Raw genomic sequence first — 56,981 nt, forward strand, 5'->3', positions numbered from 1 at the left:
CAAAGTCAGCCAATGAGTGCGGAACCAATATTTTTCAAAAAAGAATGGTGTATGTTGCCGCATTAAACAAAGCCAGAAGAGCTATAGTTTTAGATCCAAGTATTTCGTCATTAGCTAAACAGTATATTAAAAATTATAAAGGAAATATTCCAACTAAAAAGGAAATTTTTACACAAGGTGTTGAAGCGGGAAGTAACTATACCATTAAATGCTGGATCGGAGAAACCGTAAAAGTTCCGGAAGGAAGGTAATGAAAATAAACACTTATATAATTGTAAAAAACAGTGCGGTTGCTCTTGCAATAGGACTGTTTTTTTCTTGTAAGAACAGTACAAAGCAAGTACGGAATTTTTTAGCTGAAAAAAACCTCCCGATAAGTGTCGCAAAAAAAGTCTATCATGTATATAAAGACTCGGGGGTGATTACATCAAAATTGTATACACCGCTGTTAAATGATTTTAGAAATAGAGACGAACATCCGTATCATGAATTTCCGGAAGGAATTAAAATCATTAACTTTGAAAATAACGGAAAGGATTCCGTAACGATTATAGGAGACTATGCTCTTTCCTATACAAAAACAGCCATTTCGGAAATAAAAGACAACGTGGTCATTATAAACCATACTGAAGACTCTAAATTGGAAACAGATCAGCTTTTCTGGGATCAGAATACGCAGTATTTTTTTTCTGAAAAAAAATTTATCCTTGTTAAGAATAAAGATACAACAAGAGGATATGGATTTGAATCTAAAGAAAACCTCAGCAAATGGATTTCAAAAAATATAACCGGGGCTTTTGATCTTAAAGAAAACGAATTATGAACACACTTTGGAAATTATTACAATATGGCTATTTAGTTGTTGCAGCTATTTTTTTGATTGAGGCCGTACTCACTTTTAATAAAAACAGGTCAAAAGCATATATGATGTTTGGTTTTGCTATTTTTATACTCCTAATTTTCTTCTTTAAAAGGCACTTTAGAAAAAAAATAGAGAAGAGAAACGCTCAAAAATAGATGAATTTTGAAATAGCAGTTATTACCATTTCCATTATCCTGTCAGCATTTTTCTCGGGAATGGAGATTGCATTTGTTTCTGCTAATAAATTGCATATTGAGTTAGAAAAAAAACAATCGGGTCTGTTTCCTTTTATTTTAAATAAACTCACCCGAAAACCTTCTAAGTTTATAACCACTATGCTGGTAGGCAATAATATTTCTTTAGTTGTTTATACCTATTTTATGGGAGAACTATTAATCAACTGGTTCCAAATGTTTCTGCCCTCCAAATTTTCTGCACTAAATTATTTATTAACAGAAGCTTCATTATTTTAGCAAACAATTATTTCCACATTTATTATTTTAATTACTGCCGAGTTCTTGCCAAAGGCTATTTTTAGAATTTACGCAAATAATGTCATTAAAATATTTGCCATTCCTACTTACTTTTTCTACATTATTTTAAACATCTTTTCATCAGGTATTACGGCAATTTCAGATTTCTTTTTACGTGTATTTTTTAAAACTCATGTAGATGAAGAGCGAAGAGAATTTAGCAAACAGGAATTAGGAAATTATATAACGGAACAACTGGAAACGGGAAATGATAACGAAAAAGTAGATTCGGAAATTCAAATTTTCCAAAATGCGTTGGAATTTCACAATGTTAAGGCAAGAGAAGTTATGGTTCCCAGGACAGAAATTATCGCCATAGAAATGCATGATTCCGTTTTCAATTTAAGGAAACTGTTTATTGAAACAGGATTGTCTAAAATTCTGGTATATAAAAACTCTCTGGATGATATTTTAGGATATACAAATGCATTCGAATTATTTAAAAAACCAAAAACCATAAAATCCATCTTACTTCCCGTAGAGATAGTTCCCGAATCTATTTTTATTAACGATGTTTTAAATGTGTTGATAAAGAAGCGTAAAAGTATGGCAATAGTCGTTGACGAATATGGCGGCACATCGGGAATTATTACTGTAGAAGACATTGTAGAAGAGTTATTTGGCGAGATTGAAGACGAACACGATGTACAAGCATTACTGGATACTAAAATCAATGATACCGAATTTAATTTTTCTGCCAGATTAGAAATAGACTATCTAAATGAACAATATCATTTGAATATTCCAAAAGAAGAAGGATATGAAACTTTGGGAGGATTTATTATTAATCATGCGGAAAAGATTCCAAGCATAAATGAAAAGATTGAAATTTTTAATTTCAAAATTAAAATTTTAAAAGTGAGCTCATCAAAGATTGAAGAAGTTCATTTTGAGGTTATGGAAACTATGAATTAAAAGCTGGTGGAACGCTTTACATATACTTTAATTCTTCGGTGTCCGGTTGTATTATTAAAACCCAAATTGTATATTCGTGAATTGAAATTAAAATAAATGAAGTATGGCAATTTTATCAAAAATCAGAGAACGTTCAGCGGCTTTGATCATTATTATCGGTTTGGCACTTTTTGCTTTTGTAGTAGACCCTTCCACACTAACGGATTTCTTTGACTCGTCAAAAGTAGATGAAGTAGGAATCGTTAACGGGGAAATTATCTCCGGAAAAGAGTATGCAGAGGCATTAGAGACATACAGGGTTCAGACAGGAAACAGGGTATCGGAAATGCAGGCCGCTCAAACGATATGGGATAACTTGCTTAGAAAAAAAATATATAAAGAACAATTAAACAAAGCCGGTGTTACTTTAGGAGAAGAAGATATCTGGCAGGAAATTGTAAAAGAGAACAGTGGAGTCCCCCAGTTTTTAAATGAAGCGGGCTTATTTGACGAAGAAAAACTAAAACAGTATGTTACAAGTATAAAAGAAGCCGGAGGGGAGAGTGCTGTACGTTGGCAAGAATACGTTAATGGTGTGGTTACAAGATTGGAAATAGCTACCTATAATAAATTAATAAGTGGCGGTTTGGGAGCTTCTCTAAAAGAAGCCGAAATTCAGTACATGATGAACTATACAAAACTCAATGGAGACTATGTGTATCTGCCATTTACCTCAATTCCGGATAGTACGGTTACTGTTTCCAAATCAGATATTGAAAGCTATATCAAAGCACATAGAGCAGAGTTTGAAGTAGCACCTTCAAGAAGCATTTCTTATGTAAAATTTGCCATTACTCCAAGCCAGGAAGATGAAGTAGCAATAAAAAATGAAGTAGCGGCATTATTGGAAGATCGGAAAGAGCCCAACAATGTAACAAATCAGACGGAGACATTATCAGGGCTTAGAAATACCGATGATATTGCAATATTTTTTGAAGATAACAAATCCGATATTCCATTAGATACCACTTATAAATTTAAAAAAGATATATCAGTTACCATTTCCGATGAGATCTTTGAAGGAAATACGGGAGATACTTTTGGACCTTATAAAGAAAATGAGCACTATAAAATAACCAAGATAATAGCAATTACAAAGATTCCGGATTCGGTAAAGGCAAGTCATATATTGATCTCCCATATAGGTGCAGCCAGAGCATCTGCAGAGGTAACTAAAACGGAAACGCAGGCCAAAATAACAGCAGATAGCATTTTAAAAGTGGTACGGAAAGACAAGTCTAAATTTGAGGCATTGGCAAAGGAATTTTCTACGGATAAATCCAATTCGGATACAGGAGGAAGCTTAGGTAAATTCGACTATAAAAGAATGGTACCTGAGTTTAGAGATTATGCTTTTTCAGGGAAAAAAGGAAATATCGGGGTGGTAAAAACCGCTTTTGGATATCATGTGATTAAGATTGAAGATCAAAACAAACCCCAAAAAGTAGTGAAATTAGCTACCTATGTAAGAAAAATAGAAGCCTCTGAGGAAACCGAAAATAAAGTTTTCCAGAATTCGGAAGAATTTGCTCTTGAATTGGCAAAAGATACTAAGATTAATGATGCTGCCAAGACCAAAGGGTATGAGGTAATACCCTCTGTTGGATTAAAAGTTTTAGATGAAGATATCGCGAGGTTGGGTAAGGAGAGGCAGATCGTAAAATGGGCATTTGATAAAGAAACCAAAATCGGAAGCTATAAGAGGTTTGAAGTAAACAAAGGGCATGTAGTTGCCGTGTTAACCGCTGCCAATGAAGAAGGGCTACCTTCTGCTGCATCAGTTACCAATAGAGTAAAACCCATTTTATTAAAAGAAGCAAAAGCAACACTTTTGAAAGCCAAAATGAATGGGGCATCTTTATCGGAAATAGCCGAATCAAACCATACTACGGTAAAAACAATTGCAAATGCAAGTTTAAATACACCTTCTATTACAGGAATAGGAACAGAGCCTAATGTATTGGGAGCTATGTACCATTCGGAACCAAATAAATTGTATACTAAAATAGTAGGAGACAAAGGCATTTTTGCTTTTGTTCTTAAAAAGAAAGAACCCCCCACTACTTTACCAAACTATGATACAAACAGGAATAAGATCGCTGATTCAAGAAAAAACCAGACGTCTAATATATACGAAGCCATTAAAAATGCATCAGATATAGAAGATAATAGGGCTGCTTTTTATGGAGTAAATTAAGTAAATTATCTGAATACCTGGAAAGCTTTAGTCGTGGACATTTCCTCCCTGCTTTTGTTTTTTCTATTTTCTTCAGGGTAACTGTCATGCAACTCAAAAAGACCTTTACCAGGGCGGCTTAAAACTTCTAAATTCCGCTTAACCTCATGCAGTTTAAATGAATTCAATTCTTTTAGAATCCAGTACCGAGATCATCAGGCGGCGATGCAGCCTGAACTTTTTTTAGCGTTTAGTGATATATAGCTAACTCATTATAATTTGTCGAGACCTTTGCAAAATCAATTTCAATACGGAATATATCACTATTTTGCAAAGGTCTCTTGTCATATATTTTTTGCATCTTGTTGTATGGCATATTCACTAGATTTCAACAAGTATTTAAAGTAAAGCAAAAGGAAGGTCTTACTTTTATTATTGGCTTGACATTAGGAAATTTATTAGAAGTAAATTTATTTGCGAATGCCCGGAAATCTAATGTATTGTAAAGTAAAAGTCTCAAACTTGAAACTCGTTTAACTATATTACCCGTTCATAGAAATTAAAAACTCGTCATTATTTCTGGAGAATTTAATTTTTTCATTAATAAACTCCATTGCTTCTATAGGATTCATATCTGCTAAATATTTACGCAATACCCACATGCGTTGTACAGTTTTATCATCCAATAGCAGATCATCTCTACGTGTACTGGACTTAATCAAATCAATAGCAGGATAAATTCTTCTGTTAGAAATATTTCTGTCTAACTGAAGTTCCATATTACCGGTACCTTTAAATTCTTCAAAAATAACCTCATCCATCTTAGAACCGGTTTCTGTCAGTGCAGTAGCTATAATAGTTAAAGAACCTCCGTTTTCTATATTTCTGGCAGCTCCGAAGAACCTTTTTGGTTTATGTAAAGCATTTGCATCAATACCCCCGGATAATATTTTTCCGGAAGCAGGAGCTACCGTATTGTATGCTCTTGCCAAACGAGTAATGGAATCCAGAAGAATTACCACATCATGTCCGCATTCTACCAGGCGTTTAGCCTTTTCAAGAACAATATTGGCGACTCTTACATGTTTTTCAGCAGGTTCATCAAAAGTTGATGCGATTACTTCTCCTTTAACGTTCCTCTGCATATCTGTAACTTCTTCCGGCCTTTCGTCAATTAAGAGTACAATTTGATAAACTTCCGGATGATTAGCAGCAATTGCATTGGCAACATCTTTTAAGAGCATTGTTTTACCGGTTTTCGGCTGTGCTACAATCATGCCACGTTGCCCTTTACCTATAGGAGAAAATAAATCGATAATCCTGGTAGATAATGAACTGCCTTTTTCCGCTACATTAAATTTCTCTTGAGGGAACAAAGGAGTTAAATGCTCAAAAGAAATGCGATCTCTTACAACATTAGGCCTCAATCCGTTTATTCTGGAAACTCTGATTAAGGGGAAATATTTTTCACCTTCTTTAGGAGGCCTGACATTCCCTTTAACCGTATCTCCGGTTTTCAGACCAAATAATTTTATTTGAGATTGAGAAACATAAATATCATCCGGGGACGATAAATAATTATAATCCGAAGATCTCAGAAAACCATAACCGTCCGGCATCATTTCCAGAACGCCCTCGCTCTCAATAATTCCATCAAACTCAAAGTCAGGATCTCTATATTTGTTCCCATTTTTTTGAGTACTCTTATCTCGGTTTTGGTTATTCTGATTTTTATTCCTGTTATTTTGCTGTTGCTGTTTTTGCTTTTGATGATTAGCTTTGTTCTCAAAAGTTTCTTTAGGTTCATTTGTATTAACTGAGGATTCCTCAGCTACTGTTTTATCCCTGTCAACAGGTTTTGTTTGTGTTTTTTGCCTGTCCTCTTTTTTAACAGGATCTTTCTGTATAGCCTCCTGAGATTTTACTTCTTTGGCAGGAACAGGTTTGGTGATTCGTTTTCTTTTGGGTTTTTCACTTCTAGGCAAGCTCACGGCTTGGGTATCTACTATCTGATATACTAAATCTAACTTTTTTAGTTGACTGGTTTTCTTTAAACCAATAGCTTTAGCAATTTCATGTAATTCAACAAGAGTTTTTGCTTTTAATTCCGAAATCTCGAGCATTATATATAATGGTTAAATGGGTTCTTAGATTAAATAGGTTCTTAATTAAAGTAAGAGTTTGAATTAATTTTTATTGGTTATTCTGGTATTGTATAAAGCTTATATACAATTTTCTAAGAGAGGGTATCTTAACTTGTAGCAAATATATACAATTATTTTAAATTAAAAAAACTATCATATAAAAAAGAAATAGCTATTTTTGTTTTTAGATTATTGTCAAAATGATTCAAAGGGTACAAACCATATACCTATTTTTAATAGCTCTTATATCCGGAGGACTGGTTTTTGTATGTAGTTTGTGGACATTAAATGATGGCACAGAAGAATTTATTCCAAATTTATTTTTCAAATCCGGAATTTTCTTAAAATCAATTCCAACATTATTTTTAATATCGTCTGTCATTTCTTTGATCGCTATCTTTACTTTTAAGAACAGAAAACTTCAGTTTGTTCTTGGACGTATTATCATGCTGATCCATCTTTTTCTATTAGGATTGCTAGTTTCTTTCTCTCTAACTTTATCCGGAGAAGCTGTGGTTTCTGAGAAAGGTATTGGGATGTTCTTACCTATACTTGTTATTCTATTAGCCGTAGCAGCGAATAGAGCAATAAAGAAAGATGAAGATCTTGTAAAATCTGCAGATAGATTGCGATAAATCTAACCTCTTAGTATATATTTAGCGTATTACCAGCGTTTAAAACTCTGGTTTTTGTTTTTATAAAGTACTTACCCTTTAAAATAGATGTCACTGAAAACCGTTAGATAAAAATTTCACCAATAAAGGGTATTGTGTAATCTTAGTATAACATATAAATTTGTAGCATAAAAATGAAAGAAAAGATATACGTTCACGTAGCTGATGATCATAAGATACTGATTGAAGGAATTATAGCTGTAATAAATACTGATGATAATATAGAGGTAGAAGGATACTCTCTAACAGGAAGAGAAGTCATAGATTGGTCAAAAGAGAAAAAAGCTGATATCTTGATTTTAGATATAAATATGCCGGTATTTGATGGCATTGATGTCTTAAAGTTTTTTCAGACTAATGAAATTGAGCAAAAAGTAATTATACTGTCTAGTTATGATGATGTGGATTTGGTAAAACAATTACTTCACCTTGGGGTGAAGGGCTTTCTATCTAAAAATAGTGCCGGAGAGCATATTATAAAAGCAATAAAAGTAGTAGCAAAAGGAGGGCAGTATTTTAGTGATGACATAAAAAACAATTTGTTTAAGTCGTACACGGGGCAGAAAGTGAAAGAAGGAGATAGACCGGAAAGCACAATAGCTTATAATTTGACAGAAAGGGAGTTAGAAGTTTTAAAACTAATAGCGAAACAAAATAGTACGGCAGAAATATCAGACATATTACATATTAGTACAAACACGGTAGAAACCTATAGAAAAAATTTATTTAAAAAAACCAAAGTTAAAAATGCAGTAGGCTTGGCAATGTATGCAGTGAAAAACAATATTATATAGTAAGTATCCCCTAAAATTAAGATACTCTTATGTTTTCTAGTTGAGAACCACCCCTAATAAGAGTTCGTTTTTTCCTAATTACTATTTAATAGCACACGCGTTGCAAGCCTACTTTTTTAATATATAGTAAAATCAGAAATCAAATTTTTAAATCTTTCAATCATGAAAAAAGCCAGTTTATTTTTAGTAATGTTAACTGTTAATTTGGGGTTAATATCTTGTTCTTCCGAAGAAATTTTTAGTCCGGAAGCAACTACCAATAATTTATTGGAAAACTACTCTGTTAAAAGAGACGCAACGGGAGCATACTCTTTAGACTATACCCTAAATGAAAATGCAGTAGCTTCGCTTTCTAAGGATGCTAAATCAAATAATAATAATTTTTACGTATATTCGTCTGATAATCAATCTAAAACAAATTTTAGAGAGGAGCTGTCTTTAAATAATAATTCTTTAAACGTTGGTTTTACAGATACTGAGACAAACAAAAAGTCATTCATTACTGTTATTGATGATGATATCCGGTTTAATAGGGATGCTAATAAAGATTTTTTAAGCGAATATAGTATTACTAATAATGGAGATGACACAGTTACGATGAATTTTAAAGTAAAAGAAAATATAACTGCTGACTTTGTTTATAATGATACTATAGGTACTTATGAAGTACACCTAAGAGAAGGAGCCGGTTCCCAATCCGATTTTATTAAAACATTTGTAAAAGAAGAAGGAGTTGATTTAAAAATTGATTTTGTAAACCATTACGCCAATAGTGAAACCGGCAGAGGAAGGGCGACAGTGAGGAAACCAAGATCTATAATAAGAGAGTAAAATATTGAGAGGATTAATAAAAATATTTTTAGCACTACTAGTAGTCACAGTTAACTGTATTGAAAAAGCAGAATGCTCAAACAAAAGAGTAGATATAAATAATACAGTCCCTCTACTTATTAATAACTACTATCAAAACAAGGATACTACATTATTAGTTAAAAAGTTTAGAAAGGCAGATAGTTTATTCATAAGTAAAAAATTTCCTGAATCTATCGAAATTGCTACTGAATTGTTATATGAAACAGAGAGAGCAGGAAATCAGGAATTAAACTCATTGACCAATTATTTGATAGCAAAAATATGGTATCAGACAAAAGCATATGATAAAGCAATAAAGTATTTCAAAAAGAGTTTGCGCTCTTTTGAATTAACAAGTGTTGATAGCGATTTTTTAAAGGAAAAAAACGATAACGATTTTCTTGTCGTTGAAAACAAATTTAAACTTGGAATAGCTTATCATAGACTCTTAGAAAAGAATGATAGTATAAAAAGGTATCAGGACAGCGTTTTATATTTCTATTCGGAGGTCATTAATTCAACTTCTTTTGGGAAAGATATCTCAAAGCTGAAGTCAAAAGCTTATAGTAACTTGTCTAGTATTTACATGCATGATAATGTATTTGATAAAGCTCGATTTTATGCGAATAAATCAATTGAAATAGAGTCTGATTTTTCGAATAATTTTTATGGTTTAGCCGGAGCTTACGGGAATTTAGCCGGTATATATTTATATGAATCAGATTATGAAAAATCTAAACAGACTACCTTAAAAGCTTTAAAACTTCTGGAGAAAGTTGAAGGAGAAAAAGCAGATAGGTACAAAGCAGATTTATATTTTAATTTAGCATATGCAATGTATAAGCTTCGTGATTATAAGGCATATGAATTTCAAGAAAAATCATATACTATTTTTGATAAATTAAGAGATGATGAATTAAGGAGGGTAGTTGAAAAAGCAAATGCTGAAAAGAATTTTGATATAGGAAAAGCTATAGGGATTCAACAGGAGGAGATTAAACTCTTAAAACAAAAAGAAAAAACGTGGTTTATCAGTGTCATAAGTGGTGTCATTATTGTACTCCTGATAGGGGGAGTTGCATATTATAGATTCAGACAAAGTAACCTAAGTTTAAAGCTTTCCAGAAACGAACTGCAACAACAACAAAAAATAGAAAAATTGAAATCAGAAGTACAGAATCGTATTCTGAATGCTACCATAGATGGTAAAGAATCCGAACGCAAAGAAATTGCAGAAACTTTACACGATAGTGTGAGTAGCCTGCTATCTTCTGCAAACCTACACTTGCAAGCAAGTAGAACTCAATTTAATGGCTCCACACCGGCAGAAATAGAAAAATCCCAAAAAATTATTGTAGAAGCCTCCGAAAAAATCAGAGATTTATCACATACCTTAGTATCTTCCGTATTATTAAAATTTGGTTTGCAATATTCTTTAAAGGATATGGCAAATAAATTTTCCAATTCTCAAATTAAAATAGAAACAAACATATATAATATAAGAAGATACAATCAAAAGTTTGAAATTAGAATTTATAATATCATTCAGGAATTTATCAATAATATTTTAAAACACAGCAAGGCCACGGAAGCAGAGCTGACATTATTTGAAGAAGGACAAAAGCTAATGCTTACTATTGAAGATAACGGAGAAGGTTTTGATAAAGAAATTATCCAGGAAAAAGATGGTCTGGGAATTAACCAGATAGAAGCCAGAGTACAAATGATGAAAGGAAAATTTGCTATAGAAACAGGTATAGGCAAAGGGACTAAAATTAAGGTAGAGCTCCCTGTACAGCAACGTGAAGCGGTTACACACGCTTAGCCAACTCTATAATTTCCAAATTTTTAATTTCCCCTTTTTCTAACTGAAATCGTAACATGGTCCTTACCTGATGAAATCCATGTTTTCCGGCAGCTCCCGGGTTTAAATATAAAAACTTCAATCTTTTATCAAACTGTACCTTTAAAATATGGGAATGCCCGCAAATGAAAAGTTTCGGAGGACTTTTAGTCAGCGCTTCCCGTATCCTGTGGTGGTATTTATACGGATGCCCTCCAATATGTGTCATCCAAACAGAAACACCTTCTACGGTAAATTTAGCATCTAAAGGAAATATTGTCCTTGCTTCATTAGTATCAATATTACCATATACAGCTCGTAAAGGTTTTAATTTTTTAATAGTATCCGTAACAATCATATCTCCTATATCACCCGCATGCCAGACTTCGTCAGCTTGTTTTACAAACTTTATAAGTTGTGCATCTATATAACTGTGAGTATCCGAAAGCAGTAAGATATTCTTCATGATTCCAAAGTAATACCATTTATCACTTTAAATTACCGTAATAAAATGCTCTTTTTCCTTTCTTGTTCGCTATAAAAAGGAGCCCTGTAACTAAGGTTATGTTTTATTTTTCTAACTCCAATAAAGAAAAAAATCATCATTTTCTTTTATGATAATTTCAAATAATAGCTGGTGTAAAATAACAAAATAAAATCCTTAATTTTACTACGTATAAGCAGGTATTTTTTGAGATATTTTATCGAATTATCATATAACGGAAAACACTATCATGGCTGGCAAATTCAACCCGGTGTAAACTCTATCCAGAAGGAGGTTAACAAGGCATTAAGCACTGTTTTACAGGAAGAAATTAATGTAGTAGGGGCAGGAAGAACAGATACCGGTGTGCATGCAGTGCAAATGATCGCTCATTTCAATTCAGGTAAAGCAATAGGTAAAGGAAATGTGTATAAATTTAATTCCGTATTGCCCGATGATATTACCATCTGTGATGTCTATAAAGTAAATAATAAAAAACATGCGCGTTTCGATGCTGTAGACCGTAGCTACGAATATAGAATCTGGTTGGGCAGGAATGTATTTTTATTAGATACAACCATGCAGATTCACCATCAGAAAATAGATATAGGTATCATGAATGAAGCTTGTAAAAAACTAATAGGTCACAAAGATTTTAAAGCCTTTTCCAAGGTGCAAACAGAGGTACACACTTTTTTTTGTGATATCACAAAAGCTATCTGGAAGCAGGAAGGAAATAAATTGACATTTTATATTACAGCAAATAGATTTCTCAGAAATATGGTACGAGCAATTGTAGGAACGCTGTTAGATGTAGGTACGGGAAAAATCGATATCACTACCTTTGAAAAAATCATTGAAAGTAAAAATAGAAGTAATGCAGGAATATCAGCACCTGCAAAAGGGTTGTTTTTGACAGGAGTCAACTATTAGAGTATTAAAAAAATAAGAATCAAAAAAAATCAAACGACATAGATGGCAGAAAAAATTTCAGGAAAGGCATTTGACGTAAAAGTATTTACTCGCTTAATGAGTTTTGCAAAACGGTACAAATTATACTTTTCAATAGCAGCACTTTCAACCATTACATTAGCTCTGGTGGCTGCAGCAAATCCCTATGTACTCAACGTTGCCATCAATGATTTTATTAATACTAAAAACCTCACAAACCTTAATTACTATATAGTACTTCTATTAGGGTTGACCATTATAGAAATGCTCTTACAATTTCTCTTTATTTATTACGCTAATTGGGTGGGACAACATATAATCAGAGATATCAGAGCTAAAATATTTAGACATATTTTAGAATTTAAGATGAGCTATTTTGATAATACTTCGGTTGGTAGGTTAGTAACCAGAGTCGTTTCGGATATTGAAACCATTGCTAATTTTTTTACCCAGGGAGTTTTCACCATTGTGAGCGATATTTTAAAAATGCTTGTAGTAATTGTGGTAATGTTTGTAATGAATTGGGAGTTGGCACTTATAGGGATAGCAGTATTACCTTTACTCATTTATGCCACCAAAATATTCCAAATAGCTATTAAAGCCACATTTCAGGAAGTAAGAAATCAAGTAGCTAACTTAAATGGATTTGTACAGGAAAGAGTAACGGGAATGAAGATTGTTCAACTTTTCAACAGAGAAAAAATGGAATACAAAAACTTCATGGAGATTAATAACAAACACAAAAAAGCACATATTAAAACCGTATGGTATTATTCCATTTTTTTTCCAATAGCCGAAATTTTATCATCAATTGGTATAGGACTGATAGTATGGTATGGAGGCTTACAAGTTGTAGCCGGAGGGATAGCCGATGTTGGAATTATTATAGCGTTTATAAAGATGTCTCAAATGCTGTTCAGGCCTTTACGTCAGATAGCAGATAAGTTTAACCAATTACAAATGGGCATTGTTTCGGGAGAACGTGTTTTTAAAGTAATGGACACACATAGTTCTATTGATAAGAGCGGAACATTGAAAGTAAAAAATATGGAAGGAAATATTGCTTTTAAAAACGTAAGATTTAGTTATATTCAAGGAGAAGAAATACTAAAGGGTATTTCGTTTGAAGTAAAAAAAGGACAAACAGTAGCCATTGTAGGGGCTACCGGAGCCGGGAAATCTACCATTATTAATTTAATCAACCAACTTTATGAAATTGACTCGGGAACTATCTTTATAGATACGATTCCTGTTAATGAGTATGAGATTCTATCATTAAGAAAACAGATAGCAGTAGTATTACAAGATGTATTTCTTTTCTCAGATACCATTATAAATAACATTACACTAAAAAATGAAGCCATATCATTAGGTGAAGTAAAAGTAGCAGCTAAAAAAATAGGAATCCACGATTTTATTATGACGCTGCCCGGAAATTACAATTACAATGTAAAAGAAAGAGGTATTATGCTATCTTCAGGCCAAAGACAATTAATAGCTTTTTTAAGAGCCTATGTAAATAAACCCGGTATTCTCATTTTAGATGAAGCTACTTCTTCTGTAGATTCCCACGCAGAACAGATGATACAGTATGCAACGGATACGATTACCAAAGATAGAACCTCTATTGTAATTGCACACAGATTGGCAACTATTAAAAAAGCAGATAAGATCATTGTTATGAACAAAGGATTGATTGTGGAAGAAGGGACTCACAACCAATTACTCAGAAAAAAAGAAGGCTATTACAAAAACCTGTACGACAAACAATTTAATGTAGCACCGGCATCGTAATATTGTTCAATAAATCTATATTCTTGCATTTAAAAGCGTAGCGATCTTTATTCTTTTACCAAACAACTGTGATTTTTTTATATTGAGTCTAAAAATTAATTTCACAAAAATTAAATTTAATCAGTTGATATTGAAGAGATAAAAATTCGTAATTGTGAATTTAAAATTTGTAATTTATATAAATTTTATAATTTAGAACTCATTTAAATTTTTTCAATTTGCTAAAAAATTGCTGTTTTTAGCTCTGTTTTTATCTTTTTTTCCTTCCGTAGCGCTGCTATGCAACTCAAAAAAGCTTTCAACATATCTAAAAACTTCCAATGTTCGCTTAAATCCAAAAAGTTTAAATGAGTTCTTATTCTTAAGCAATATCTTTTCTAAGTTTCTCTATCAATTCATCATCATCTTTATACGGTTCGAAGCTACCATCCTTGATATAAGAAATTTCACCTGTCTCTTCGGAAACCAGTAAACAAACAGCATCGGTTTTTTCAGATATTCCGATAGCTGCTTTGTGCCGCAAACCAAATCTTGAAGAAATTGAAGCATTTTCAGATACCGGTAAAACAACTCTGGTAGCTATAATATAGTTATCTCTTATAATAGTTGCACCGTCATGCAAAGGACTATTCTTATAAAAAATACTTTCAATCAAAGCCTCATTTAAGAGAGCATTCATCGTATCACCGGTGCTGACTAAAAAATCCAAACTACTCGTATTTTCTATTACGATGAGAGCACCCGTCTTTGTTTTAGACAATTTTTTACAGGCAGCTACTAAAATTGTAACATTGGTCTCGGAACCAATCTCAGATCTTAAAAACTTTAACTGATTTAAAAAATTTCTTTTAGAAGTAAAATTAGTAGTTCCTATCATCAATAAAAACTTTCTTATTTCTTGTTGAAAAACAATAATCAGAGCAATCACTCCTCCACTGAGCAAATAGCCTAAAATACTACTCAAGACTTCCATTTTTAATGCTTCGGTAATCTTCCAAATCAGAAAAATAAAAGCAATTCCCAAAAAAATATTAATAGCAACCGTACCTTTTAAAAGTTTGTATATATAATAGAGTAAAGTAGCAACCAGTAAAATATCCAGTATATCCAGAAAAGAAATATCAATAAAAGTAAACATAAATACGGATCCCTTTAAAGTAAATGTACTAATTATTATCTGAAAACCATATCAATACTTTATGAGACCTTTGCAGAATTGATTTGGCAAAAAAGTTCGACACCCGAAGAAAATTTTGAACCGGAATAACCTGTTGGTTTTGAGGATTTAGAATTTTTAAGAAGGAAGAAATTTGAAGCCAAATCAATTTCAATACGGAATATATCACTATTTTTCAAAAGTCTCTTTATTTGAGAATCCATTAAAAGTAAGAAGCATTTCTTTCATATTTCCGATTCGATTAGCAATATTATTGTACCTGAGTGACAATTGAAATAGTTTCCATGGCTTCCTTAACATCATGTACGCGAAGTATCTTAGCACCATTTAGTAGCGCAATCGTGTTTGCAGAAGTTGTAACATTTAAGGCATCTTGAGCAGAACCGTTTATGGTTTTGTAAAGCATTGATTTTCTGGAAAGGCCTGCTAAAACAGGAACTTCTAAACTCTTAAATAAATAAAGGTTTTTTAGTAGCTCGTAATTATGAGCTACGGTTTTCCCAAAACCAAAACCAACATCAATAATGATGTCATTCAGTTTTAATTGGCGAAGCTTGAAAATTTGCTCAGCAAAAAAAGAAATCAATTCTTTAGTTATATTTTCATATTCCGGATTCTTCTGCATATGCTGTGGAGTCCCCTGCATATGCATGACAATATAGGGAACCTGCATTTTTGCAATAGTTTCAAACATGTGAAGATCTAAATTCCCCCCTGAAATATCATTAATAAGAGCTGCCCCACACTGAACGGTTTCTTTGGCAACCCTACTTCTAAAAGTATCTATAGAGATTAGAATTTCCGGAAATGCGCTCACTAATGATTTAATAACAGGAAGAATTCTTTGCAATTCTTCATCTTCAGAGATATGAACTGCATCGGGCCTTGACGAATAAGCACCCACGTCAATAAATGTTGCTCCCTCCATGAGCATTTTTTCCGTATGGTGTAAAATATCCGATTCACTTTTATATCTGCCACCGTCATAAAATGAATCAGGAGTAATATTTAGAATCCCCATTACTTTAGGAGAAGAAAGATCGATGAGTTTACCGTTACAATTAATGGTCATGAATACAATTTAAAGTCAAAAAGTTTTAAGTTCCAGATTTCACTGATTTACTTATTAAAAATTGGCGAAGACTTTATATCTGCTTTTAGATATCAGTATAGATTTTATTTATAGCTATAAATAAAATACCTGATAAAAGCACTTTTAATCCGCTTCTTTCATAGTAGAGGTCATTCGATTATCTAAAGTTCTTCTGTAAAAATAAACGAAAAGCATATAGGATTTACTACTTTTACAAAGATACTTTGCAGATAGTAAAAAAATGATACAAAATACCTCAAAAGAATATGATGCCGTAATAGGAGTCTGTAGAAACCTGTTTATTAAAAAGATGAATGATTACGGTTGTGCGTGGAGGATCCTGCGATTACCGTCGTTAACTGATCAGATTTTTATTAAAGCACAAAGAATTCGCCAACTACAGGAAAACTACACTCGTAAGATAGAAGAAGGAGAAAAATCCGAATTTATCGGAATTATCAATTATGCCATCATGGCTCTGATTCAGCTGAAACTCGGAATAGCTATACATCCGGATATAACCATTCAGGAAGCCATACGGTTATATGATCAACATATAGGAAGTGCAAAAAAACTGATGGAAGATAAAAATCATGACTACGGAGAAGCCTGGCGCGATATGAGAATCAGCTCTTTAACAGATCTGATTATTCAAAAACTATTACGCGTCAAACAAATAGAGAATAATAAAGGAAAAACCTTAGTTTCCGAAGGAGTTGACGCGAACTATCAAGATATTATCAACTATGCGGTATTTGCCATAATACATATGCGCTAATGATAAAACCATCAAGCAAATCCTAAACTTAAAATGAGAATAATAATTAAAATAGTAGTTCATGTATCAAGAATTTTTGTTGGAAGTATATTTATTTTTTCAGGCTTTGCAAAATTAGTAGACCCGATAGGCTCACAATATAAATTTCAGGAATATTTTAGCCCGGGAGTTTTAAATGTAGAATTTTTAGTACCCTATGCATTACCTTTTTCAATCATCTTAATCATAGCAGAAGTGATACTCGGTATTCTATTACTGTTAGGGTACAAACCTAAATTTACCGTTTGGAGTTTATTAATACTTAATGTCATTTTTCTATTTCTTACATGGTATTCCGCATATTACAATAAGGTAACAGACTGTGGCTGTTTTGGAGATGCCATTACATTAACCCCATGGGAAACCTTTTATAAAAATGTAATTTTAATTGCGCTTATTGTGTTATTACTGTTCAACATAGAAGAAATCAAGAAAATGCTCTCAAAGAAAATAACAGTAGCACTCATTTTAATTTCTCTAATCAGTTGTTCTTATACCACATACTATGTATTACACCATCTACCATTGATAGATTTCAGAGCCTATGCCGTTGGAAAAAATATCCCTGAAGGAATGAAATATAAAGACGATGGAAAAATTCCGCCTGTACATGATTTCATGTTGGAAGACACGCAGAATGATTTAACAGAAGAATTAATGGGGAGGGAAAAATTAATGCTTATTATAGTTTATAACATATCAAAATCTAACAAAAAAGGCTTTGAGCGTATTAAAAAAATAGCAGATAAAGCTATCGAAAAAGGATACACGGTATATGGCGTTTCAGCATCTTTTGGTGATGATTTAATTTTAATACAAAATCAATATAACTTGCCTTTTGACTTTTTATTCTGTGACGGAACAACACTGAAAACGATGATTCGAGCCAATCCCGGAATCATGACTTTTAGAAAAGGAACAGTTATCGGAAAATGGAATTGGACTGACACAGAAGATGTTATATTAGAATAACATTTTATTTTTCTCTAAAAAATAGTAATTTAGCAGCCAATCAACACTTAAAACATATAAAAATGAAATTTTTAAAGTACTTATTGTTATTTATTTTAATAGTAATTGTTGGAGGATTTACTTATGTAGCTTTTCAGCCAAGCGATTATGATGTATCGCGTTCAAAAATTATCAAAGCTCCGTTAGCAACTGTTTTCAATACGGTAAATGAAATGAAAACCTGGGAAAGATGGGGCCCCTGGCATGATGAAGATTCCACTATTGTAGTTACTTACGGAGATATTACTTCGGGAGTAGGAGCTTACAATAGTTGGACGAGCAAAGATGGTCCCGGAAATATGAAAACAATCAATGTGGTTCCCAATGAATTAATCGAACAAAAAATGCAGTTCGAAGAATTTGAACCTAGTGATGTTATTTGGAAGTTTAAAGAAACCGAAAAAGGTACGGAAGTAACATGGCAAATGAAAGAAGACAAAGCACCTTTCATATTTAAAATGTTTGCTGCCTTCACGGGAGGATGGGACGGAATGTTGGGTACTATGGAGGAAAAAGGACTAAATAATTTGGAGGGAGTGGTATTAGAAGAAGTAGCACTGGCAAATAGTTTTAGAGTAGATGAAGTAAAACCTGTAGAACTTGAAGGAAAGAAATTTATAGGATACTTTCAAAAAACGAGTACAGATGCCAGCCATGAAGAAATGACAAAGCTATTTATGGAATATATGCCTAAGGCTGGTATATATGCTGCTCAAAAAGGATTGAAACAAGGAGATTATATACCGGGATCGGTTTATATAAAATGGGATGAAAAAACCAAAGAAGCAGAGTTTTATATCGGACTGTTACTCAATAAAACGCTAAAACCTGCCGATGGAATGAAAGTGGTTTCTATTCCGGAAGGAAAAGGAATTATGGTTTCTAAATTTGGAAACTATGGAAATGGAGATCGTGAAGCTCACGAAAAAATTGCTGAGTATGTAAAAGGCAATAATTTAGAAGTAAACAATAATCTTGTATGGGAGTTGTATATGAACGACCCCATGACGGTAAAACCGCAAGATATTCAAACAGATATTTACTATATCTTAAAGTAAAGGTCCGAAAAAAACACCATTGCGATCTGAATCATCTGTTATTCTTCGCAATGGTGTTTTCTATTATGAGACAATTAATACTCGTTTTTATTGGAGGAGGTTTTGGTAGTGTATTTCGTTATATTCTGGGGAAATACCTAAACCATCCGGAAACAGGCATCCCACTGGGTACCTTTGCTGCCAATATTATAGGAAGCTTCCTTATAGGAATCATCTTAGGTTTGGCAGCGAAAAACGAAGCCTTAGATCAAAACCAAACCCTATTATTGGCAACAGGATTTTGTGGCGGATTTACTACTTTTTCTACCTTTGCATATGAAAACTATGTTTTCTTAAAAGGCGGTGATTTTGTGAGCTTTGCTTTTTATACCATTGTAAGTTTTGTCATGACTTTTTTGGCAGTCTTTTTAGGAATGTATTTGATAAAATAAACAGTAGAGACCTTTGCAAAATTGATTTGGCAAAAAATGGATCAAGACTAATTGTTGTGTTTATGCAAAAATTGTAGTTAATCTATAGAGGAAGAATTCTGTGTTTTTGACCCCTCTAAATTGTAATCTAAAGGCTTTGATTTTGGCATTGAAAGATTCTGCCGCTGCATTAGTACTTCTATTAATGAAGTAATTCAATATTGATCTATAGTTAAGCCTGATAGAGTTTGCTATGGTATTAAAAGCCTTGTATGCTGTTTGTTCTACATCTTTATACCAATGCGCTAGTTTTGTATAAGCGACTTGTATTGAGTTTGCTGTGTTGAAGATATTTCTAAGTCCTTGTACGAGCTTAAAAGCTGTTTTGATATCAGGATATCTTTTAAAGAGGATGTTAGCTCTTACTCTTTGATCTTCTGTCCAATTACTTGGTGCTTTGTAGAGTAAGTATCTGCTTCTAGCCAAGAGTTGCTTTATGGTATCTCCATTTTCTAATATTTCAGGGTAATATTCTTTGTTATTGGTTTTGGCAAGTTTGATCCGTTCATTTTCTGTATCTATGGCTTCCCATCGATGTTTGATCCTAATTTCTTGAAGTGCTTCTAGAGCTAGTTTCTGTACATGGAATCTATCGGTTACTTGTATGGCTTTGGGGAAACACCGTTTGGCAATCAGCTTCATGGAGTTCGCCATATCTAGGGTAATTTCTCTGACCTTGTTTCTTTTCGCAGATGAGATTTTAAATAGGTGTTTGATAATAGGTTCTGCTTTGGTAGTAGCTATGATCGCCACAATACTTCCTTTCTTTCCTTTAGCTTTTTTATTGGTAACGATGGTGTAGAGTTCTCCTTTTGATAAGGCTACTTCGTCGATAGATAATCGAGTTCCTATATTCTCAGGGAAGATCAACCACTCTTTGGCATGAGACTTTTCCTTCCACTGTTTAAACTCACTCAAATAATCTCGATACTGCCTTTGGAACTTCTTCCCATTCACGCCATAGATTCTTGCAATGGTTTTGCAATCACTCTTCTCAGTATCGACTAATCTCTTTTAAAAAAGCAGCAAACTCACCTGTCATGCGAGTTCCCTGAGCTACTAGATTCCAATCTCTTTGAATGATTTGCCTAGTCTCTTTATCTAACCATCTACGTCGCCTTACGTGAAGATACACAGTGTTTCCACGCAAAGGAAAGTCTTCAATAGTAATCTCTTTGTGGAAACCATGAGCAATTACATTAGGATTTATGACTTCTTTAGGAACAACATTACGCTCTTCAAAATACAAATGAAGTTCCTCATTTCGATGAGTGTGTCTTACCAAATCAAAATGTTCTACGAGCATCTCAGGTAAGATGAATTTTAAAAGGTCTAAGGATAATTCCAATCTCTGTTTTTTTTTACAAAGATCAAAACTTTAATTCAATCCACACAAAACTTTTGACCCTGATCCCTAATTGCTTCGTTTCACTCGCAAAGACACACTTCATTCAATCTTCAATTAACAATTAATCTTCATCTGAACTCACACACAACTTTTGTGACTGATCCCAAAAAAGTTCGACGCCCGAAGAAAATTTTAAACCGGAATAACCTGTTGGTTTTGAGGATTTAAAATTTTCGAGAAGGAAGAAATTTGAAGCCAAATCAATTTCAATACGGAATATATCACTATTTTGCAAAGGTCTCCGGTACTAATACCAGTAATTTCAAGTGATAAATGGTATAAATCTACCTATTTGTCTTTTTTAAAGACCTTTACTCCTGCTTTAATAGCAATACCCAAATGATTTTTTCTTGGAGTAAGCGGACAGGAATAGTTTTCGTTGTACGCACAATATGGATTATAAGTATTGTTAAAATTAAGAACAACAGTACCATCTTCATTTATAGTACTTAAAAAAACATCCATATAACGACCACCTCCATACGATTCTTCACCACTGGTGCCATCTGTAAAAGGTAAAAACAGATAATCCCGATACTTCGGATCACTGAGTTCGTCCTGATTTTGATACAGTGTTAACTGAAATGTTCTTCCTTTCAGAGAAAAGTGTAAAATTCCATATTCCCTATACAAAGGCTTCCAATCTGTTGTAGTAGGCATTTCAAAAACGGGAGTATCGGGAGTCAGGGTTAGCTTTGCCGTAACTATAAAAGAAGAATCTACAGGAAAGAAATCCAGCCCTTTAAAACTTTTTAAATCTTTCTTTTTTAATGGTGACCTCGTAACGTCTTTATATTGAGCATTTAACTCGCGCTGATATTCGGTTTCTCCTGCTACAGGCTTTTTGTCCTGTGAATTGCAGGAGATAAAAATGAATAAAATTAAAATGGTAATGCGTTTTTCCACTTTTGGGAAATTTTGTTCTAAGATACAAGAAAGAAGATCATTTTTTGGTTTTTGTGTCAGAAATTTGTGTAGTTTTACAACATCAACAAAACAAATTATGAGAATTGTCAATAAAACATATACTTGCAAACAATGGATTTTAGGTATCCATAGCCATAACCGGGCATTGTATGTGTTTTTATGATATATAAATAAAACGAATCAATACAAAAAGTCCGGCTGTTTAGCCGGATTTTTTATTTTAAAGCAATCCTTAACTAACTTAAAACAATGAAAAAGTTATATGTTAACTATTTAGGTACGTTTAAAGGGCTTTCCGTAGAAGTTTGGTGGCTCTCACTGATCACGTTCATCAATAGAGCGGGAACTATGGTCATTCCTTTTTTAACATTGTATTTAACTAAAGATTTAGGTTTTACGGAAGAAAATGTAGGTTGGATCATGTCTTGTTTTGGACTGGGATCGGTTTTGGGTTCCTGGTTAGGTGGAAAATTAACTGACAGTATCGGCTACTATAAAGTGATGAGCATAAGCTTATTCCTGACAGGAGTTTTGTTTATTGCATTGCAATATGTAACTACGCTAGCGGGTTTTTGTGTAGGTATCTTCTTGGTGATGCTGGTTGCTGATACCTTCAGGCCCGCTATGTTTGTAGCTTTAAGTGCCTATAGCAAACCGGAAAACAAAACCCGATCGGTGACACTCATCCGACTGGCAATCAACCTGGGATTTTCTGCCGGCCCGGCTGTTGGTGGCTTTATCATCACATCCATCGGATATTACGGCCTTTTTTGGGTCGATGGTATTACATGTTTGATGGCAGTCGTACTATTAATACAAGTATTAAACCCTAAAAAAGCACGCATTCTGGATGAAGTGAAAGTAGAAAACCCGGTTTCCATATACAAAGACAGGCCGTTCTGGATTTTCTTTATCGCCATGTTTTTATTTGGATTCGTGTTTCTACAATATTTCTCAACGATGCCCCTGTATTACAGGGATGTATACCATTTGACAGAATTGGAAATAGGTTTGCTTTTCGGAATGAACGGATTTCTCATTTTTTTATTGGAAATGCCACTGATCAAATGGCTTGAAAATACCCGATATTCAAAACCCTTCCTTATACTTATCGGATTTCTGTTAACTGCATTCAGCTTTTGGGTACTCATTACAGGATTTTGGGTAGGTATTCTGATTATTGCTATGTTATTGGCAACCGTAGGAGAGATGATCGCATTTCCGTTTTCAAATGCTTTTGTAATAGACAGAGCTAAAAAAGGAAACCAGGGAGAATACATGGCTTTTTATACCATTTCATTTTCCATTGCCCATGTTTTCGGGCATAACTCGGGAATGCAACTGATAGCTAAAATAGGCTTTGACAATACCTGGACAGTCATTACTATTTTGTCATTCGTAGGTATTTTTTGTTTGATGTTGTTAATACAATTTTTGAAAAAAGAAAAACAAAAATAACGGGCCGAAATCAAATTACAAAAAAAGGAGTTCGGTTTAGCCTTTTACCAACAACCTATTATGGAAAAGTTCACTTATTGTCTCTCTACAAAATGTTTAAAATTAACCAGCCATTTTTGTACCTGCTTTTTAAAAAAAGAAGGAAATAAAAGAGCTGTGACGGGCTCTTTATTCTATAAAATTACTACAATTTTTAATACTGCTTTTCTCATCATCTTTAAATCATTAAAAAAGGGTAGTATATTAGAATTGTATTACCCCTGAATTTTATTGTTTAGTGAAATGCATATAACTAATTTTAGGTTTAAGAACTGTTAATGTCATTTTATCATCTCCAAGGCTATTTATCTCATATTCTATGGCCTCTCCCGGATCATATACATAACTACTTACGGCAACTAATTTAAGAAAGGTAAGTTCTAGCCCGCTTGTAGAAAAACTATTACGAATCGAGTAAGTGAATTCTTGCGTAGGTTCTCCGGTATAATATTTATAACAAGTACCATTACTTTCAAATTTAATTTTATAAGGCTCTAGTTTAAAATTGCGTTGATATTAATTTTTGATACTTCAATCCAATATTTTGATATTTTTGATACGCATTAATATGTTCTGACACTTTATTTACAAAGGCATTGAGTTTATCGTTTCTATATTTTAATTTTTCTTTGATGCGATACCAGTTCAAATATTGTTGCAAGTATTTGGTAGATACTCCCCAAAACTTGTTATCTATCCATTTCTTAACTCTGTTATGAGTTGAGTTGACATGTTGTATATGATACACTTTGTTTTTGACACGTTGTTTTATGACGCCTTTTAGAGTGTGATGCTCTATTTTATTGTCTATTGCAAATCCTTTGTAGCTTAGATGTGTGTCCCTACATAAAATGGCTTTACTTGCCTTTATTCTGCTGCCAATAGCATTTACAATATCTATTTTCTTTAATCTTCCCATAGTGGCTACAGTAATATCTGGATTAGATGTTCTATCTTGGGTTACAATAACAGCTACTTGATCATTACTGATGCCTTTGGTTTTAGAGCTACCACCACGTTTTCTTGATTCCCGATGATTTACTGGTCGCCCTTTTTCTGAATTTAAAAAGAAGGTCTCATCACTTTCTGTAATGCCTGTAAAATCATCTTTATCGTTTTCTGATAATGGGACTAATATCTTATGAGGCCAGTCAAAAGCCGTTTTCTTGTTTATCGATAAGGCTACTTTTATCTTATCTAAGCTCTTTTCTTCTAGCATTAATTTAAGGTAGTCATCAATCTTGTCCTTATGTTGCAAACCTGCCATCCAAGTACCTGTGTATTCTGTAAAACTGCGTTTGCAGGATTTACACTTATAGCGCTGAGAGCCTTTGTCAATACCAAATTTTACATACTTTGGATGCGAGCAATGGGCGCAACAACCTAACTTATTGTCTAATAAAAAACGCCTAGATTCTTGGCTTCTTACCGTTGGAACTGAATCTTTTGGTGATGTTGACAATTCTTTTAACAATTCCTGCCTTTCAGATGGGGAAAGCATGGAAATTCCTCGCTTTATTTCTTGTAAATTCATGTATTAAATATACAAATAATAGCTGTTATTAACTAGAGCCAATCTCGCTTATAATCGTTGGGGTTTGCTTTTGTGGAATCTGCCGTAGGACTGGCAATAGTATTAAAGTATCTTTCCCAATAATCCTTTTTTCCCAACTTGGCCCACCTGTAATTCAAATTTTCTTCAAAAGCTTCAAACTCATCTTTTCCTGCGAGAGCAAAACTACTTTCATGTCCGGCCTGTGCCAGAAAGTGTTGTAGTTTTTCTTTAGTATTAACCCCAAATCTTTCCTTTTTTCATTGGTCAATGCTAACAAAGTAGCCAAGATACATCACTAACATTTGGGGCAATTTTCTTTAAACCTTCTACAATTATCTAAGGCATATCTCTATTATCACCTTCTGTATAACAGTTACACATTTAAGGAAATGCTTTCTTTATTTATGATACAAATTTATTGTTTAGTAAATAAATGTAATTTACCATTTTCAGATGTAATTGATAGGGTAACTTCTCCATTACTGTCAGTATAAATATTATTTATAAGATCACAACTATAACCTAATCCGTCTTGTTCTTCTGATTTAATGAAATATTCATCTGTTAATGTTTCCTCTCCACAAGATGACGATATGTTATATGTGTATGTTACTATTAACTCTCCTTCATAATAATCTTTCCTTTTTCCATCATTTGTGAATGTAATTTTCCAAAGATTATCATCATTAGAAATCCAAGTTCCTACAACATCCGGTTGTTGATTATTACTAGAAAAAGACATTACTATCAAACCCAACAATAAAATCGATACTGTCGCTAATTTTATATAATTATTATTTTTCATCTTATTTTAATTTATACAGTTTATTGAATCTTTTGCTTTTTGAAATCTGGCTTTTAATCCTTTTAAAGCTCTACCATTGATTATTCTAGTGATTTTTGTTACTGTTGGATTATCAAAAGTATCTCCGTTTAAAACATATCTTTTATAGTACCAAAAAGCACTTAATATTGCTATAGTATCGTTACTTGAGACTAAATTAGGATTAGTCACGAAATCTTTATCAGGGTCATATTTATTATTATACCACGTCTTAAAAGCCGTATAGTTCTTTTCCCCTGTTAATTGTAACATTCCTCGCCCTCTATATTTGTAGCCATCACCACTAGCAACATTTCCATTACCCATTCTACAGCACATAGCTATATTTGCTACTCCGGATGAATTTCTTAAATAGTCAGGAGCATAATATAACTTAGCATTTGTACTTGCTTGAGCAGAATCCATAGTAAACTTAGTATATGTGCTTGTTAAACTACTCGCAGTTGTCCAATAGGTACTCTCTGTAACATTTAAAGTATTTAATCCACCTGTTTCATGTCCTACTTGTGCCAAAAAGTGTTGAAGTTTTTCTTTGGTATTAATTCCAAAATCTTTTCCTTTTTCATTGATTACTGCTGCCAAAGTAGCTAAGTTGCTATCACTTGCATTGGGGAAAATCTTTTTTAAATCTTCTTTGGAAGTATCGCAATCATCTAAAATACATTTTCCATTATCATCTTCTGTATAACCTGTAGGACATACACAAACACCGTCTATCATCACCTTTCCACTACCCTCAGGACATCTGGGGTCTGCCAACTCAACAGGAGCCGTAAGTGTTGTATCTCCATCACCACCGGAGCTTCCTCCGCCGCTACCTCCACCTCCAATAAGCTGATCTCCTCCGGAGCCGTCATCTCCTCCCGGCGGGTCTCCCACAGGAGGGTCCGGAACACCGTAGTTCTCACAGTGTGAAAAATCTATATATAACAGCGGACTACCGCTACAATAGGTAACCCCATCGTTTTGCAAAACCGGCCAGTGTCCGTCCGCATTGCCTCCCAGATTACATTGGCCATATACCAAAATACTTTCACAAGGACCGCTACCCGTACCACTACCACCATTCGGAAAAACCCAGTCAAAAGGATCTCTGAAAGACAGGTTGAGGCCCTCCAATCTTAGGTATTCTTCAGGAAGTGGCTTTCTCATACAATGTTTCGGAATCGGTAAGGTCAGTGAACTCATAAGAGACCAAAAAATAGGTAAACACACCATTGTGTTTTTTTACCAAAAAGTTTTCAAAATCAGAAGTTTCCAAAACAGGGCTTTCTGTCTGAAATGTCCAGGTAATGACATCGTCTATGACAATTCTGTTAATCTCATCGGTAAAAATGGTGAGGCCTGCTGCAACCTCAGTAGCACTTCTGCTGTAGATGCTTTGTGGCGAGTGCTTAGAAAATCGTCTTTCAATCAGAGGTAAAGAGGGTTTTATTTCTTTGTCTGTAAGTAGTTCCTGATAGGATATTTTGGTTAAGGAATACTTGAGTTGGTTAGAAGTAACGGTGTTTTGAGGATTCATAAAGTCTTCTCGGATACAGTTCCATAAGAACAAAGATAGGCCAAAGACCAAGACCCCGATTTTGATAAATGATACTTTTTTCATTTTCATCGTTTAAAGTTATTAAAATTAGTTAATACGCACCGGTTTTGCTGTGTTCCATATAAACCACAATTACCGGATAGTTTTTTACAGGCATTTTTTTGGAATGCCTCTGTTTCTATACCGGAACAGTAAACATTTACATACTGCCCGGTTTATGCCTTTTTTGTTTTATTCAAAAAAAGACGTTTCTAAAAATCGTGCAACGAAACAAGACGTCTGAAAAGGTATAGGGGGTATTAAAATTCAATTGGTTTCAATTTTTTTTTAATCCATAGTCCTTTTACTTTGATAATCGAAGTAAAACTTACAAAAATAATTCTTTATATCCAAATATATTGAGGAGATTTTTTTAAAGTTAGAAAGGTTGTAAAGTATGGACTTGCTACATTTAGAGTGACAAAGAGTTAAGCTAATTTTATCTAAAATAACTTAACCATATGAAACGAAGAAAATACAGTAAAGAGTTTAAAATTAAAGCAGTAGAATTAAGCAATGTACGAGGTAACACAAAGCAGATTGCCATGGAATTGGGAATCAGTGCAGATCTTATTTACAGATGGCGTAGAGAATTAGAACAGCGTCCTGATTTAGCTTTTAGCGGTAATGGCGTCAAACAACTCACAGAAGATCAGAAAGAGTTAGAGCGATTACGTAAACAGCTCAAGGATGTTACCATGGAGCGGGATATCTTAAAAAATGCCGTGAGCATCTTCTCCAAGAGCGATCGGAAGTATTGAAATTTATCAAAGATTACAGTAGAGAATATCCGGTTGGGAAGATGTGTAAAATTTTTAAAATTAGTAGAAACAGTTATTACAGGAGTAAGAATTATGTTCCATCAGATAGAGATGGAAAAAATCGTATGCTACTCTCTGAGATTCACCGTATCTGTGAGCGAAGTAAATCTACTTATGGAAGTCCTAGAATTACAGAGGAACTCAAAGCTAAAGGGTTTAAAGTATCTAGGTCTAGGGTAGCACGATTGATGAAAAAACACGGGATTAAAGCAGTTCGTAAAAAGAAATTTGTTGTCACGACAGATTCTAAGCATCAATATCCAGTAGCTGATAATGTATTGGATAGAGATTTTAAAGCTACCGTATTCTATGATAAAAACAAGTAAAAGTTGAGATATTATTTTTACTAATTTATGCAGCAAATTTAAAAGTATCTACATAGGGTGTTTGTCGTTTGACAACGGCAAACACTCTTGCTATTAATTTGTTTCTAATAATGTTAACGGTACTCATTTTACTTTTGCCTTGTTTTATTCTTTTATGATAGTATAATTTCATTTCTGGGTTATGTTGTATAGCAGAAATAGCGCACATATTAATAATTGCTTTCAATTTTTTATTAGCCAAATGAGAGACTTTTGTACGTCCTTTAATACTAGTTCCAGATTGGTAAGGAAAAGGAGCAACACCACAATAAGAGGCAAACTTTCTCCAGTTTTCAAATTTTGAAAAATTGTCAGTAAACACAATCATCATTATAGCAGTTTGCATTCCTATACCTTTAACACTAGTAACAAGTTTATAGGTTTCTTTTAACATTATATTTTGGTCAATAATAGCTTGCATTTGAGTATTAATCTTGTGTATTTGTTTGGTTAGTTCTGCAATCATTTTTTGTTGAACGTCAAAGATTATTTTATACTCTTTTGCTTTATAAATTCTTTTTTGTTCTTTCAAAGTAACTTTAAAACCAGCTCTTTGTTTGTTAAGTTTTGTCCTTAAAGATAAGAGACTTTTTAGTTGTAATATACTTCTTTTAGGTAGCTTACTGGGTTTAAGTTCTTCTTTTAATCGATACCCATATAGAGCAATGCGTTTGGCATCAATTTGGTCATCCTTTCCACGAGCAATACCAATAGATCTTTTAATTTCTAAACCAGAAGCTATGAAAAAAGATAATTTTTGTTCAGTTAAAGACACAGATAATAAATGAGAGTACATTCCTGTATGTTCAAATACAAACATGGTTTCTTCTTTAGAGAAAGACGAATTTTTAAAACTCCACTTTAGCATTAATTTAAATCCAGATTTACTGTTCTCAAACTGTTGAACAATTTGTTTAGAATAGATACAAACATCAATTAATAATTTACTGACATCGATTCCGATAATTTCATTTGTTTTCATAATTTTGTAATTAGATATTAATAATAGTTACTTAAACTAAGACCTTTAATAAGGGCAGAAACTGAAATTCTATATGGTTCTAAGTAACTTTTAAAAAGAACGGAGACTAATACGGGGGATGGCTCTAAAAAGCTAGCTGGCCGCTAAAGTTCACTCCGTTCTTTTGTGTTTTTGGTTATCAACAAAATAAGAGTTATTAACAAAGAAAAAAAGAAGCAAAAAAAGAAATTTCATCATAACTATTATGTTTTTATTTTAAGTAATTATTTCTATTTGCTAATCTAAAGGCTGCTGCACAGAAATGGGTTTCTGATATTACCTATTTAAAGCCTGCACAAGGATGGCTGTACTTAACGGTAATTATTGACCTGTTTGATCGTAAAGTCATTGGTTGGTCTTTGAGCAATGGACTCAAAGCAAGACAAACTATCATTGCTGCATGGAGAATGGCTGTAAACAACAGAATGCCTTGTGAAGGTATGATTTTTCATTCTGATCGAGGTGTACAATACGCATCTCATGCGTTTGTTAATATCCTTAAAAGTTATCATGTAACACCCAGTATGAGTAGAAAAGGAAACTGTTGGGATAATGCAGTAGCTGAATCTTTTTTTAAAACAATCAAAACAGAACTAATGATAGACAATAAGTTTATATCCAACAAAAGTCTTCAAATTAAAGTCTTTGAATACATAGAAACTTGGTACAACAGATACAGAAGACATTCTGCTCTTGGTTACAAAAATATCATCGAATTTGAAAAATTATATCAAATCAAAAATGTAGCTTAACTTTTTGTACCATTTTTTGTTGCATATCCAGTAAGTTCACTTATTGCCTCTCTACAAAATGTTTAAAATTAACCAGCCATTTTTGTACCTGCTTTTTTAAAAAAAAAGGAAATAAAAAAGCTGTGACTTTTATAATAATTCCTTTGAACTTTGTATAATGAATTTCAGCATCGTATCGGGTTTCATTAGCACTTACCACAGTAAAAGTACTTTTCATGGTATTTTCCGTATGCGTGTGATAATACGCTGCGAGAAACTCACCAGGCAAGTCGTTCTTTAAAACAGTTTCTGTTAATTCCATTTTCCGCTTACCACTCTGATAATACAATTTGGAAACCGCATTTACCTCCCATGCATTTCCGGATATCAGTTCTTTTTTTTGAAACCCTTCTTGGTATTCTTTTAAATATTCAGGCTTTACGAAAAAGTCAGCAACTACCTGTTGAGGTTTATGAATGTGAACAGTACAAGTGAATTTCATAATGGTTTATTTTAAAACAGAAAACTCAATACTGGAATCGGTAAACACGGTATGTGTTTGTGCTTTAAAATCTGCTTCCTCGGCTTTAAAAATATTAGCTACATACGTCTGGGGATTCAAATCAATCAGCGGAAACCACATACTTTGTACCTGAATCTGTAATTTATGCCCTTTTTTAAAAGTGTGGAAAACATCTTGAAACGTAATAGTTACATCGGTTTTTTTGTTAGGAACAAAGGGTTCCGGATGGCTAAAACTATTTCTAAAACGACCACGTATTACTTCACTCCTCACCATCAAATGATAGTTGCTCATTTTTAAATGCTTCTGCATACTCTTGTTTTTTTCGTCGTTCTTGGCGTCGGCAGGATGTACATCGATTACTTTTACAATCCAATCTGCCGCAGTGCCGGTAGTAGCAACTTTCAACTTGGCCGTAATAGCTCCTGCTAAAGTCATATCTTCTTCCAAAATGTCCGTTTCAAAAACCAAAACGTCCGGCCTTCTGGCAGCAAAGCGCTGATCGTCAGTCATATATTTTCTGGGAGTAAAAACCGTTTTAATATCTTCGGAGTAGGGGACAGGCCTTTTTACATCGCTGATAAATGATATTTTTCGAATAAGCTTTTCATTCTTTCTTAATTTTTGACCTTTAGCTAAATAAAAAGACTCCTTTATAACATTTTTAGGAGGCCAGCTGTCAAACTCGCACCACTCTTTTTTTCCGGAATCAAAAACATAAGCTTCGGGCAACCCGGAGTTTTTATCGCCGGTTCCTTTTAGGAAATGATTAAAAAACCGGGTTTCAATCTTATCTTGAAAAAATTCGGAAATAGAGTCGCCAAAATAGTAGTTTCCAACAATATTTTGCCCGCGCCTTCTTGCCCAAGATCCATGATCCCAAGGGCCAAAAACTATTGTGTTGTAGTTATCTTTACCATGTTTTTCAATTCCTTTATAGGTTTCCAGCGGGCCATATAAATCCTCGGCATCAAACCACCCGCCGACAATCATTGTAGCAACAGAAGACGGGACTTTGTTCATGTGTTGGATGATTCCCTTGCTTTGCCAAACAGTATCATAATTCGGATGTTCGATGATCTCTTTCCAAAAGAAATCATCAATTCTATCGGGATTTTTCAGAGTGGTATTATCCAATTGGTCGTACCGAAAATAGTTGTTTAAATTCTTCAATGGACCTTTGTCCAAAAAGAACTGATATTGATCCTGTGTATTCATTTTCGGAAAAGAATACCAAGCCGTATCCGTAGGCGTATCTTTATAGGTTCCAAATAAAGAGATTGCTCTAAAATAACTCAATAAAAAAGCACCGTTATGATGAAAATCGTCAAAAAAGAAATCTCCGATACAAGCTTGAGGTGAGGCAGCTTTTAATGCCGGATGTGCATCAATTGCAGAAACCGTTGCATAGTATCCGGGATAAGAAATACCCCAGGTGCCTACTTTTCCGTTATTGTTCTCCACATTATTTACCAACCATTCTATGGTATCATAGGTATCGGAAGCCTCATCCGTATCTTGGTCCGATTTTTTATTGGGAATATAAGCCCTCATATTGTCATAAACCCCTTCACTCATCCAACGGCCTCGAACATCCTGGTATACAATAATGTTTCTTTCTTTCATTAAGTTGACATTCGGGCCAATACTCATTCGCATTTTTCCTTCTCCGTATGGACGAGAACTATATGGCGTTCTCTGTAGTAAAATAGGATATTTTTTGCTTTTATCTTTCGGAGTATAAATGGTGGTATGCAATTTTATACCATCTCGCATAGCAATAGCAACTTCCTGCTTAGTATAATGTTCTTCTACAAACGTGGCTTTCGTCGGCTTTTCGGATGTACAGCCGGAAAAAGCAATTGTTACAAACAAAAGCAAGTATATCGTGTATTTTTTCATAATGATTCAATTGAATTGGAGGTAAAAATACAAAATAAACGGGAAGAAATTTGAAGTCAAATCAATTCAAATACGGAATATATCACTATTTTGCAAATGTCTCCTCCTATAATTTTTTTATATGAATCTTCTCGTTTTTTGTTGGTATTCAATATACACTTTACCGTGTTGATCCTTCAAAAATTCCTCTTCAAGACGTATCTGAATTTGAATCAAAATATAGCTAACCACACAGAATAACAGAGTTACCGTATTCGGAGTAACCATTACCAGACATATCATACTTACTATCATCCCTAAAAAAACCGGGTTTCTGGAAATTCTAAACAAGCCGTTAGTAATCACAGTCTGGTTTTCATATAATGAGACCTTTGCAAAATTGATTTGGCAAAAAAGTTCGACGCCCGAAGAACATTTTCAACCGGAATAACCTGTTGGTTTTGAGGATTTAAAATTTTCGAGAAGAAAGAAATTTGAAGCCAAATCAATTTTAATACGGAATATATCACTATTTTGCAAAGGCCTCATAATTATCAATACCTGTTCTCCATGAATTTTTCATGGTATATTGTGCAATTACAATCCACATAAAAGAGATTATTGAAAAAAAGATACCAATAATTTTTAAAATGCGAAATTTTAAAAATGGAATGGGTAAAAAATAATCATGAAATGCCGGAACTAATGAAAATAGTAAAGCATATATAAACAGTCCTGCCATTATAATTTTAAAATAATTTCCTATTAACCCATGTATACCGTCACCTCTTTCAGTTAATACAAAAGGATTTTTATTGATTTTTTTTGCAGTAATGATGCTTTTTAGGACAAAAGTAATGGCAAAATATACCACAAATAAATGGGGAGGCCTATTCTTATAATGAACTCATTTAAACTTTTTGGATGTAAGCGAACATTAGAAGTTTTTAGCAAATTGAAAAAGTTTAAATGAGTTCAATTTCTGACATCTTTTGTTTGTGTTATTATTTGCAGATTTTACAATTCGCTTTTTCCTGCATTTCTCCTACTAAATACCCCTGATCATTCAATGTAAACCCACAACAATTTATAAACCCTTGTGCAATTAGCTTTCTGGCACGTTGTATTTGTGATTTTGCAGCGGGAACAGAAAGCTTTAATTGTTTTGCAACTTCAGATTGTCTCATCCCTTTGATATCAGATAAAAAAAGAGGATCACGATACTTTTTGGGCAGCCCTTTCAGAATACCCCGTAAGCAATCTTTTTCCGTATGATAATCTTGTTCAATTTCTGTTTCCGATTTCAGAAGATAAGTTTCAAAAGTCTGATTGGATTTCTTAAAATAATCTATAACAGTATTGCGGGCAATAGTAAAAATCCACGCTTTCAATTTATTGATATTTTTAAGCGTATGCAGTTTGGTATGGATTTTTAAAAAAGTATCCTGAACAATATCGTCAGCAATGGCTTTATCTTTTACTTTACTGATTATAAAATATTTTATATCATTAGCATATGTTGTCCAAACTTCCTGAGTCGTCATATATCAACGTTTTGTGTTATAGAGTACAGTCAAGAGCTTGTAGTTATCAACTGTACTCATTCTAATATGATTAGTTAACCATTACAACAGGAACATGTACAGTTTTCACATGTACAATCAGTACAATCCCCATTTAAACATCCTACACAGGCACAAGTACATTGGTTTTTATTTGTTTTCATGATATATTAGTTTTTACATTCACTAATGAGACATAAAAGATATTGAAAAAGATGCAAGTAATATAAAATATTTTATTTTCAATAATTTTTGAAATTATTAAAATAAATTTGTATATTTGTTATATGAATTTACAAGAAGCAAAGTTAAAATACATTCAAACCTGGGGTGGTTTAGCTACGAGTTGGGGAATTAACAGAACTATGGCACAAGTTCACGCGCTGTTATTAATTTCCGAAAAGCCTTTATCTACTGAAAATATCATGGACGAATTAAAAATTTCCAGAGGAAATGTGAATATGAATGTACGGGCTTTGATCGACTGGGGAATTGTTCAAAAAGAATATATAGTGGGAGAACGAAAGGAATTCTTTGGCGCGGAAAAAGATATTTGGGAACTCTTCAAGCAAATTACCAAAGAACGTAAAAAAAGAGAAATAGAACCCGTATTAAAGACATTGGACGAATTACAGCAAATTAAAGACAATTCGGAAGAAGCAAAAGAGTTTAAAAAAGTTTTAAATGACCTTTCGGGAGTAACCAACAAAATAAACGGAATTTTGGAGAGCGTTATCAGAGCTGATGAACATTGGTTGTTGTCAAATTTTACCAAAATCATTAAGGGATAAAATATTTCAATAATTGCTGAAAGTTTAAAATATAAAATATGAAAGCGAGAAAAATAATATACAGTATTCTCATTGTTAACCAAATAAGCTTTTTGATAACAGTATTCCTTTTTATAACCATTTGGTACGGTTTTATTGTTGAAATTTTCTTCGGTATCATTCAAGTGCTTAGCTCACTTGTTATGATTTTTTTCTGGAAAAAACTGGAAAAGAGGTTGAAAGATCAACTCACCTATTATTGGATGATGGTTTTGGTATATTTTTCTCTATGGCTGATAGATTGGAACTTTTTAAATGAAATATTCCTGATTGTTGTGGGAATTGTTGTTGTTCCAATGACAATAGCCGGTTATCTCATCTATATAATAAGTTCCATTAAAAAATCACTAAAGGCATGAAAATAGTAATCGCAGGAGGAACAGGCTATTTGGGTACATTATTAACTACTCATTTTTTAAAAGATGTTAAGAATACCGTTTTTATTCTTAGTCGGAAACAAAAATTAAATCGGGGAAATCTTCAGTATTTGCAATGGGATGGAAAAACAGAAGGGTATTGGAGTTCTTTCCTGGAAAATACGGATGTTTTAATTAACCTGGCAGGCAAATCTGTTAATTGCAGATATACAAAAGAAAATAAAGCAGCAATTTATAAAAGCAGAATAGAAAGTACTCATATTTTGTGTAGGGTGGTTCAAAAATTGAAACATCCGCCAAAGATTTTTATACAATCTTCATCGGCAACTATTTACCGTCATTCGGAAGACAGGTTAATGACTGAAGAGAGAGGTGAAATAGGAGTTGATTTCTCTATGGATGTTTGCAAAAAGTGGGAAATGATTTTTAATTCACATGATTTGCCGAAAACAAAGAAAATTATCACGAGAACCGCTATTGTACTAGGAAATAAAGGAGGAGCATTCCCCATCATGAAAAGATTGACAAAATTCGGTTTTGGAGGAAAACAAGGCTCCGGAAAACAATTTATCAGTTGGATTTCGGAAGAAGATTATATTCGTTCAATGGTTTATTTAATTAACGGGGAAAAAGGAATCTATAATCTGTGCGCTCCAAACCCTCTGATGAATAAAACGTTTCAGCAAAAATTAAGAAAAAAGCTAGGTGTTTTTTTAGGCCTTCATATTCCAAAATGGTGTTTAAAATTAGGTGCTAAAGTCGTTGGAACAGAATCGGAATTGCTCTTAAAAAGCAGAAGAGTATACCCTGAAAGATTATTGCGATCAGGTTTTAGATTTGTGACGGATAATTTTGATGCGCTTACAGTAAAATAGAGTTTAAAGTTTAAAAGTTTGAGGGTTTCAAGTTAAAAGTTCCAACCTCTTTAAAGTACAAACCTGACGGCAAAGGTCTCAATAATATCATTCGGGTTAAAGTAAAAGGGAAAGTTTTGCGAAAAAGAAAAGGATTTAGATACTATCCAAAAGACCTCCTTGAGATTTTTATTTCGAGGAATTCTTCTAAACCGGCTAATTATAACTAGACCAATATAGAATGTCATCTAGTTAAAGGTCTTAATTCTAGCAGCGTAAGCGGTCTTATTTTATACCAAGTTATTTTGACGACCCATGTATGGCTCCTAGTTGTGATAAAAGTACAAAAGTTTCAGTTTACCACAAAGCCAAATCACAGATTTGGCGGAACTTGCAGATAGGCAGAATCTTTCGTGAACCACTAAACAACTATGAGCTATACATCTTGTTATCGGCTTTTTCTTCATCTTCAATCAAGGTAATTATCAATTTTTTTCGCTTCCATTCCACTTTCACATGTTCCCCTTGTTTAAACCCCAACTTTTCCAACCATTTGCCTTCCGTCTTAATTTCAGGAATCCATATTTCATCATAGGTTCTTCTGCGATGTTTGGGCTGGATTTTAATTTTTTTCATTTTTTATAATTCACTCGATTTTTTTCGATTTAAGAATATTAGATTTCGTTTTACGAAAACTTATAAGCGAATATAGAAAACTTTTCTAAATTTCGGTTGATTTTGGATCAATTATATTTGCACAATACGAAACTTAGTTGATTAAATGTCAAAACAACGGTACAATAGAATAAAAATAGTTCTTGTTGAAAAAGAGCAGTCTGCAAAGTGGTTAGCAGATCAGTTGAGCAAAGACAAATCCACAGTTTCCCGTTGGTGTACTAATGATATGCAGCCGTCAATTGAAACATTTTATGAAATTGCAAAGATTTTGGATGTAGAAGTGAGAGAGTTGTTTGTGGCTTCTAAAAGCTAAATGTGTAATTTGTCTTATCTGTTTTTTAGTGAATGCACCCTAAGTACATTTCACCAAACCTACTTTTTCCTGCCTCTTCAATTTTCTTATTACAAGAATCTGAAATAAATAGTCCTTTTTTTCCAACTGTTGCAATGCAATCTAATTGACTTTTCCATTCATCTGGATGCGGAGGAGGAGTTGAAAAGAAATTGTATCTAATTCCAGCCCACATTTCAAAACCTATCTCAATATCCGTATCTGAGTCATAACCAGAATTGCCCCCTGCTTTTATTGTTTTGTTTATCAGCCCTAATGATTCTTTCATCATTATTGAGCAAGTATGTGCAACCAAATCCGCTAATTGAATCCCTTTAATTACTTTGGAATCTTGTTCAATGTTTAAGTTTACCTGCTCACGGTTTAATAATGAAAGAAGCGACTTATAATCATTATCATTTTGATTCTTATATATGCCTTCATCTAAAAATACGTTCAACGGAAATATTAATTCCTCTTGATTATTTTTAATCAGTTGAATTAGCGCTTTGCTAGTATAAGTTTTAAAGTCTGTTTCGTTTGGGGCAGTAATGACAACAGCAATTTTAATATCATTAATCAGTCTTTTTAAATATTTTCTGAGTTCTTTCTGTTCCGGATTTTGATTCATTCTTAGACGACTTTTAAATTCATCTTTCTTTGGATCCAATCCACTTGCGGATATATACTGACTAATTTCTTCATTTAAATCCCTTTCAGAATAGATGAATGCACCCATAAAGAATTCTGCTTTTGGGTGCTTAGAATCGTCATAATAAATAAATCGACTTTTATTCATTTACAGTATTGCTGATAACTTAGTTATATCTTTAATGCCAGTTGAAAAATTAGAAAGTTTGTTGAACACTTTCCAACTTTTACACTTTTCAACTTTCAAACCCCCTAACTTTTGTCAAATTATTTTTAGAATTTCTTCATGAAGCATTTCCAGTGATTTATTCACTGTTCTGCGAATTACTTTTTCTCTCGGTTGTCCAAAATTAAACTCATAAACAGTCGAACCCTGTTTCGTGGCCAGGCCGATAAACACCGTTCCAACAGGCGTGCTCGTATTATCTGTCGTTGGTCCGGCATTTCCTGTTACAGCGATGGCATAATCCGTAGCTGCTTTTTCCAGCGCATTTACAGCCATTTGCTTTGCTACTTCTTTACTCACTGCCGAATGTTTCTCAATACATTCTTTTGAAATACCCAGTATATCCTGCTTCATTTCCGCTGTATAAGTAACAAAACTTCCTTTAAAATAAGCAGATGCTCCCGGTACGGAAACAATAGTAGCGGCTAATTTTCCTCCTGTTAAGCTTTCGGCAGTACACACGGTCTTATTGTAGTTTCCAAGTAATACGCCTACTGCTTTTTCAATGGTTTCCTCTTCATTAAACCCGGTAATAATGTCCGGAATTAACAGCTCCAATTCTTGTAATTTTTCTGTCAGTACAGTCTCCAACTGTTGCTTATTAATCCCTTTGGCAGATAAACGCAATCGTACCCTGCCAAAAGAAGGTAAATAGGCTAGTTTTATAAAATCCGGCAAACTATTTTCCCAATCTTCAATACGTTCGGCTATGATACTCTCCCCCTGGCCATAAGTCATAACGGTTTTATGAATGATGAAAGGCAGCTTGAATTGTTGCTGAATTTTAGGCAATACCTCATATTTCATCAACTCTTTCATTTCATAAGGAACTCCGGGCATAGAAACAAATACCGTATCATTTTCATAAAACCACATGCCGGGAGCAGTACCAAAGCGATTCATCAGCAAAGTCGCTTTTGACGGAATCTGTGCCTGCTGCTTCTGAATCTCTTTAAAAGGATGATTTATTTTTTTGAATAGTTTTTTAATATGTGCTATTACTTCGGGGTACTCAACCATATTGTCTTCAAAATAGGCAGCGATCGTATGTTTGGTAATATCGTCTTTTGTGGGGCCTAAACCTCCTGTTATGATTACCATATCAGCTCGCTCTTCTGCCTCTTTCAGAGCATTTAATATGTGTTGCTTATCATCTTGAACGGACGATATCTGATAGACGGAAACCCCTATTTTATTCAACTCGTTGGCAATCCACTGTGAATTGGTATCAACAATCTGACCTATAAGAATCTCATCTCCAATCGTAATGATCTCTGCATTCATTTTTTTTTCGGGTTTGAAAGTTGAACTATTTAAAGCTTTCCAATGCCTTTTATTTTACTTGTATCCGGAAAGCTTGTCTCCCTTCTATGGTTCCTGTTAATATGTCATGCTCCCGGACTTTTCCTACTCCTGCCGGCGTACCTGTAAAGATCAAATCTCCTTTTTTTAATGTAAAGTATTGAGAGATATGGCTAATCAATTCATCTATCTTCCACAGCATGGCATTTGTATTTCCGTTTTGCACCACTTCATGATTTTTTACCAGTTGAAATTTTAAATGCTCCAAATCAAAGTCCTCTTTTGGATAAAATGCTCCTACAACAGCACTTCCGTCAAAAGCCTTTGCTTTCTCCCACGGCAATCCTTTTTCTTTACACAACGCCTGAATATCACGAGCTGTAAAATCGATTCCCAAACCGATTTTATCATAATATTTATGAGCAAACTTTGTCGCGATATGTTTTCCTACCTTATTAATTTTTACTAAAACTTCTACTTCGTAATGAATATCGTCAGAGAACGGTGGAATAAAAAACGGGTGATTCTCTGGCAAGATGGATGAGTCAGGTTTTAGAAAGACAATAGGGCTTTCCGGCTTTTCATTATCTAATTCTGCTATGTGTTTGGCATAATTACGTCCAATGCAAATTATTTTCATATGTGTCGGTTGTGAGTTACCCTCTGATTTACGGTATCCATTTCTTTGGAAAATTTGGTTTTCTTTTTTCTAAAAATGCATCTCTTCCTTCTTTTGCTTCCTCTGTCATATAGGCTAATCTTGTTGCCTCCCCGGCAAATACCTGCTGACCCACCATCCCATCATCCGTTAAATTCATGGCAAATTTTAACATTTTAATGGAAGTCGGTGATTTTGCCAATATTTCCTGTGCCCATTCATAAGCTGTATTTTCCAGATCTGCATGTGGTACTACAGCATTTACCATTCCCATTTCACATGCCTCCTGCGCCGAATAATTTCTTCCCAAAAAAAAGATCTCACGTGCTCTTTTTTGTCCGACCATTTTCGCCAGATAAGCTGAGCCATATCCCCCGTCAAAAGAAGTAACATCTGCATCCGTTTGTTTAAAAACAGCATGTTCTTCACTTGCCAATGTTAAATCGCATACCACATGCAAGCTATGGCCCCCGCCAACAGCCCATCCGGGAACCACTGCAATAACTGCTTTTGGCATAAAGCGAATCAGACGTTGTACTTCCAGAATATTTAAGCGGTGATAACCGTCATTACCAACATAACCCTGGTATCCGCGAGCTTTTTGATCTCCTCCGGAACAAAAAGAATATACCCCGTCTTTACTTGAAGGCCCTTCTGCAGACAACAATACAACGCCTATCGACACATCTTCTCCTGCATCATAAAATGCATCGTATAGCTCTGAAGTTGTGTTGGGCCTAAATGCATTTCTTACATCCGGCCTGTTGAAAGCAATTCTAGCTACCCCATTTGATTTTTTATAGGTAATATCTTTATATTGTTTAACAGTAATCCAGTTGGGTGGTACCATACATGTAAACTTTAAATAGTTATATATGCAAAAATAACACATTCCTGTAGTATTCTATAATACCATTTTTGATTTTCAAGACCTCACAGGTTTTTAAAAACCTGTGAGGTCTAATTGAACTCATTTAAACTTTTTGGATTTAAGCGAACATTAGAAGTTTTTAGTAAATTGAAAAAGTTTAAATGAGTTCAATTTGTGAGGTCTAACTTTCCAACGATACCTCTTTCAAAAAAAGGCTTTCCAGCTAACCATAAGTTTTGAATTGCTAAAATCAAAAGTTGAAGAAGATGATTTGCCAAGCACATAGCCCAGGTTTATCTGAGAAGTATTGAGGGTGGTCAGATACCCTATTCCAAGGCCTAAAAGTGTTTCGTAAGTGTTGTTTATTTTTTTAGCCACTCCAATATCCGATATGGAATACAAATACGATGTTGCAGAGGTTAAATACCTGTACTCAAGATTAAAGAAGGAATATTGAGGCGTAAATATACTTTGCTCATTAAACCCTCGGATGCTATTTGCTCCTCCGATTCGATACACCTCATTATTTAAAAAAGAATCGGAAATCAATACTCCGGTTTCATTTTTCAGATAATACTGGTTTCTGCTGTTTAATACAAATAATTTTGAAAACTCCATATGGAATTTGGTTTGCTTTTCTGTTGGAAGAACAACACTGTTTCTGGTTCCAAACAGTACTTCGACATATAAGGTAGTCATTGCCGTTTGAGTGTATTTGAACGTAGCATTTTTATAATGATATCCGACGCCGTATAGACTATTATCAAATGCTTCAACAGCATTATTCGTGATATCTTCTTTTAAATTGTTGGAAGTACGATCAGAATAATTAAAAGAAATCCCGGAGATATTATTGATCTTGTATGAGAGTTTAGCATGAAACGAAGTGTTTAAAAAAGTAGAATCTTGTTTGTATAGGTCAAATTGCAGCTCCGGGCTCAACTTTGAATCAAAGATATACGGAATATTAGTTTTAAAAAAAAACGCCTGTCTTTCATTGCCGACACTATTCCACAATATGGATAAATGCTCGCCACCGTTCAAAATATTATTCAATTTCAAATCCAACATCCCGTTAAAGAGCAGCTCTCCACTGTTTTCATTTGAAGCAAAAGAAGCAATTCCGTCAATACTGTTATTATTTTTTTTCTTTAAATAGATGTAGAGCACCGTGGAATCTTTGGTAAAAAGCACTTCAGGAGGTTTTATCTCACTTACAAAAGGCAATGCTTTTGTCAACCCGGAAATTTCTTTCAACTTTTCTTTATTAAAAAGAGCTCCTTTATTGATATTCAGATCATGTCGGATGATTTTTTTTGAAATGGCCTCATAACCTTTTACTATAAAAGCATCCACCCGTCTGCTCTTTTTCTCTTTCACTTTTAGAGTTGCCGATAAAATAGTATCTTTCAGCCTGAATTTTTCCAAAGACACTTCGGCAAAGGATTTTCCCTCACGATCTTTACTCCTTGTCAAAGCTTCTAAAAAAGGTTCCACTTCAGCGGTTTTTAATACTAGCGTATCACCTCTCTTAGGATGATGAACCTGTTTAGGTATATATATATGTACGTTTGTTACCCGAAAACCAAGTTTGAAAACTACGGTATATTTTCCTGCCGGTTCTTCCATAAATGAGGTTTCGTATAAAAAATACCCCTTTCTTTTTAGAAATCTCCCAATTTTTTCAACCTCCAAATTCAAAGAATGCTTGTCTTTGTGAATCGTATCGTAAGCTATTTTTTGCAGGAATGCATGTTCAATAGCATCTTCTGCACTTATTGTAAAGGTCAATTTTTGCGCAAAACTTCCCTGGATCAGTAAGCTGGCTACAAGAATATAGATACCGGATAAAAAACGAATACGAAACATAGGATGATACCATTTGCGCTTTGATTTTACCTGAAAAAATAATATTGTTTTTTCAGTAATAACAAGGCAAAACTTTAAACTTGGAACTTTCAAACTTTAAACGGTATTACGAATGATGTCAAAAATATAATAAAAACCGACGAGTTATCCATTTTTTTAAAAGGCTTGCCAAAAATAAAGTGGGTGCATAACATTTTGTCGCGAAATAGTTATTTTTAAGGATTAACTTTTAAAAGCGACACCATTATGATTAGCGAAGAGGAATTTTTAGCCCAAGCCAAGAAGCGTTATCAAGCGATAGCAAAATTATCAAACATAAAGAGTTACTATGATTACGAAAAGACTTTTGATCAAATATGGACGGACTATGGTCGAGAGGTTTTAGAGAGAAGTATAAGCGAACCATCTAAAGACAGGCGTAAAAAAAAACTTATCACGTTACGGAAAGATAGAGATTAACAACACTCATCCCTTTAGTGAAAAAGTCAATGGATTTAAGATAAGTCCCTATATGCAAGACAAAATGATTTATATTGGTCAAAACGATTGTTATGGAGATGGTCATGAAGTTTTATCGAATCTTCTAGGTGTTTCAGTCAATGCGATGCAGCTTTACAGAGTCACAGACTTTTATGGTGGTTTATTAGAGCAAGAAAAAGTATTGGAGGTTGATGCCGTTGAACCTGATATTCTTAAGGTAGATAACCAAGAGTGCATATATGCTATGGTCGATGGGTCGATGCTTTTCACTCGGGAAGAGGCTTGGAAAGAAGTAAAATTAGGCAGAATTTTTAAACAGAGTAGCTGTATGGACATATCAAATAAACGTGGATGGATACGCCATTCGTTGTATGAAGCATATTTAGGCAAAGCTGATAAGTTTACAGATAGAATGGATAGATACTTAGGCTGTTACAGGAGTATTGATAAGCGACTGATTTTTGTTGGTGATGGTGCTAGATGGATATGGAAATGGGTAGATCAACATTACCCTTTTGCCACACAAATATTGGATTGGTATCATGCTTTAGAACATTTACACGATTTTGCTAAGGTTTGTCTCTCTAATCAAGAGTCATATAACAGTTGGGTTGGTCAACAGGAGCAACTACTAAAAAACAGTCAAGTAAATCAAGTCATTGAGAATATCAAAAACTTAGAATTGACAAAGCAAAATCAACGTAAACAACAAAGCCAACTTATCACATATTATACCGAAAATAGGTCGCGTATGGACTATCAGCAATATCAAAATACAGGAGCAGGTATTATAGGATCTGGAGCCATAGAAGCAGCTAACAGGGAGGTTGTTCAAAAAAGAATGAAACTCTCTGGACAACGTTGGTCTAAAATTGGAGCTCAAAATATGCTCACATTAAGAACAACTAAACTGAGTGATAAATGGAACAAAGTAGTTAACCTAATCTGTACTGAGAAAAATAAAGCTGCTTAAAACGACAAAATGTTATGCACCCAATAAAGTTTGGATATTTGATTAAAAAGAAATTAATTGTACATTTGCGCACTCTTAAAAAACGAGTTCAGAGAGTAAAATTTAATAAAAAACGAAAACAGTAACCTATTAGTATGCCAACTATTCAACAATTAGTTCGTAAAGGAAGAACCAAAATAACTAAGAAGAGTAAATCGGCTGCTTTGACATCTTGTCCTCAAAGACGGGGCGTTTGTACGCGAGTGTATACCACTACACCTAAAAAACCCAATTCGGCTATGCGTAAAGTAGCCAGGGTAAGGTTGACCAATGGTAATGAAATCAATGCGTACATCCCGGGAGAAGGACATAATTTGCAAGAGCACTCGATAGTATTAGTTAGAGGCGGAAGAGTTAAAGATTTGCCTGGTGTAAAGTACCATATTGTACGTGGTGCTTTGGATACGGCGGGAGTTGAGGGAAGAACTCAACGCAGATCTAAGTACGGGGCAAAACGCCCGAAAAAGTAATATAACTTTTAAATGAAGAAACATGAGAAAAAGAAGATCTAAAAAAAGAGTTTTGTTACCCGACCCGAGGTTTAATGACCAGTTAGTCACTCGTTTTGTAAACAACCTGATGTGGGACGGTAAGAAATCCGTAGCATTCAAAGTATTCTACGATGCCATTGACATTGTAGAACAGAAAAAAGAAGATGAAGAAAAAACAGCGTTGGAAGTTTGGAAAGACGGCTTGTCTAATGTAATGCCACATGTAGAAGTACGTTCCAGGCGTGTGGGGGGAGCCACTTTTCAGATTCCCATGCAGATCAGACCCGACCGTAAAGTGTCTATGGCGGTCAAATGGATGATCTCGTATGCCAGAAAGCGCAACGAAAAAACCATGGCACAACGCCTGGCTGCCGAAATCTTATCTGCGTCCAAAGAAGAAGGAGCAGCAGTTAAAAAAAGAGTAGATACACACAAAATGGCAGAAGCCAACAAGGCATTCTCTCACTTTAGATTTTAGTAAAAATGGCCAGAGATTTAAAATTTACGAGAAATATAGGTATTGCCGCACATATCGATGCCGGCAAGACCACCACCACCGAGCGCATCCTCTATTATACAGGCGTATCTCATAAAATAGGTGAAGTACACGACGGCGCGGCAACCATGGATTGGATGGAGCAGGAACAAGAAAGAGGGATTACCATTACCTCTGCTGCGACTACCTGTACATGGAATTTTCCGACTGAAAACGGAAAACCCACCGCAGATGCCAAAGGATACCACTTCAATATTATTGACACTCCGGGGCACGTAGACTTTACTGTGGAAGTAAACAGGTCATTACGTGTATTAGACGGGTTGGTATTCTTATTTTCCGCCGTTGATGGCGTTGAACCGCAATCCGAAACCAACTGGAGATTGGCTGACAACTACAAAGTGCCCAGAATGGGATTTGTAAATAAGATGGACCGCCAGGGATCTAACTTTCTGGCAGTATGTCAACAGGTAAAAGACATGCTGGGCTCCAATGCCGTACCTATTGTATTGCCCATTGGAGAAGAAGCAGATTTTAAAGGAATTGTAGATCTGGTAAAAAACAGAGCCATTGTATGGCACGAAGATACCCAGGGAGCCACATTTGATGTGATTGATATCCCGGAAGAATTAAAAACCGAAGCTGCCGAACTAAGAGCAAACCTTATTGAAGAAGTAGCCGGATACGATGAAAACTTGTTGGAAAAATTTATGGAAGATGAAGATTCCATTACGGAAGAAGAAGTGCATGCCGCACTAAGAGCTGCCGTTATGGACATGTCTATCATTCCTATGATTTGTGGCTCCGCATTTAAAAATAAAGGAGTTCAGTTTTTACTGGATGCCGTATGCCGTTACCTGCCATCTCCGACAGATAAGGAAGCTATTGTAGGAACAAACCCGAATACCGGAGAAGAAATTGCTCGTAAACCCGATGCAAAAGAACCCTTTTCCGCATTGGCATTTAAAATTGCAACAGACCCTTTCGTAGGGCGTTTGGCATTTTTCAGAGCTTATTCCGGACGTTTGGATGCCGGTTCCTATGTCATGAACAACCGTTCCGGTAAAAAAGAACGTATTTCGCGTATCTACCAGATGCACTCCAATAAACAAAATGCCATTGAGTATATAGAAGCCGGAGATATTGGAGCTGCCGTAGGTTTTAAAGACATTAAAACAGGAGATACTCTGTCTTCGGAAAAACACCCTATCGTATTAGAATCCATGAATTTTCCGGATCCGGTAATCGGTATTGCCGTAGAACCCAAAACCAAAGCAGATATTGATAAATTAGGACTGTCTTTGGGAAAACTGGCGGAAGAAGACCCTACCTTTACGGTAAGAACAGATGAAGCCTCCGGGCAGACCATTATTTCCGGAATGGGTGAGTTGCATTTGGACATTATTGTAGACCGCCTCAAACGCGAGTTCAAAGTAGATGTCAACCAGGGACAACCACAGGTAGAATACAAAGAAGCATTGACCGCAAAGGCAGACCACAGAGAAGTATATAAAAAACAATCGGGCGGTAGAGGTAAGTTTGCCGATATTATATTTACGATGGAACCTGCCGAAGAAGGAAAACAAGGCCTGGAATTTATTTCCAAAATCAAAGGAGGAAATATACCCAAAGAATTTATTCCGTCCGTAGAAAAAGGATTTAAAGAAGCAATGAAAAACGGCCCGCTGGCCGGGTACGAAGTGGATGCGATGAAGATTACGCTCAAAGACGGCTCTTTCCACGCGGTAGATTCTGACCAGCTATCTTTTGAATTAGCTGCAAAATTAGGATACAAAGCCGCTGCCCAACAAGCAAAGGCCGTGGTTATGGAGCCTATTATGAAACTGGAAGTGCTGACGCCCGAAGAAAATATGGGAGATATTGTCGGCGACCTGAACAGGCGTAGAGGCCAGGTATCGGATATGTCGGACAGGGCAGGATCTAAGGTAGTGAAAGCTACGGTGCCCCTGTCGGAAATGTTCGGTTATGTTACGGCATTGAGAACCCTGTCTTCCGGTAGAGCAACCTCTACTATGGAATTTTCTCACTATGCGGAAACACCGATCGTCATTTCGGAAGAAGTCATTGCAAAAGTTAAGAGTTAAGAGTTATAAAGTTAGGAGTTATAAAGTTGAAAGTTTATAAAAACCAATAACCATCAACTACCAACCAATAACCAAAAAATATGAGTCAAAAAATCAGAATAAAATTAAAATCGTACGATTATAGTTTGGTAGACAAATCTGCCGAAAAGATCGTAAAAACGGTAAAAAGCACCGGAGCTGTTGTAAACGGCCCGATTCCTTTACCTACCAACAAGAAGATATTTACGGTATTGCGTTCGCCTCACGTAAATAAAAAATCGAGAGAACAATTCCAGTTAGCTGCTTATAAGAGACTGTTAGATATTTACAGTTCTTCTTCCAAAACCATAGATGCGCTGATGAAACTGGAACTGCCAAGCGGTGTGGAAGTAGAAATAAAAGTATAAGAAGCTCTTTTACGGTTGGTGAGTCTAAAAACAAAGATTGATTTTAGTCCTTTGCGAGTTTATAAAAAATGGAATACGCCCGAATGCTTAAACGGAATCATTAGAACATTTTTTAAATTTTTATAACTTTCAACATACTCAAACATCGAAAAAAACAAAATATATTTTTCATATATAAAAAATATGTATATTTGCCGGAATTAAGTAATTATTAATATATAAAGATAAGAATGAAAATTAACAAAATTATTCAAAATGTAGCTAAAGTTAGCAGACAAACGATAGCTGTTTGTATGATCTTAGCGGGACTTTCCGGATTTGCTCAAGTGGGGGTGGGTACAGCTGGACCTGCAACAACGTTAGATATAGTAGGCTCCGGCGCTTCCGGAACCAGTAATAATACAGGCGGAGCTTTAGCCAGTGCCGATGGCTAACAGTCCCTCGTGTAAGTACAAATATGACCGGTACTCCTGCTAGTGGAGTAAGGGTAGGACAACTTGTATATAGTACGAATGCTTCTTCAACAGGGTTTTACTATTGGAATGGTAGTGCTTGGATTGCTTTAGTACCTGCTTCTGGCCCTGACTTTACGGTTGGTACAATTTTAACTGTAGATGCGATAACAAATGGCGATCAATCGGCAAATACAGCTAATAACGTATTCCATGTTACCAACACTGGTAGTGGACCTGGGAGTCAACCTATGACATTACCAACACCGTCTAGTAATGCGGGTCGTATTATAACTATTAAAAATAGTGGTGCTAGAGGTATACTATTTACAAATGCCCATAACTCTGTAATTCCTCTACAAGGCACTGCTGGAGGTGCTCTTATTTGTGATGTGGTAACTTGGATTAACCTTTTCCAGTAGTAGGTTAGTTAGTTTATAGGATAGGAGTTATTATATCTATTCTACTTCAAATAAAATTAAAGTAATTAATTATAAGTAATAATATCATGAGAAATACATTAATAATATTATGTCTTTTTGGATGTTTGACAACTTCTTTTGGACAGCTTAGAATATCGGAAGGGACTAATACTTCAGGGAATAATAGTATGGCTTTTATAGATGGATCTAGTTCCTCTAGTTTCAACGCATTCTTCGGAGCTAGTAAGGGGATTCTTTTTCCAAGAACGGATCTAACTCAAGTTGCCACTAGTAGTGCAAGCCATCAAGTTTTTGATAGAAACAGTATAGGGTCAATCACTAATAATCCAAACTATTATGATGGTCTGGTAGTATTTAACACAGGGTCAGGTCCAATACCGGCTGATGGTATGGGAACAAGTGCAAAGCCTGTATCACTTGGTTTTTATTACTATAGAAATACAAGTTCTACATGGAATGGCGGAACATGGATACCTATGGACTCCTCTTCCAGTGCCACTGCAATTACTCTGGGCACGCCTAGGTCTACCGGTACAAGAAATGCGGCCGGAGATGAAGTGTTGGTGGTTCAGTTAACAGGTGTTACAAATGGTACAACTACAGAAATCGATTTAACAGAAACGGCTGATTTACCAATAAATGCAGTAAAACAGTTTAGAAGAGCAGATATTTATAATGCAGCAGGGGTTTTGGTAATGATGGCAACAGGTGCTTACAATTCGGCTACAAATGTAGTTGTTACAGGGAATGGTTCATTCAATACATTATTGCCTGCTGCTAATGATTATACAGTAGAATTATACTATACGGCAAATTAAAAATATATAGAAAGTACTACGTATAAGCGTACGTACTTCTCTAAATTATTAGGGAAAAGCCTTATTCATATATGAATAAGGCTTTTTTATGCGCTTTAGAAAAGTTAGAAAGTTGAGACCTTTGCAGAAAACTTGGATCAATCCGAAAACTTGTGGGATTTTAAAGATATTATTGAAAACATTTAAATTGAGTCAATCGCAAAAGCATCATTCAATAGAGTTTAAAAACTTAATAAACAGTTATTTAATGGATATTCATTTAAAAAAAATCTGAAATGATAAAATTTTTATTCAAGTCTTCCTCACAACTTTTTTGCTTGATCCGAAAACTTGAAACCTGAAACTATATGATAAAATAATAAGGCCCCGAAAGCTAACGAGACCTGATTTATTATCCCCTTCTTATTATATAAAATTGTTTCTATAAAAAATGCTCTTTCTCAATTGCACCGTATCAAAACTTTAACCAAGTATAAGCTTTTTATTTGAAACTTCCTAATTTTTAGCAATATATTTTCTAAAAAGATAGTCATTATTACCTGTTAAAAAATACCAATCACTTCTGATACCATTTCTCACTTAAATTTACTCACTAAAAATTGCCCTTTTTCGCTTATGCTTCAAAATAAAACGAAACCGTAGCGCTATGTTTACCTTTTCTTTTTTGCCTAATCAAAAAATAGCTGTTTTTTAATTTGAGTAAATTTAAGTGAGAAATGGTATGAAACTTTTTTATATCGGTTATTATTCGAAATTATTTAAAAGAAAAATGATGATTTTTTTATTTATTTAAAAGTCTATTATAGAGTTTGAAAAGAAAGTTCCGGGTTTTAAGTTTCAGGTTCCGGGCTTGTGTTTTTTAACCTGAAACGTAGAACCTGAAACTTTTCAAACATCACCCCCGGTATGCATAAATCGCTGTTTTGCCAGTAATGCTTCTTCTGTTTCTATATGGTTCTCGTCCGGAACACAGCAGTCAACCGGGCAAACAGCTGCACATTGAGGTTCTTCATGAAACCCTTTACACTCGGTACATTTGTCAGCAACTATATAATAGATCTCATCCGAAACAGGAGCTTGTTCTTCATCTGCATTTGCAGTTTTCCCATTAGATAAAACAATCGCTCCTTTCAAATCGGTTCCGTCAGCATATTTCCAGCCATCGGCACCTTCGTAAATGGCCGTATTAGGACATTCGGGTTCGCAGGCTCCACAGTTTATACACTCATCCGTTATGATTATTGCCATATGATTCTCTTTAGTTTGTGTAACTTTGGCAAAAATACATCCTAAAAAAGTAGTAACCAAAAAAAAATGAGTAGTATTCAAAACAACATCTGTGCATTTTCGGAATTAGGTAATTTTTTAAGCCGGTTTTCGGGAAAAAGCATTCAAAAAAGAGAAAAAATACCTTATAGCGAACTTTTCTTTGACGGTTTTCAACATCAAATTACATTAGCAGAAGAAAACAATGCATGGTTTACCAAAGACAATATACTGTTTTCCTTAGCATATTGGGCGAAAGCCCTACAAAAAGAGAACCTGGAAAAATGGATATCCGGCAAACACATAGGAAAGAACACTTCCAAAAGAGTAGCCATCATCATGGCAGGAAATATTCCTTTGACAGGCTTTCATGATTTTTTATCCGTACTCATCTCCGGGCATGCCGTTTTGGTAAAGCAGTCGTCCAATGATAAGCACTTATTACCTTACCTGGCCAAATACCTGGCCAGTGTAAATGCATCTTTTAAAGAGAATATTACTTTTACCGAAGATACAATCGACCATTTTGACGCAGTCATTGCCACCGGAAGCAATAATACCGCCCGCTATTTTGAATACTATTTCAGAAACAAACCCGGTATTATCAGAAAAAACAGAAATTCCGTTGCGGTCATACAAGGGAACGAAACCGAGCAGGACTTTGAAAATTTGAGCAAAGATATTTTCAGGTATTTTGGACTGGGTTGTAGAAGTGTTTCCAAACTATTTGTTCCCAAAAGTTTTGATTTTGACCTTTTTTTTAAAGGAATGTATAAACAACATCAGATCATCAACCATCGAAAATATGCGAATAACTATGATTATAACAAAGCGGTGTATCTGATGAGTGCATTTGATATGCTGGAAAATGGTTTTCTTATCATCAAAGAAGATAAAAGCCATGCATCTCCCATTGCCAGTATTTTTTATGAGTATTATGATGATCCTGTCAACCTCAAAATAAAACTACATCGGGAAGCAGCACATATTCAATGCATAGTGGCCAAAAACTTTATAGAAAATGAGGTGAAATTTGGTCAGACACAATATCCGGTGTTATGGGATTATGCAGACGGCATAAATACGTTGGATTTTTTATCCGAAATTTAACAGAAAAACACTTATATCAGTTTAACTTTTTTGAAATCTTTCAATCTTTCAATTCATTGAATAATCCAATCGGTTATCCAAAAAACACCATCGGGTGTGATAACGGACAGCAAAATACTATTTTTCTAAAAAGAATAATACTATTTTTCCCTTACTTTAAAAGGCCTGAAACTTTCAAACTTTTAAACTTTCAACGGGTGCATAACATTTTGTCGTTTTAAGCAGCTTTATTTTTCTCAGTACAGATTAGGTTAACTACTTTGTTCCATTTATCACTCAGTTTAGTTGTTCTTAATGTGAGCATATTTTGAGCTCCAATTTTAGACCAACGTTGTCCAGAGAGTTTCATTCTTTTTTGAACAACCTCCCTGTTAGCTGCTTCTATGGCTCCAGATCCTATAATACCTGCTCCTGTATTTTGATATTGCTGATAGTCCATACGCGACCTATTTTCGGTATAATATGTGATAAGTTGGCTTTGTTGTTTACGTTGATTTTGCTTTGTCAATTCTAAGTTTTTGATATTCTCAATGACTTGATTTACTTGACTGTTTTTTAGTAGTTGCTCCTGTTGACCAACCCAACTGTTATATGACTCTTGATTAGAGAGACAAACCTTAGCAAAATCGTGTAAATGTTCTAAAGCATGATACCAATCCAATATTTGTGTGGCAAAAGGGTAATGTTGATCTACCCATTTCCATATCCATCTAGCACCATCACCAACAAAAATCAGTCGCTTATCAATACTCCTGTAACAGCCTAAGTATCTATCCATTCTATCTGTAAACTTATCAGCTTTGCCTAAATATGCTTCATACAACGAATGGCGTATCCATCCACGTTTATTTGATATGTCCATACAGCTACTCTGTTTAAAAATTCTGCCTAATTTTACTTCTTTCCAAGCCTCTTCCCGAGTGAAAAGCATCGACCCATCGACCATAGCATATATGCACTCTTGGTTATCTACCTTAAGAATATCAGGTTCAACGGCATCAACCTCCAATACTTTTTCTTGCTCTAATAAACCACCATAAAAGTCTGTGACTCTGTAAAGCTGCATCGCATTGACTGAAACACCTAGAAGATTCGATAAAACTTCATGACCATCTCCATAACAATCGTTTTGACCAATATAAATCATTTTGTCTTGCATATAGGGACTTATCTTAAATCCATTGACTTTTTCACTAAAGGGATGAGTGTTGTTAATCTCTATCTTTCCGTAACGTGATAAGTTTTTTTTTACGCCTGTCTTTAGATGGTTCGCTTATACTTCTCTCTAAAACCTCTCGACCATAGTCCGTCCATATTTGATCAAAAGTCTTTTCGTAATCATAGTAACTCTTTATGTTTGATAATTTTGCTATCGCTTGATAACGCTTCTTGGCTTGGGCTAAAAATTCCTCTTCGCTAATCATAATGGTGTCGCTTTTAAAAGTTAATCCTTAAAAATAACTATTTCGCGACAAAATGTTATGCACCCCTTTCAACTACATAAAATTGCAGGCGTATAATTTTTTTGTATATTTGCGCACTCTAAAAGTAAAAAGCCGGTAAAATAAGGATGTTACTTTTATAGAGAATGCACGCCAAAAGTGTTTTGGTAACATGTCCCGAGCAGTTGACAAGGGAAAGACGGTAAAAAAATAGATTCGGGGTGGAGGCTGTTTTTACCCTGTTTTTTTGAAATGAACTTAAAGGAAAATGAATAAAGTAAAACCTAAACAGAAAACGAACAAATGTTCACTCTTTGAATCTTTCAATATTTAAATAAAATTATAGTAAATCTTTAACTAATACATATGTCCGGGTTAATAGGAAGAAAAATCGGAATGACCAGTTTATTTGATGAAAACGGGAAAAATATTCCCTGTACGGTCATTGGAGCAGGTCCGTGTATTGTTACCCAAGTCAGAACCAAAGAGGTTGACGGCTATGATGCCTTACAATTGGGTTTCGATGACAAAAAAGCAAAAAGAATTAACAAACCTCTGGAAGGCCATTTTAAGAAAGCCGGTACGCCTGCTAAAAGGAAAGTTACCGAATTTCAAGGATTTGAAGAAACCTATACATTGGGAGATGTTGTTACGGTAGCCCATTTTATTGAAGGTGAATTTGTCGATATTTCGGGAATTTCAAAAGGAAAAGGATTTCAGGGTGTTGTAAAACGTCATGGATTTGGTGGTGTAGGACAAGCAACTCACGGTCAGCATAACCGTTTGCGAGCTCCGGGTTCCATAGGTGCCGCATCTTATCCGGCCAGGGTTTTCAAAGGAATGAAAATGGCAGGAAGAATGGGCGGAAAAAAAGTAAAGGTTCAAAACCTACGAGTTTTAAAAGTAGTTCCGGAAAAGAATTTACTGGTTGTAAAAGGAGCAGTCCCCGGCCATAAAAACGCATATATAACGATTCGGAAATAATGAAAGTAGCAGTTGTAGATATCAATGGTAAGGATACGGGTAGAAAGGCAGAACTTTCTAAAGAAGTATTCGAAATAGAACCTAATGACCATGCAATTTATTTGGATGTAAAGCAGTACTTGGCAAATCAAAGACAGGGAACGCACAAAGCCAAAGAAAGAGCAGAGGTTATGGGAAGTACAAGAAAAATCAAAAAACAAAAAGGAACAGGAACAGCTCGTGCAGGCAGTATCAAATCGCCGATATTTAGAGGAGGAGGTCGTGTTTTCGGACCAAGACCAAGAAGCTATTCTTTTAAATTGAACAAAAATCTAAAGCGTTTGGCGCGTAAGTCTGCCCTCAGTATTCAGGCAAAAGATAATAATTTGGTAGTCATCGAAGATTTTAATTTTGATACGCCAAGTACAAAGGACTTTGTCAATGTACTAAAATACCTGGCTTTAGACACTGAGAAGTCATTGTTTGTATTGGGCGGATCGAATAATAATGTATATTTGTCGTCTCGAAATTTAAAAACTTCTAAAATTGTAAGTAGCTCAGGGCTACATACTTACAATATTTTAAATGCAAATAAAATAGTGATTTCCGAAAGCTCTTTGGCAGGAATTAATTCAAATTTAAGCAAATAGGATGAGTATTTTAATAAAACCTATTATTACGGAAAAAGCAACAAACGACAGCGAGCTATTCAACCGCTATGCGTTTGTTGTAGACAAAAGAGCTAATAAATTAGAGATTAAAGATGCGGTAGAAACTGCATACGGAGTTTCAATTTCCAGTGTGAAAACGTTAAACTACCCTTTAAAAAGGACTACCAAGTTCACAAAAAAGGGGGTAGTGGTGAGTACAAAAAGCGCTTATAAAAAAGCAATTGTGCAGTTAGAGGATGGAGATAGTATTGATTTTTATAATAATTTGTAAAAGAAGATAGCATGTCAGTTAGAAAATTAAAACCGATAACACCGGGCCAGCGTTTTAGAGTTGTCAACGAGTTCGATGCTATCACAACTGATAAGCCCGAGAAAAGTTTACTGGCTCCTAAAAAAAGATCCGGAGGCCGAAACAATCAGGGTAGAATGACTACACGAAATATTGGTGGAGGGCATAAAAGAAGATATCGTATCATCGATTTTAAAAGGGATAAAAAAGAGGTGCCCGGAATTGTAAAAACGATTGAGTACGATCCGAACCGTACGGCATTTATTGCCTTAATACATTATACGGATGGCGAAAAACGTTATGTGATTGCACAAAGCGGCCTGCAAGTAGACCAAACCATTATTTCCGGTGCCGGGGTTGCTCCGGAGATCGGCAATGCAATGCCTTTAAGTGATATTCCGATGGGAACCACCATTTCATGTATAGAGCTACGGCCGGGACAAGGTGCTGTCATGGCACGTTCTGCGGGTTCTTTTGCGCAGTTAATGGCAAAAGAAGGTAAATATGCTACTGTGAAACTGCCTTCGGGAGAAACAAGATTGGTCTTATTGACCTGTGTGGCTACCATTGGAGTGATATCAAATTCCGATCATCAATTAATAGTATCCGGAAAGGCCGGTAGAAGCAGATGGTTGGGGAGAAGGCCAAGAACCAACGCTGTAAGAATGAACCCTATAGATCATCCAATGGGTGGTGGAGAAGGACGCTCTTCCGGAGGGCATCCGCGCTCCAGGAACGGGATTCCTGCAAAAGGATTTAAAACCAGATCTAAAACCAAAGCAAGTAATAAATATATTCTGGAGCGTAGAAAGAAATAACTAAATTATGGCAAGATCATTAAAAAAAGGACCATACGTTCATTATAAATTAGAGAAAAAAGTAATGGCAAATATTGAATCCGGAAAAAAACCGGTAATCAAAACCTGGTCCAGGGCAAGTATGATTACCCCTGATTTTGTAGGCCAGACAATAGCAGTACATAATGGGCGCCAGTTCGTTCCTGTATATATTACTGAGAATATGGTAGGACATAAATTAGGCGAATTTTCACCAACACGTTCATTTAGAGGGCATGCAGGTGCAAAAAATAAAGGAAAAAAATAAATCAGGAAATGGGAACTCGTAAGAAAAACAGGGCAAACCAATTAAAAGAAGTTAAAAAGCAAAGAGTTTTTGCTAAGCTTGTTAACTGCCCGACATCACCGAGAAAAATGCGTTTGGTTGCAGATCAAATAAGAGGAATAGAAGTAGAAAAAGCACTTCAAATTTTAAAATTTAGCCCTAAAGAAGCATCCGGGAATCTGGAGAAATTATTATTATCTGCAATTGCAAACTGGCAGGTAAAAAACGAAGATGCAAGTATTGAAGATGCGGCGTTGTATGTAAAATCTGTTTGTGTGGACAGCGCAGGAATGTTAAAACGATTAAGACCTGCTCCGCAAGGTCGTGCTCACAGGATACGTAAGAGATCAAATCATGTTACTATTGAGTTGGGTGCAAAAAATA

Annotated in this window: 65 protein-coding genes and 1 pseudogene (2 of these 66 only partly in view); 39 read left to right on the plus strand and 27 right to left on the minus strand. The window is 34.7% G+C overall.

The window, feature by feature from the left end; translation table 11 throughout:
- The 5 genes and pseudogenes from GKR88_04680 to GKR88_04700 all read left to right on the plus strand — a co-directional run.
- Positions 1 to 251: the 3' portion of a hypothetical protein gene (locus tag GKR88_04680; protein QMU63647.1), read on the plus strand. Its footprint begins 1,114 nt before the window's first position; 251 of the gene's 1,365 nt are visible here — the last part of the coding sequence; the start codon falls outside the window, past its left edge; its stop codon occupies positions 249 to 251.
- Positions 251 to 823, plus strand: coding sequence for an LPS export ABC transporter periplasmic protein LptC (gene lptC, locus GKR88_04685; GenBank protein QMU63648.1), 573 nt, complete (start codon positions 251 to 253; stop codon positions 821 to 823). Before GKR88_04680 ends, lptC begins: the two co-directional genes overlap by 1 nt.
- On the plus strand, positions 820 to 1,017 hold the full coding sequence (locus GKR88_04690; GenBank protein ID QMU63649.1) for a hypothetical protein: 198 nt from the start codon (positions 820 to 822) through the stop codon (positions 1,015 to 1,017). The genes lptC and GKR88_04690 overlap by 4 nt, the downstream gene beginning before the upstream one ends.
- A gap of 60 nt (positions 1,018 to 1,077) precedes the next feature.
- Positions 1,078 to 2,310, plus strand: a pseudogene (locus GKR88_04695) (DUF21 domain-containing protein).
- A gap of 103 nt (positions 2,311 to 2,413) precedes the next feature.
- Positions 2,414 to 4,546, plus strand: coding sequence for a peptidylprolyl isomerase (locus GKR88_04700; GenBank protein QMU63650.1), 2,133 nt, complete (start codon positions 2,414 to 2,416; stop codon positions 4,544 to 4,546).
- A 521-nt stretch (positions 4,547 to 5,067) separates the two neighbouring features.
- Here the strand turns inward: GKR88_04700 and GKR88_04705 are convergent.
- Positions 5,068 to 6,648: a transcription termination factor Rho gene (locus tag GKR88_04705; protein QMU63651.1), complete on the minus strand. Its 1,581-nt coding sequence runs from the start codon at positions 6,646 to 6,648 to the stop codon at positions 5,068 to 5,070.
- 221 nt (positions 6,649 to 6,869) lie between these two features.
- On the opposite strand from GKR88_04705, the gene GKR88_04710 reads away from it, so the two are divergent.
- The 4 genes from GKR88_04710 to GKR88_04725 all read left to right on the plus strand — a co-directional run bounded on the left by GKR88_04710 (position 6,870) and on the right by GKR88_04725 (position 10,814).
- Positions 6,870 to 7,304: a DUF4293 family protein gene (locus tag GKR88_04710; GenBank protein ID QMU63652.1), complete on the plus strand. Its 435-nt coding sequence runs from the start codon at positions 6,870 to 6,872 to the stop codon at positions 7,302 to 7,304.
- Positions 7,305 to 7,477: 173 nt separating this feature from the next.
- Complete coding sequence (locus GKR88_04715) at positions 7,478 to 8,137, plus strand: response regulator (GenBank protein ID QMU63653.1); 660 nt, start codon at positions 7,478 to 7,480, stop codon at positions 8,135 to 8,137.
- Between the two features lie 162 nt (positions 8,138 to 8,299).
- Entirely contained in the window at positions 8,300 to 8,968 is a 669-nt protein-coding gene (locus GKR88_04720; GenBank protein QMU63654.1) for a hypothetical protein, read from the plus strand.
- Positions 8,969 to 8,972: 4 nt separating this feature from the next.
- A complete protein-coding gene (locus tag GKR88_04725; protein ID QMU63655.1) occupies positions 8,973 to 10,814 on the plus strand; it encodes a histidine kinase in 1,842 nt (613 codons plus the stop codon).
- On the opposite strand, the gene GKR88_04730 is transcribed toward GKR88_04725, so the two are convergent.
- Positions 10,801 to 11,298 carry a YfcE family phosphodiesterase gene (locus GKR88_04730; protein ID QMU63656.1) on the minus strand — a complete coding sequence of 166 codons (498 nt, stop codon included), beginning with the start codon at positions 11,296 to 11,298 and terminating at the stop codon, positions 10,801 to 10,803. The two genes, GKR88_04725 and GKR88_04730, sit on opposite strands and share 14 nt — an antisense overlap.
- Positions 11,299 to 11,523: 225 nt before the next feature.
- Here GKR88_04730 and truA point away from each other — a divergent pair, with 225 nt between their 5' ends.
- Both truA and GKR88_04740 read left to right on the plus strand, forming a co-directional pair.
- Complete coding sequence (gene truA, locus GKR88_04735) at positions 11,524 to 12,249, plus strand: tRNA pseudouridine(38-40) synthase TruA (protein QMU63657.1); 726 nt, start codon at positions 11,524 to 11,526, stop codon at positions 12,247 to 12,249.
- Between the two features lie 42 nt (positions 12,250 to 12,291).
- Positions 12,292 to 14,061 (plus strand): ATP-binding cassette domain-containing protein, encoded by a 1,770-nt coding sequence (locus GKR88_04740; GenBank protein ID QMU63658.1) that lies wholly within the window; start codon positions 12,292 to 12,294, stop codon positions 14,059 to 14,061.
- A 213-nt stretch (positions 14,062 to 14,274) separates the two neighbouring features.
- Here the strand turns inward: GKR88_04740 and GKR88_04745 are convergent, their stop codons facing one another.
- From GKR88_04745 to folP, 3 genes are all read right to left on the minus strand, one after another.
- On the minus strand, positions 14,275 to 14,430 hold the full coding sequence (locus tag GKR88_04745; GenBank protein QMU63659.1) for a hypothetical protein: 156 nt from the start codon (positions 14,428 to 14,430) through the stop codon (positions 14,275 to 14,277).
- Positions 14,423 to 15,199 (minus strand): TIGR00159 family protein, encoded by a 777-nt coding sequence (locus GKR88_04750; protein QMU63660.1) that lies wholly within the window; start codon positions 15,197 to 15,199, stop codon positions 14,423 to 14,425. The genes GKR88_04745 and GKR88_04750 overlap by 8 nt, the downstream gene beginning before the upstream one ends.
- A 289-nt stretch (positions 15,200 to 15,488) precedes the next feature.
- Positions 15,489 to 16,310: a dihydropteroate synthase gene (gene folP, locus GKR88_04755; protein ID QMU63661.1), complete on the minus strand. Its 822-nt coding sequence runs from the start codon at positions 16,308 to 16,310 to the stop codon at positions 15,489 to 15,491.
- Positions 16,311 to 16,575: 265 nt separating this feature from the next.
- Between folP and GKR88_04760 the strand changes: the two genes are divergently transcribed.
- The 4 genes from GKR88_04760 to crcB all read left to right on the plus strand — a co-directional run bounded on the left by GKR88_04760 (position 16,576) and on the right by crcB (position 19,648).
- Positions 16,576 to 17,109 (plus strand): DUF1599 domain-containing protein, encoded by a 534-nt coding sequence (locus tag GKR88_04760; protein ID QMU66642.1) that lies wholly within the window; start codon positions 16,576 to 16,578, stop codon positions 17,107 to 17,109.
- Between the two features lie 39 nt (positions 17,110 to 17,148).
- Complete coding sequence (locus GKR88_04765) at positions 17,149 to 18,120, plus strand: DoxX family membrane protein (protein QMU66643.1); 972 nt, start codon at positions 17,149 to 17,151, stop codon at positions 18,118 to 18,120.
- Positions 18,121 to 18,182: 62 nt separating this feature from the next.
- A complete protein-coding gene (locus GKR88_04770) occupies positions 18,183 to 19,217 on the plus strand; it encodes a hypothetical protein (protein QMU63662.1) in 1,035 nt (344 codons plus the stop codon).
- Between the two features lie 65 nt (positions 19,218 to 19,282).
- Complete coding sequence (crcB, locus tag GKR88_04775; GenBank protein ID QMU63663.1) at positions 19,283 to 19,648, plus strand: fluoride efflux transporter CrcB; 366 nt, start codon at positions 19,283 to 19,285, stop codon at positions 19,646 to 19,648.
- 60 nt (positions 19,649 to 19,708) lie between these two features.
- On the opposite strand, the gene GKR88_04780 is transcribed toward crcB, so the two are convergent.
- The 3 genes from GKR88_04780 to GKR88_04790 all read right to left on the minus strand — a co-directional run bounded on the left by GKR88_04780 (position 19,709) and on the right by GKR88_04790 (position 22,001).
- On the minus strand, positions 19,709 to 20,662 hold the full coding sequence (locus tag GKR88_04780; GenBank protein ID QMU63664.1) for a DDE transposase: 954 nt from the start codon (positions 20,660 to 20,662) through the stop codon (positions 19,709 to 19,711).
- Positions 20,663 to 20,681: 19 nt separating this feature from the next.
- Positions 20,682 to 21,035 carry a transposase gene (locus tag GKR88_04785; protein QMU63665.1) on the minus strand — a complete coding sequence of 118 codons (354 nt, stop codon included), beginning with the start codon at positions 21,033 to 21,035 and terminating at the stop codon, positions 20,682 to 20,684.
- Positions 21,036 to 21,383: 348 nt separating this feature from the next.
- Positions 21,384 to 22,001, minus strand: coding sequence for a DUF1684 domain-containing protein (locus GKR88_04790; protein ID QMU63666.1), 618 nt, complete (start codon positions 21,999 to 22,001; stop codon positions 21,384 to 21,386).
- A gap of 270 nt (positions 22,002 to 22,271) precedes the next feature.
- Between GKR88_04790 and GKR88_04795 the strand changes: the two genes are divergently transcribed.
- Positions 22,272 to 23,480, plus strand: coding sequence for an MFS transporter (locus GKR88_04795; GenBank protein QMU63667.1), 1,209 nt, complete (start codon positions 22,272 to 22,274; stop codon positions 23,478 to 23,480).
- Between the two features lie 538 nt (positions 23,481 to 24,018).
- Here the strand turns inward: GKR88_04795 and GKR88_04800 are convergent.
- The 4 genes from GKR88_04800 to GKR88_04815 all read right to left on the minus strand — a co-directional run bounded on the left by GKR88_04800 (position 24,019) and on the right by GKR88_04815 (position 27,524).
- Complete coding sequence (locus GKR88_04800; GenBank protein ID QMU63668.1) at positions 24,019 to 25,053, minus strand: IS1595 family transposase; 1,035 nt, start codon at positions 25,051 to 25,053, stop codon at positions 24,019 to 24,021.
- Between the two features lie 436 nt (positions 25,054 to 25,489).
- Positions 25,490 to 25,879, minus strand: coding sequence for a hypothetical protein (locus GKR88_04805; protein QMU63669.1), 390 nt, complete (start codon positions 25,877 to 25,879; stop codon positions 25,490 to 25,492).
- Between the two features lie 6 nt (positions 25,880 to 25,885).
- Positions 25,886 to 27,070, minus strand: coding sequence for a hypothetical protein (locus tag GKR88_04810; GenBank protein QMU63670.1), 1,185 nt, complete (start codon positions 27,068 to 27,070; stop codon positions 25,886 to 25,888).
- Positions 27,051 to 27,524, minus strand: coding sequence for a hypothetical protein (locus GKR88_04815; GenBank protein QMU63671.1), 474 nt, complete (start codon positions 27,522 to 27,524; stop codon positions 27,051 to 27,053). Before GKR88_04815 ends, GKR88_04810 begins: the two co-directional genes overlap by 20 nt.
- A gap of 437 nt (positions 27,525 to 27,961) precedes the next feature.
- On the opposite strand from GKR88_04815, the gene GKR88_04820 reads away from it, so the two are divergent.
- Both GKR88_04820 and GKR88_04825 read left to right on the plus strand, forming a co-directional pair.
- Entirely contained in the window at positions 27,962 to 28,261 is a 300-nt protein-coding gene (locus GKR88_04820) for a transposase (protein QMU63672.1), read from the plus strand.
- A gap of 41 nt (positions 28,262 to 28,302) precedes the next feature.
- Positions 28,303 to 28,647, plus strand: a complete 345-nt coding sequence (locus tag GKR88_04825; protein QMU63673.1) for an IS3 family transposase — start codon at positions 28,303 to 28,305, stop codon at positions 28,645 to 28,647.
- Positions 28,648 to 28,672: 25 nt separating this feature from the next.
- Here the strand turns inward: GKR88_04825 and GKR88_04830 are convergent, their stop codons facing one another.
- Entirely contained in the window at positions 28,673 to 29,668 is a 996-nt protein-coding gene (locus GKR88_04830; GenBank protein ID QMU63674.1) for a transposase, read from the minus strand.
- 314 nt (positions 29,669 to 29,982) lie between these two features.
- Between GKR88_04830 and GKR88_04835 the strand changes: the two genes are divergently transcribed.
- Complete coding sequence (locus GKR88_04835) at positions 29,983 to 30,459, plus strand: IS3 family transposase (protein QMU63675.1); 477 nt, start codon at positions 29,983 to 29,985, stop codon at positions 30,457 to 30,459.
- A gap of 40 nt (positions 30,460 to 30,499) precedes the next feature.
- Here GKR88_04835 and GKR88_04840 read toward each other — a convergent pair whose 3' ends face one another.
- From GKR88_04840 to GKR88_04860, 5 genes are all read right to left on the minus strand, one after another.
- Positions 30,500 to 30,940: a hypothetical protein gene (locus GKR88_04840; GenBank protein QMU63676.1), complete on the minus strand. Its 441-nt coding sequence runs from the start codon at positions 30,938 to 30,940 to the stop codon at positions 30,500 to 30,502.
- Between the two features lie 6 nt (positions 30,941 to 30,946).
- Complete coding sequence (locus GKR88_04845; GenBank protein QMU63677.1) at positions 30,947 to 32,863, minus strand: CocE/NonD family hydrolase; 1,917 nt, start codon at positions 32,861 to 32,863, stop codon at positions 30,947 to 30,949.
- Positions 32,864 to 32,980: 117 nt separating this feature from the next.
- Positions 32,981 to 33,247 (minus strand): DUF1295 domain-containing protein, encoded by a 267-nt coding sequence (locus GKR88_04850; protein QMU66644.1) that lies wholly within the window; start codon positions 33,245 to 33,247, stop codon positions 32,981 to 32,983.
- A gap of 124 nt (positions 33,248 to 33,371) precedes the next feature.
- On the minus strand, positions 33,372 to 33,716 hold the full coding sequence (locus tag GKR88_04855; protein QMU63678.1) for a hypothetical protein: 345 nt from the start codon (positions 33,714 to 33,716) through the stop codon (positions 33,372 to 33,374).
- 130 nt (positions 33,717 to 33,846) lie between these two features.
- Positions 33,847 to 34,386, minus strand: coding sequence for a sigma-70 family RNA polymerase sigma factor (locus GKR88_04860; protein ID QMU63679.1), 540 nt, complete (start codon positions 34,384 to 34,386; stop codon positions 33,847 to 33,849).
- A 305-nt stretch (positions 34,387 to 34,691) separates the two neighbouring features.
- Between GKR88_04860 and GKR88_04865 the strand changes: the two genes are divergently transcribed.
- From GKR88_04865 to GKR88_04875, 3 genes are all read left to right on the plus strand, one after another.
- Positions 34,692 to 35,195: a transcriptional regulator gene (locus GKR88_04865; GenBank protein QMU63680.1), complete on the plus strand. Its 504-nt coding sequence runs from the start codon at positions 34,692 to 34,694 to the stop codon at positions 35,193 to 35,195.
- A 215-nt stretch (positions 35,196 to 35,410) separates the two neighbouring features.
- Entirely contained in the window at positions 35,411 to 35,593 is a 183-nt protein-coding gene (locus GKR88_04870; protein ID QMU63681.1) for a hypothetical protein, read from the plus strand.
- The gene (locus tag GKR88_04875; GenBank protein QMU63682.1) at positions 35,590 to 36,486 is read left to right on the plus strand and encodes a TIGR01777 family protein; all 897 of its coding nucleotides are present in this window, start codon (positions 35,590 to 35,592) and stop codon (positions 36,484 to 36,486) included. Before GKR88_04870 ends, GKR88_04875 begins: the two co-directional genes overlap by 4 nt.
- 408 nt (positions 36,487 to 36,894) lie before the next feature.
- Here GKR88_04875 and GKR88_04880 read toward each other — a convergent pair whose 3' ends face one another.
- Positions 36,895 to 37,101, minus strand: a complete 207-nt coding sequence (locus GKR88_04880) for a type I addiction module toxin, SymE family (GenBank protein QMU63683.1) — start codon at positions 37,099 to 37,101, stop codon at positions 36,895 to 36,897.
- Between the two features lie 145 nt (positions 37,102 to 37,246).
- On the opposite strand from GKR88_04880, the gene GKR88_04885 reads away from it, so the two are divergent.
- A complete protein-coding gene (locus tag GKR88_04885) occupies positions 37,247 to 37,456 on the plus strand; it encodes a helix-turn-helix domain-containing protein (protein ID QMU63684.1) in 210 nt (69 codons plus the stop codon).
- Positions 37,457 to 37,481: 25 nt separating this feature from the next.
- Here the strand turns inward: GKR88_04885 and GKR88_04890 are convergent, their stop codons facing one another.
- From GKR88_04890 to GKR88_04910, 5 genes are all read right to left on the minus strand, one after another.
- A complete protein-coding gene (locus tag GKR88_04890) occupies positions 37,482 to 38,213 on the minus strand; it encodes a hypothetical protein (protein QMU63685.1) in 732 nt (243 codons plus the stop codon).
- Positions 38,214 to 38,387: 174 nt separating this feature from the next.
- On the minus strand, positions 38,388 to 39,635 hold the full coding sequence (locus GKR88_04895) for a competence/damage-inducible protein A (GenBank protein ID QMU63686.1): 1,248 nt from the start codon (positions 39,633 to 39,635) through the stop codon (positions 38,388 to 38,390).
- Between the two features lie 49 nt (positions 39,636 to 39,684).
- Positions 39,685 to 40,293, minus strand: a complete 609-nt coding sequence (locus GKR88_04900) for a 2-hydroxyhepta-2,4-diene-1,7-dioate isomerase (protein QMU63687.1) — start codon at positions 40,291 to 40,293, stop codon at positions 39,685 to 39,687.
- Positions 40,294 to 40,321: 28 nt separating this feature from the next.
- The gene (locus GKR88_04905; GenBank protein QMU63688.1) at positions 40,322 to 41,161 is read right to left on the minus strand and encodes a 1,4-dihydroxy-2-naphthoyl-CoA synthase; all 840 of its coding nucleotides are present in this window, start codon (positions 41,159 to 41,161) and stop codon (positions 40,322 to 40,324) included.
- A gap of 225 nt (positions 41,162 to 41,386) precedes the next feature.
- Positions 41,387 to 43,051 (minus strand): hypothetical protein, encoded by a 1,665-nt coding sequence (locus GKR88_04910; GenBank protein QMU63689.1) that lies wholly within the window; start codon positions 43,049 to 43,051, stop codon positions 41,387 to 41,389.
- Positions 43,052 to 43,297: 246 nt separating this feature from the next.
- On the opposite strand from GKR88_04910, the gene GKR88_04915 reads away from it, so the two are divergent.
- The 9 genes from GKR88_04915 to GKR88_04955 all read left to right on the plus strand — a co-directional run bounded on the left by GKR88_04915 (position 43,298) and on the right by GKR88_04955 (position 49,734).
- Complete coding sequence (locus GKR88_04915) at positions 43,298 to 43,510, plus strand: hypothetical protein (protein QMU63690.1); 213 nt, start codon at positions 43,298 to 43,300, stop codon at positions 43,508 to 43,510.
- Positions 43,511 to 43,562: 52 nt separating this feature from the next.
- Complete coding sequence (locus GKR88_04920; protein ID QMU63691.1) at positions 43,563 to 44,504, plus strand: hypothetical protein; 942 nt, start codon at positions 43,563 to 43,565, stop codon at positions 44,502 to 44,504.
- A gap of 134 nt (positions 44,505 to 44,638) precedes the next feature.
- Positions 44,639 to 45,013 carry a 30S ribosomal protein S12 gene (locus GKR88_04925; protein ID QMU63692.1) on the plus strand — a complete coding sequence of 125 codons (375 nt, stop codon included), beginning with the start codon at positions 44,639 to 44,641 and terminating at the stop codon, positions 45,011 to 45,013.
- Between the two features lie 22 nt (positions 45,014 to 45,035).
- Positions 45,036 to 45,512, plus strand: coding sequence for a 30S ribosomal protein S7 (gene rpsG / locus GKR88_04930; GenBank protein ID QMU63693.1), 477 nt, complete (start codon positions 45,036 to 45,038; stop codon positions 45,510 to 45,512).
- A 5-nt stretch (positions 45,513 to 45,517) separates the two neighbouring features.
- Positions 45,518 to 47,635 carry an elongation factor G gene (gene fusA / locus GKR88_04935; protein QMU63694.1) on the plus strand — a complete coding sequence of 706 codons (2,118 nt, stop codon included), beginning with the start codon at positions 45,518 to 45,520 and terminating at the stop codon, positions 47,633 to 47,635.
- 80 nt (positions 47,636 to 47,715) lie between these two features.
- A complete protein-coding gene (gene rpsJ / locus GKR88_04940) occupies positions 47,716 to 48,021 on the plus strand; it encodes a 30S ribosomal protein S10 (GenBank protein QMU63695.1) in 306 nt (101 codons plus the stop codon).
- Between the two features lie 230 nt (positions 48,022 to 48,251).
- Complete coding sequence (locus GKR88_04945; protein ID QMU63696.1) at positions 48,252 to 48,455, plus strand: hypothetical protein; 204 nt, start codon at positions 48,252 to 48,254, stop codon at positions 48,453 to 48,455.
- Positions 48,456 to 48,478: 23 nt separating this feature from the next.
- Positions 48,479 to 48,895, plus strand: a complete 417-nt coding sequence (locus GKR88_04950) for a hypothetical protein (protein ID QMU63697.1) — start codon at positions 48,479 to 48,481, stop codon at positions 48,893 to 48,895.
- A gap of 86 nt (positions 48,896 to 48,981) precedes the next feature.
- A complete protein-coding gene (locus GKR88_04955; GenBank protein ID QMU63698.1) occupies positions 48,982 to 49,734 on the plus strand; it encodes a hypothetical protein in 753 nt (250 codons plus the stop codon).
- Positions 49,735 to 50,622: 888 nt separating this feature from the next.
- Here GKR88_04955 and GKR88_04960 read toward each other — a convergent pair.
- Positions 50,623 to 50,982 (minus strand): 4Fe-4S dicluster domain-containing protein, encoded by a 360-nt coding sequence (locus GKR88_04960; GenBank protein QMU63699.1) that lies wholly within the window; start codon positions 50,980 to 50,982, stop codon positions 50,623 to 50,625.
- Positions 50,983 to 51,048: 66 nt separating this feature from the next.
- On the opposite strand from GKR88_04960, the gene GKR88_04965 reads away from it, so the two are divergent.
- Positions 51,049 to 52,110 (plus strand): acyl-CoA reductase, encoded by a 1,062-nt coding sequence (locus tag GKR88_04965; GenBank protein ID QMU63700.1) that lies wholly within the window; start codon positions 51,049 to 51,051, stop codon positions 52,108 to 52,110.
- Between the two features lie 217 nt (positions 52,111 to 52,327).
- Here GKR88_04965 and GKR88_04970 read toward each other — a convergent pair whose 3' ends face one another.
- A complete protein-coding gene (locus GKR88_04970; GenBank protein QMU63701.1) occupies positions 52,328 to 53,269 on the minus strand; it encodes a hypothetical protein in 942 nt (313 codons plus the stop codon).
- Between the two features lie 52 nt (positions 53,270 to 53,321).
- On the minus strand, positions 53,322 to 53,534 hold the full coding sequence (locus GKR88_04975) for a hypothetical protein (protein QMU63702.1): 213 nt from the start codon (positions 53,532 to 53,534) through the stop codon (positions 53,322 to 53,324).
- A 384-nt stretch (positions 53,535 to 53,918) separates the two neighbouring features.
- Here GKR88_04975 and rplC point away from each other — a divergent pair, with 384 nt between their 5' ends.
- The 6 genes in view from rplC to rplV are tightly spaced (at most 11 nt apart) and all read left to right on the plus strand, a layout consistent with a single transcriptional unit that may run on beyond the window.
- On the plus strand, positions 53,919 to 54,536 hold the full coding sequence (gene rplC, locus GKR88_04980; GenBank protein QMU63703.1) for a 50S ribosomal protein L3: 618 nt from the start codon (positions 53,919 to 53,921) through the stop codon (positions 54,534 to 54,536).
- On the plus strand, positions 54,536 to 55,165 hold the full coding sequence (gene rplD, locus GKR88_04985) for a 50S ribosomal protein L4 (protein QMU63704.1): 630 nt from the start codon (positions 54,536 to 54,538) through the stop codon (positions 55,163 to 55,165). The genes rplC and rplD overlap by 1 nt, the downstream gene beginning before the upstream one ends.
- A gap of 1 nt (position 55,166) precedes the next feature.
- Positions 55,167 to 55,457, plus strand: coding sequence for a 50S ribosomal protein L23 (gene rplW / locus GKR88_04990; GenBank protein ID QMU63705.1), 291 nt, complete (start codon positions 55,167 to 55,169; stop codon positions 55,455 to 55,457).
- Positions 55,458 to 55,468: 11 nt separating this feature from the next.
- Entirely contained in the window at positions 55,469 to 56,293 is an 825-nt protein-coding gene (rplB, locus tag GKR88_04995) for a 50S ribosomal protein L2 (protein QMU63706.1), read from the plus strand.
- A 7-nt stretch (positions 56,294 to 56,300) separates the two neighbouring features.
- Entirely contained in the window at positions 56,301 to 56,579 is a 279-nt protein-coding gene (gene rpsS, locus GKR88_05000) for a 30S ribosomal protein S19 (GenBank protein ID QMU63707.1), read from the plus strand.
- Positions 56,580 to 56,587: 8 nt separating this feature from the next.
- A protein-coding gene (gene rplV, locus GKR88_05005) for a 50S ribosomal protein L22 (GenBank protein ID QMU63708.1) crosses the window boundary here: on the plus strand, positions 56,588 to 56,981 show its 5' portion. It continues 11 nt past the right edge of the window; the window shows 394 of its 405 coding nt (coding positions 1–394); it begins with the start codon at positions 56,588 to 56,590; the stop codon falls past the right edge of the window.

The sequence above is a fragment of the Flavobacteriaceae bacterium genome (assembly GCA_014075215.1).
Taxonomy (GTDB): domain Bacteria; phylum Bacteroidota; class Bacteroidia; order Flavobacteriales; family Flavobacteriaceae; genus Polaribacter.

What these genes read in the sequence shown, in the direction of transcription:
- lptC (QMU63648.1), top strand. Translation starts at nt 251, where the DNA reads ATGAAAATAAACACTTATATAATTGTAAAAAACAGTGCGGTTGCTCTT.
- GKR88_04805 (QMU63669.1), bottom strand. Translation starts at nt 25,879, where the DNA reads ATGAAAAATAATAATTATATAAAATTAGCGACAGTATCGATTTTATTG.
- GKR88_04960 (QMU63699.1), bottom strand. Translation starts at nt 50,982, where the DNA reads ATGGCAATAATCATAACGGATGAGTGTATAAACTGTGGAGCCTGCGAA.
- GKR88_04900 (QMU63687.1), bottom strand. Translation starts at nt 40,293, where the DNA reads ATGAAAATAATTTGCATTGGACGTAATTATGCCAAACACATAGCAGAA.
- rplW (QMU63705.1), top strand. Translation starts at nt 55,167, where the DNA reads ATGAGTATTTTAATAAAACCTATTATTACGGAAAAAGCAACAAACGAC.
- GKR88_04700 (QMU63650.1), top strand. Translation starts at nt 2,414, where the DNA reads ATGGCAATTTTATCAAAAATCAGAGAACGTTCAGCGGCTTTGATCATT.
- fusA (QMU63694.1), top strand. Translation starts at nt 45,518, where the DNA reads ATGGCCAGAGATTTAAAATTTACGAGAAATATAGGTATTGCCGCACAT.
- GKR88_04905 (QMU63688.1), bottom strand. Translation starts at nt 41,161, where the DNA reads ATGGTACCACCCAACTGGATTACTGTTAAACAATATAAAGATATTACC.
- GKR88_04810 (QMU63670.1), bottom strand. Translation starts at nt 27,070, where the DNA reads ATGAGAAAGCCACTTCCTGAAGAATACCTAAGATTGGAGGGCCTCAAC.
- GKR88_04880 (QMU63683.1), bottom strand. Translation starts at nt 37,101, where the DNA reads ATGAAAAAAATTAAAATCCAGCCCAAACATCGCAGAAGAACCTATGAT.
- GKR88_04915 (QMU63690.1), top strand. Translation starts at nt 43,298, where the DNA reads ATGATTAGCGAAGAGGAATTTTTAGCCCAAGCCAAGAAGCGTTATCAA.
- GKR88_04750 (QMU63660.1), bottom strand. Translation starts at nt 15,199, where the DNA reads ATGTTTACTTTTATTGATATTTCTTTTCTGGATATACTGGATATTTTA.
- GKR88_04965 (QMU63700.1), top strand. Translation starts at nt 51,049, where the DNA reads ATGAGTAGTATTCAAAACAACATCTGTGCATTTTCGGAATTAGGTAAT.
- GKR88_04860 (QMU63679.1), bottom strand. Translation starts at nt 34,386, where the DNA reads ATGACGACTCAGGAAGTTTGGACAACATATGCTAATGATATAAAATAT.
- GKR88_04830 (QMU63674.1), bottom strand. Translation starts at nt 29,668, where the DNA reads ATGAAAACAAATGAAATTATCGGAATCGATGTCAGTAAATTATTAATT.
- GKR88_04955 (QMU63698.1), top strand. Translation starts at nt 48,982, where the DNA reads ATGAGAAATACATTAATAATATTATGTCTTTTTGGATGTTTGACAACT.
- GKR88_04825 (QMU63673.1), top strand. Translation starts at nt 28,303, where the DNA reads ATGTGTAAAATTTTTAAAATTAGTAGAAACAGTTATTACAGGAGTAAG.
- GKR88_04865 (QMU63680.1), top strand. Translation starts at nt 34,692, where the DNA reads ATGAATTTACAAGAAGCAAAGTTAAAATACATTCAAACCTGGGGTGGT.
- GKR88_04710 (QMU63652.1), top strand. Translation starts at nt 6,870, where the DNA reads ATGATTCAAAGGGTACAAACCATATACCTATTTTTAATAGCTCTTATA.
- rplD (QMU63704.1), top strand. Translation starts at nt 54,536, where the DNA reads ATGAAAGTAGCAGTTGTAGATATCAATGGTAAGGATACGGGTAGAAAG.
- GKR88_04720 (QMU63654.1), top strand. Translation starts at nt 8,300, where the DNA reads ATGAAAAAAGCCAGTTTATTTTTAGTAATGTTAACTGTTAATTTGGGG.
- GKR88_04840 (QMU63676.1), bottom strand. Translation starts at nt 30,940, where the DNA reads ATGAAATTCACTTGTACTGTTCACATTCATAAACCTCAACAGGTAGTT.
- GKR88_04910 (QMU63689.1), bottom strand. Translation starts at nt 43,051, where the DNA reads ATGTTTCGTATTCGTTTTTTATCCGGTATCTATATTCTTGTAGCCAGC.
- rplB (QMU63706.1), top strand. Translation starts at nt 55,469, where the DNA reads ATGTCAGTTAGAAAATTAAAACCGATAACACCGGGCCAGCGTTTTAGA.
- GKR88_04875 (QMU63682.1), top strand. Translation starts at nt 35,590, where the DNA reads ATGAAAATAGTAATCGCAGGAGGAACAGGCTATTTGGGTACATTATTA.
- rpsJ (QMU63695.1), top strand. Translation starts at nt 47,716, where the DNA reads ATGAGTCAAAAAATCAGAATAAAATTAAAATCGTACGATTATAGTTTG.
- GKR88_04925 (QMU63692.1), top strand. Translation starts at nt 44,639, where the DNA reads ATGCCAACTATTCAACAATTAGTTCGTAAAGGAAGAACCAAAATAACT.
- GKR88_04690 (QMU63649.1), top strand. Translation starts at nt 820, where the DNA reads ATGAACACACTTTGGAAATTATTACAATATGGCTATTTAGTTGTTGCA.
- GKR88_04890 (QMU63685.1), bottom strand. Translation starts at nt 38,213, where the DNA reads ATGGGTGCATTCATCTATTCTGAAAGGGATTTAAATGAAGAAATTAGT.
- GKR88_04970 (QMU63701.1), bottom strand. Translation starts at nt 53,269, where the DNA reads ATGCAAGACAAAATGATTTATATTGGTCAAAACGATTGTTATGGAGAT.
- rpsG (QMU63693.1), top strand. Translation starts at nt 45,036, where the DNA reads ATGAGAAAAAGAAGATCTAAAAAAAGAGTTTTGTTACCCGACCCGAGG.
- GKR88_04740 (QMU63658.1), top strand. Translation starts at nt 12,292, where the DNA reads ATGGCAGAAAAAATTTCAGGAAAGGCATTTGACGTAAAAGTATTTACT.
- GKR88_04800 (QMU63668.1), bottom strand. Translation starts at nt 25,053, where the DNA reads ATGAATTTACAAGAAATAAAGCGAGGAATTTCCATGCTTTCCCCATCT.
- GKR88_04795 (QMU63667.1), top strand. Translation starts at nt 22,272, where the DNA reads ATGAAAAAGTTATATGTTAACTATTTAGGTACGTTTAAAGGGCTTTCC.
- GKR88_04730 (QMU63656.1), bottom strand. Translation starts at nt 11,298, where the DNA reads ATGAAGAATATCTTACTGCTTTCGGATACTCACAGTTATATAGATGCA.
- GKR88_04845 (QMU63677.1), bottom strand. Translation starts at nt 32,863, where the DNA reads ATGAAAAAATACACGATATACTTGCTTTTGTTTGTAACAATTGCTTTT.
- GKR88_04895 (QMU63686.1), bottom strand. Translation starts at nt 39,635, where the DNA reads ATGAATGCAGAGATCATTACGATTGGAGATGAGATTCTTATAGGTCAG.
- GKR88_04975 (QMU63702.1), bottom strand. Translation starts at nt 53,534, where the DNA reads ATGATTAGCGAAGAGGAATTTTTAGCCCAAGCCAAGAAGCGTTATCAA.
- GKR88_04950 (QMU63697.1), top strand. Translation starts at nt 48,479, where the DNA reads ATGACCGGTACTCCTGCTAGTGGAGTAAGGGTAGGACAACTTGTATAT.
- GKR88_04770 (QMU63662.1), top strand. Translation starts at nt 18,183, where the DNA reads ATGAAATTTTTAAAGTACTTATTGTTATTTATTTTAATAGTAATTGTT.
- GKR88_04920 (QMU63691.1), top strand. Translation starts at nt 43,563, where the DNA reads ATGCAAGACAAAATGATTTATATTGGTCAAAACGATTGTTATGGAGAT.
- rpsS (QMU63707.1), top strand. Translation starts at nt 56,301, where the DNA reads ATGGCAAGATCATTAAAAAAAGGACCATACGTTCATTATAAATTAGAG.
- GKR88_04945 (QMU63696.1), top strand. Translation starts at nt 48,252, where the DNA reads ATGAAAATTAACAAAATTATTCAAAATGTAGCTAAAGTTAGCAGACAA.
- crcB (QMU63663.1), top strand. Translation starts at nt 19,283, where the DNA reads ATGAGACAATTAATACTCGTTTTTATTGGAGGAGGTTTTGGTAGTGTA.
- GKR88_04820 (QMU63672.1), top strand. Translation starts at nt 27,962, where the DNA reads ATGAAACGAAGAAAATACAGTAAAGAGTTTAAAATTAAAGCAGTAGAA.
- rplC (QMU63703.1), top strand. Translation starts at nt 53,919, where the DNA reads ATGTCCGGGTTAATAGGAAGAAAAATCGGAATGACCAGTTTATTTGAT.
- GKR88_04815 (QMU63671.1), bottom strand. Translation starts at nt 27,524, where the DNA reads ATGAAAAAAGTATCATTTATCAAAATCGGGGTCTTGGTCTTTGGCCTA.
- GKR88_04885 (QMU63684.1), top strand. Translation starts at nt 37,247, where the DNA reads ATGTCAAAACAACGGTACAATAGAATAAAAATAGTTCTTGTTGAAAAA.
- GKR88_04715 (QMU63653.1), top strand. Translation starts at nt 7,478, where the DNA reads ATGAAAGAAAAGATATACGTTCACGTAGCTGATGATCATAAGATACTG.
- GKR88_04705 (QMU63651.1), bottom strand. Translation starts at nt 6,648, where the DNA reads ATGCTCGAGATTTCGGAATTAAAAGCAAAAACTCTTGTTGAATTACAT.
- folP (QMU63661.1), bottom strand. Translation starts at nt 16,310, where the DNA reads ATGACCATTAATTGTAACGGTAAACTCATCGATCTTTCTTCTCCTAAA.